Below are 57,671 nucleotides of genomic sequence, written 5' to 3'. Positions count from 1 at the left end.
TTGATAAATTCTTTGAGATATTTGGAATTATAAAGAGTAATGAGGTAATGAAGATACATAAGAGTTTTGATGAGTATTTTGGAAGTAAGATAGGAGTATCTCTATATAGATTGTTAATTCAATATATGAAAGATTTGGCAGTAAAAAGCAATCTTAAATATAGTCAAGATATAGGAATAGTAAAACCTCTAGATTTTGTAAGATATAGCGAGGAGATAAATGAGGTAAACTACTTTATAGATATAACAGATGATAATTTACCAAAAAGAACTGGAGATAATCTGATACTTACAGAAAAACAGAGAAAAAAAATGGGTATTATGACAAAAGAGGAGAGAAGAGAAGAGGATAGATATAGATTTATTCAAGCTATTTTTAATGGAAAAGATGCTATAGTTTTAACTAAAAAAGATGAGACACAGGGGATAGATATATCGCCATTTTTAGAGGAGATAATCTTGAAAAATAAAATACCATTGGAGGACTCACCAATAAAAGATGGTGGAATAGTAGAGATGTTAAACAACTCATTTATTGGAGAGGAACTAGGCTATGATAGAAGTGTGATTGAAGCTTTTCCAAAGGAGATAGAGGATTTTAGAGATGGAAAGTTGGAGATAGGTGCTTATGACTATGGAAATCTAGTTGATTGCCCACTTAGATTCTATTTTATGAATATTGAGAGATTAAGCTATAATACAAAATATGAGGACAAGGATATAAATACAAGAATATTGGGAATAATTGTCCATAAAGTCTTAGAGGAGTTTGTCAATTCAATATGGAAGAGAGTATTACAAGAGGGAGTAGTAGAGGTTAGATATGAGGAGATATTAGAGAGAATGCAAGGGGCTTTCAAAGCTGAGAGAGCTAAAATTCCGTTACATATGGATAACTATTGTGAATATATAATGATACCTCTCATCTCTAAAAATATAGTTGACTTTTTTAGAGATTTAAGAAGTAACTATGAAGGGATCTCTATTAGAAGATTTCAAAGTGAGAAAAGTTCATATGAAAAAGAGCCGTTCTACTCTGGAGATATAGATGTATATTTGAGAGGAAGAGCAGACCTTGTCATAGAGAGTGAATTAGGGAATGAGATAATTGACTATAAGACAGGATCAAAGAAAGATGGACAGTTAGATTACTATACTATAATCTTGTATGGAGAGTCGGGACAGGCTAAGAAATTGGTATTCAATGCTTGGTCAGGAAAGATTGAGAGAGAGGATAAGGTAATACTCACTAGAGAGAGATTGGAAGAGGAGATTGAAAGCTTTGTGAAGGCCAGTGAATATATGAGGGCTGAAAAGCAATCTACTTGTCAAATGTGTGAGTACTATAATATTTGTGGAAGAGGTAGAGAGTAATGGGAAAAAAATTGATATTAAAGGCCAGTGCTGGAACAGGAAAAACTTATAGATTATCTCTTGAATATATAGTTTCTTTAGTACAAGGAATAGATTTTAAGGATATTTTAGTAATGACATTTACTAAAAAAGCAACAGCAGAGATTAAAGATAGAATCTTGATATTTTTAAAAGATATATGTGAAAATTCAGAGAAGAGAGAGGATATTGAAAAAAATATAAGAAAAATATATGGGGAAGAGTTTTCTTTTGATATTGAAAAGTTGGAAAAGATCTATAAAAATATAGTTGAAAATAAGGATAAATTAAAAATCTATACAATAGACTCATTTACCAATACGGTGTTTAAAAAGGCTATAGCACCATTTTTAAAGATCTACTCATATGAGATAATAGATGAGGAAGAGAATAGAAAAGTGCTGGTAAAAACCTTTGAAAAGATTTTTGAAAATAGGGAGGATTTTAACCTTTTTAAGAGCTTTTTAGAGGATAATAGTGAGAAGAATATGGATATCTATGTAGATCTCATTGGAAAGATAATAAATCAGAGATGGAAACTCATATTGATAGGAGATAAGATTCAGGAGAAGAGTGAATTTGAGTATGGAGATACCAATGGTTTACTAGGGAAGATGGAAGAGATACTTTTGGAAGTAGCTGAGATAAAGGGGAAAGCATTTCAAGATTTGATAAAGAAAGATTGCCAAAAATATTTTACTGCGAAGGATAGAGAGGAGTATCTAAAAAGCAATTACTCTGCATTTTTGAAGGATAAATTTTGGAATGGAACAAAGGTCAGAGCTAAAAAAGGGGATATAGATTCACATATTGCAGATTTGAACTATCTTTATGATGAGTTTAAAGGAGAATTGGGAAAAGCTATGTATAATAACTTGGTAATTCCATATGAGAGTAAACTTTTAAGGGTAGTTGAAAAAATCTACTCTATCTATGATGAGATAAAATTTAGAGAGAAGAGATTTACACATACAGATATTAGTAGCTATACATTTAAGTATCTAGAGGAGAGAGAGCTTGGATTTTTAGATGAAGATGGACTGACTGATGAATTTTTTGAAGTTATTGATGGAAAGTTAAAGAGCATATTTATAGATGAGTTTCAAGATACAAGTATTTTACAGTGGAGAATATTGAAAAATATTTTGGCTAAAAGTGAGAATATAATCTGTGTTGGAGATGAAAAACAGAGTATCTATGGTTGGAGAGGTGGAGAGAAAAGATTGTTTGAAAATCTGGCTCAGATCATAGATGGAGAAGAGGAGGAGTTGGACACTTGCTTTAGAAGTAGGGAGAATATTGTAAAATATACAAATACAGTATTTAGAGAGATAGCTAAGAGTAGTGAAGAGAGTGAGAGTTGGGAGTTTTCAGAGGTAAACTATAGAGATAGTGATAAAAAAGGTTATGTAAAACTCATCACTCCTGAAGATGAGAGAGAGTCTATTGAAATAATGATAGATGAGATAGAGGAGAAGTTTCACGACAATTATGCAGGGATTGGGATATTAGCTAGAACTAAGAAAACTCTGGAGAAAATAGCTTTTTATCTGGGAGAGAGAGGGATAGCATATACATTGGATTCCAATGCAAGTATAGTGGACAGTAAGGGGATAAATGGAGTATATCACCTAATCTCTTGGTTGGTAAAAAAAGATTTTCTATCACTTTTGGATTTTCTTAGATCAGATCTAATAAATATATCAGCTCCAACTCTAAAGGAGATAATAAAGAGAAGAGAGAGTATAGAGGAGTACCTATATAGTGAAAATGATGATGATACACTTGAGATAGAGAGTGATATATTTACCTCGTTAAAAGAAATGTATGATTTAAATAAAAAGTATGATGGAGAGACAGAATACTTAACTTATGAGATGTTAAAGAGTGTAGGTGTGGGAAATAGATTTCAAAATGAAGAGGATACTCTAAATATTTTTGGATTCTATAAGCTTTTGAAAGAGTATAAATACTTTGATGATTTTTTAATAGAGTATGAGGAAAATACACAAAAAGATAAGTTTAAAAAGATCTCAACAGGAAATGGGAATAGTGTATCTCTGATGACTATACATAAATCTAAGGGCTTGGAATTTGATACACTGTTCTACTTCATACCTAGTAGTTCAGGAAAAAATGCAGATAAAGGAATGGAGTTTTATCTTGAGATGAATGATACATACTCAGAGGTAAAATCATACCTTTTGACAAACCATAAATTTAATAATATATTAAAAAGTATAGAGGGTGTAGATTATCTAAAGGATAGGGAGATTAAACAGGAGCATGAGGAGATAAATAACCTGTATGTTGCATTGACTAGACCTAAAAATAATATCTATGTAGTTGTGGAAAACAGTGAAAAAGTACCTTATGATATATTATTGAGAAATATGGATACAGGAGAATTGATAGTGGAGAATAGAGAGGAGATAAGTGGTGAAAAGGGTGTTGAATTTACTTTGGATCTCTCTACTCCAAAGGTACTGTATAAAGAGGAGTTAGAGGAAAATCAGAGACTGGGATTAGATAAGATATACTCTCACTCATTGCAGATAGAGGGAAAAAGGTTGAGAGGTATAGTCGTACACTACTTCCTTGAGAATATTCTCTATTGGAATGAAACTGAGATTGAACTAGCTAAGAAATTAACTTTTTCAAAATATGCCTCTCTCCTTGGAGAGAAAACAATCAAAGAGATACTATCTGAAAATAATATAGAGTATATATATAGAAGATGTAAAAATATATTTGAAAATGATTGGGATTATGTGTATAGAGAGTATCCAATCTATTATAAGGTGGGAGAAGAGAGTAAGAACTATAGAATAGATAGATTGATGATAAAACTCCCTAGTGAAGAGAGCAAGGGAAAGATACTCATAGCTGACTATAAGACAGGAAAATTTGATGAGGAGCAGTTAGAGAACTATACAAAAGTTATAGTTGAAAAGTTGGTTAAAATGGGTAAGGATATTGATAGATTTGAAGTGGAAAATGAGTATATAGAGTTAGATGTATAAATAGATCTGTTTTACTTATAATTTTTTTTGAAAGATGGTATAATATAGTAAAGGCTAGGAAAAGAGGTGAGAGTATGTTGAGAAAAAAAGGGATTGGAATAGGGATTGATGATTTTAAAAGTGTAATTAAAGATAATTGTTATTTTATTGATAAAACTAAGTTAATTGAAGAGATATTACTAGATGGAGCTAAGATAAAGCTTTTTTGTCGACCAAGAAGATTTGGAAAGACTCTAAATATGTCAATGATGAAGTATTTCTTTGATATAAGAGAAAAAAATGAAAATAGCTCATTATTTAATGGTTTGTATATAGAAAATTCCACTTTAAAAGAAGAACAAGGAAAATATCCCGTAATATTTATCACTCTTAAAAGTTTGACAACATCTTCTTGGGAAAGTTTTCTAGAAGAGTTTAAAATTAAGATTTTTGAACTTTATGATAATTTTAAAGATATTATAGAACAGTTAGAAGATGATGATGAAAATAGAAGATTTTTTTATAAGTTTATGTCAAGAGATGTCAATGAAGCTGAACTTAAGAACTCTTTAAAATTTCTATTAAAATTATTATATAAAAAATATCACGAGAAAGTAATTTTATTGATAGATGAGTATGATACTCCAATTCTGACTGCTTATGAAAATGGTTATTATGATATGGCAGTGAAATTTTTCAAAGGATTTTATGGAGATGCTTTGAAAACTAATGAATATTTGCAAATGGGAGTATTAACAGGAGTAATTAGAGTAGCACAGGCTGGAATATTTTCAGATTTAAATAATTTTTATTCAAATACAATATTAGAAAAAGAGTATAGTCAATATTTTGGATTATTAGAAAGTGAAGTGGAAGATGTTCTAAAATATTATGGAATAGACTATAAACTTAGTGAAGTAAAAGAGTGGTATAATGGGTATACTTTTGGAAAAACACAAGTATATAACCCGTGGAGTATATTACATTTTATTAGAACTAGGGAATTGAAGCCGTTTTGGGTAAATACATCATCAAATTACTTGATAAGAGAAGTATTGAAAAATAGTGAACAAGATATTTTTAAAAACTTAGAAAAACTTTTTAATAAAGAGGAATTGGTAACAAGAGTAGATAGCAACGTAGAAGTTCACACACATTTAGCAGAAAATGAGATATACTCTTTGATGCTATTTTCAGGCTATTTAACACTGGGAGAAAGTATAACAACAGATATATATAGTGTTAGAATTCCAAATAAAGAGATAATGAGCTTTTTTTATAACACCTTCATAAATATAGTTTTTAGTAGAGTTTCTATAATTGATAATGTTAAGGTTGCTCTTATTACTAAAAATTTAAAATTGCTAGAAGATTCAATAGAGAAATTGGTTTTAGAAAATTTGAGTTCATTTGATGTGATACAAAAAGAAAATTCATATCACATGTTTTTATTAGGATTTTTAACAGCAATGAAAACAGATTATGAACCTCATTCAAATATAGAAAGTGGTTATGGAAGAGCAGATATAATATTAGAACCTCTTAATAAAGATAGAACAGGTTATGTTTTAGAAATTAAATTAGCAAGTGATGAAAATGAGTTGGGTAAGAAAGCTGAAAAGGGAGTAAAACAGATAGAAATAAAAAAGTATACTCAATTTTTAGAGAGTAAAGGAATTAAGGATATTGTTAAGATAGGAATAGCATTTAAAGGTAAAAAAGTTGAATTTAGATATATGAGTTAAAAATAACCTCCCCTGAAATCAGGGGAGGTTAATATTATATATTGAATTGATTAGAATCTATATCCAGCACCAACGTTTACACCATATGATTTCATATCTTCTGAACCAAACTCATAAGTAAATCCTCCATTATAGAAGAATCCATTTTCATTTGCAACTTCTGCACCTAAGTTAAATTTAAGTACGTTTTCAGATAATTCTCCACCGTGTACTCCAAATTGGTTACTAGCTGTATTAGCTCCAAAGAATTGTCCTTTGAACTCTTTGTCAGTATCTCCAAATGTTTTAACAAAAGCAGTACCGAATTTAACATCTACTTTAGATTTTTCAAGTTGAACAGTTTTTACTAAGTCTGCTCCTAATTCAGTATCAAATGTTGTTACATCTGTATCAGTTAATCCGAAGTATGAATCTTTAGCAGAATCTTGTTTTAAGTGAGTATATCCTAATTTTACTTTAGGTTGAATTGATAATCCATCTCCTAAATCTCCTAAGTATTTAGCTTGAACATATCCACTTAAAGCTTTTGTATCATACTTATCTTTTCCTACTACATTAGCAGCTGTATTAGTTGCATCATATTTACCTAATTGGTATCCTAATCCAGCAGTAAGATCATAGTTTCCTAATGATTTTACTCCATAGAATCCTAAGTAGAATAGGTCTCCATCAGCTTTTCCACCTGTTACATCTAAATCTTGTTTAGAACCAGCAAATACTAAACCAGTTTTTGTAGTGTCATTTACTCCATACTCTAAAGAAGCTAATAATCCAGAAGTTTCGTTCTCAACATCATATTTTCCAACTATTCCATCTCTCTTATACTCATCTTTATTGTAGATTGCTCTACCTTCAGCAGTAAATTCTCCAGCTTTTACATTGTTAGATAATGAAAGTATAGTTCCTTCATTTAATTTTAAGTTGTCATAAGCTGCTCTAATAGTTTCAGCATAGATAGATCCAGAGTATATTTTATCCATTTGTCCTTCTCTTTCTGATGTAACTTGAGAGAAGTTTCCATTTATCATTTGAGCTTCGTTGTTAACTACGTTTAACCTAGCATCAGCAAATAGAGATTTATTGTATCTTATAAATAAAGTTCCAGTTTCCCTATTTAAAACTGTATTATATACTTGGTCAGTTACATTTTCATATTTAGCCTCTGTTAAATTATGGTCTGTTCCACCAAATAGGTCAATATCTTCATCTTTTGTAATAGAGCTTAAATCGAAATCTATTTTTCCTTTGATTGTTACTATCGCATTTGGATCAGAATTAACAAGAGCGTTTTCTAAATCTTTTCCTATTTGAAAAATAGTTACTCCAGTAGTATTAGTTAATGTTGTTTCTTTTGTAAATGATGAATTTGAAGAAAGAGTTAATTTATCAGAACCAACTGCTTTACCATCTGTTCCTACAGTTATATTTTTAACTCCTATATTTCCATTAATATATGTATTGCCAAATACATTTAATTTATTTTCCTTCTCATCACTTGATATTCCACCATTAAAGTTAACATCTTTTAAATTTAATGTAGAACCAGCTATTAGTTCTACAGCTGTTTTATCTATTTTTTGATTAACTGAACTTCCATTTAATTCTAAAGTTGAAGGAGTAAGCACTTCTTTTTTACCATTATCCCATTTTTCTTCTATTTTTCCAACTTTTAATTTTCCTACATCATCTATATTTATAGTTGTATTATTAACTTTAACATCTAATATATTTACATCACCAACAATATTTAAGGCATCTAAATTTATTGCTTCTTTATCTTTCCCGTCTATAGTTGTTGTATTCTTTAATCCTAGTGTAACAGATTTAGTTTTTTCCCCTTTTTTATTTATTTCAGGTGTTGTTAATGTTCCATCTAAATATGTACTGTTACTATTTTTAATTGCAACTCCATCTTTTCCTTTTATCATTCCTTTTATATTTTCTTTATTAACACCTACAAATAAAGACTCTTGAGCTACATCATTTCCATTTTTATCAGTTACTTCAATAGTTCCGTTGATATTAACAGTTGCTCCATTATTTTTTACAGCAATACTACTATTAGATAACTTTATAGTTCCTGTGTTAGTAACTTCTGCATTTCCAGAAACCTCAATTCCAACTCCTTGTTTAACCTCAATAATACCGCTACCACTATTAGTAAACTCAACTTTACCTTTACCTTTAGAATTTATGTATACAGCAGAAAGAGCTCCTCTTCCTTCAGAAGCACCTATTCTTTCCGCTATTAATTGACCGTTATTTGTAATTTTCAAAGTATTACCATCTTTTACTCTTACATCAGCATAAATTGGAGTTGCAGAACCACCATTTTTGACAGTTGTTTTAATAGTTCCATTATTCGTAATTGTAAGATTATTTAATTCTTTCCAATTATTTATATCATCACTACCATAACTTGGTTTTGAATCAATATATATTCCAACAGCATTACCATTAAAAGTTTCTGCAACTATATTTCCATTATTTTCAATTATATTATTTTCTAGTTGATTGTCAAAATCGTAATCAATTCCTGTAGCACCATTTTGTAGATTGATATTAACATTTTTATCTTTAGCTATTGTAATGTTATTTCCTTTAATAGTTTCTGTTTTATCTTCAGTTATGTCTACTCCAAAAGAAACACTCCCCATTATTAAGAATCCAACTACAGTTGCAGTTGTTACAGCTACTTTGTTTTTAAGCCAGTGTTTTAAGGCTTTTTCTGTGCTAATCAAATTATTCATTACTTATTCCTCCCTAAAAATTTTCCCGAATTTTATAATTTAAAAATAAAGATCAATTTATTATAAAAATCATTTTATAATAAACAAAAAAAGTTTAGTATAAAAATCGTTATAATGAAACTAAATAATCTCTTTATTAATGAATTACAGCTAAATTGTAGCATAACTTTACAAAAACTTCAAGAATTTTCGCTTTAATTAAACATAAATTTACAATATAAGATTAAGTTAAAAAGTTTATGGAATGATTTAATTGTAAAAGTTCTATTTTTAAAACAAAAAACAAATTATTTATGTTAACTTATTTATATAATAAAGATAATTAAAATTAGATATATAAACTATAAAAATTTTATAATAAAAGTTTAATAAAAGTTAGTTGATTAAAAAGCACCACCGCCACCACGGCTACCTCCCCCACCAGAAGAACCACCACTAAATCCTCCGCCACTTCCTCTTGAAGATGGTCTAGAGTTGGATAGAGCTCTTGTACTATGAATAACAGAATTAGAAATAGTTCTCTCTATATTTCTAAATCTAGAATTTCTACCATACATACCTATAAGAGGAATTCTGTTAAATCTTCTTCTATCAATATCATTATTTTCTACATATATTTCTGAATATCCCTTAGCCACCTCTTCAGCTACACCCAAGGCAATAGCATATGTAAAGTGTTGTTCCCAAATATATATAGGGGATAGCTTAGCTTCTTTAAAGTTTCTATAATCAATTAAGAATTTTTTATAGTCAAGCCACTCTGCTCTCAAATTTTCAGCTTCCAGTGTATATCTTCTTCCAGATGTAGAAAACATAATGAGGAAAAAAGAGATAAATGGAAAAGAGATAAATTTACCATCATTAAAATATGCAGATAAAAAGACACCAGTAGGTAGTCCTAAGACTGCTGTTAAAATGGCTAGGGCAATAGGAAGTTTATTTTTTTTCTCTCTTTTAAAGCCAACATTTTTAAGATCACTTACCACCATTGATTGCCATTTTTCATATTTCTGTCCAAAATTAATAGCACTTTTTCTATCTTTTATAACTCTTTCGATCTCTTCCATAGATATTTGAGAGCCATCACCAAGTTCATCAATATACCATTCAATTACAAACTTTTCATAATCTTTCAGATCTTTTAAGTCTAAGTTTTTCTTTCTAAGTATACTCTCTTCTCCCACTGATATCTCAAGATAATCTCTTCTAACTAAATCTATAACTGTAGCGAGAAGATGATTAGGAAGTATACCACCACAAGCAATTGCTCCACCAACTGCTGGAGAAAAATTATTAGGAGCTTCTTTAAAATACTCTCTATGTTCAATATTTACTTTATGTTTTCTTATGTTTTGTATATAATTAAAGAGCAGTATAAAAGCTATCCAAGCTAAGAAAATAGCAAAAATTAAAGCCCCAATCATATCTTTCATCTCTAAAATTTTTCTATGTAGATCAGCTCTATCAGCTAACTTATTTTCAAGCTTTAAAATCTTATCATATCCATCTTCATTTTTAATAATAGAGGGATCTATATTAGAGAGAATATCTCTAGGAAAGAGTACATTTGTTTCTACAAACTCTCCAGAATAGTAATTATGAAGGGTATATAGTATCTCTTTTCCATTTATTATATCAACATCTCCTATAAGTGGTCCATGTCCAAAAGCTTTTATCTTATTTGTTGGTACTTTTTCAGGAAGAGTAATCTTAACTTTAATATTATCTATATTAGATTTCCAACTTTTTCCCACCATTTTTCTATTGAATTGAGCAATATCATTGTATACAGTAACTCCTTGAGTGAGTGTGTAATTAAAGAGAAACCATTTATTTTGATTTCTCATAGGATAGTAGAGTTTTATCTTCATAAGTTCATCACTATTATTGAGTGTGTAAGTACCCTTATTGTGACTATTGCTGTTTTTAGCTGGATAAAACTCGCTATTCTGTTCATAGAATACCTGTAGATCTTTCAACTCTCCATATCCACTATAATCAATATTATAGAGAATTCCATTTATATTGTATGAATTGTACTCTACCAATTCAGTGATATTGACACTACCATCTCTATTTATCTTAGCTTCTATATTGAGATTAACAACACTATATTTTGGACTAGCTAAGGTATATAAAGACAATAGAGCAAAAGTAAATAAAATAGGCAGTAATTTGTTTAAATAAGTTTTAAATTTTCCCATATTTCTCTCCCTGATAATTATAGTATAAAATAAAAAATACTAATGATAAAAACTGTTTTATACTTCAAAAAACAATTAATACCATTAGCATCACCCTCTTATATAGCGTTTAAAATTTATTTCTATCAACCCACTATAAGTATACTACGTAAATAGAATTTTAACAATATTTTTTTGTTATTTTTTTATTTGAAAATAAAATTGAAAGGAGAGAAACTAAATGTTCTCTCCTCTATGATAAATACCCTATTTTTTAACCCATATGACCAAAACTTAGTATCTTAAATTCCAGTCATTTTTCTTAAATCGTTGCAGATAAATTGTGCTTTTGAACCAAATATAGCTTGAACTCCATGAGCTCCAACTTTTAAAACTCCAGATGCTCCTAATTTTTTAAGAGAATCATCAACTACAAGACTACTGTCTTTAACTTCAACTCTTAATCTTGTGATACAAGAATCTAGAGAGATTATATTTTCTTTTCCACCAAGTGCTTGTAAAACACCAACAGCTAAAGCATCACCTTCGATAGCTTCAGAACCTGCCTCTTCAGAAGTACTATCATCTCTTCCAGGAGTTTTAAGGTTGAATTTTCTTATAGCAAATCTGAATCCAAAGTAATAGATTACAGAGAAGAAAAGTCCAACAATGATAACCATATACCATCTTGTTTCAAATCCACTAGTTCCTGGTAAAACTCCAAATACGATATAGTCAATTAATCCTCCAGAGAATGTCATACCTATTCTAACATTGAATAGATTCATTAACATAAATGAGATACCTGCAAAGATACAGTGTATTCCATATAATATAGGTGCAACAAATAGGAATGAGAACTCTAATGGCTCAGTAATTCCTGTTAGGAAAGATGTTAGTGCAGCAGAGAATAGAATTCCTCCTACTAACTTTTTATTTTGAGGCTTAGCTTCGTGATACATAGCTAAAGCAGCAGCTGGTAATCCAAACATCATAAATACAAATTTACCTGTTAAGAATTTACCTGCACCTTGATAAGTTGCTGATGAGAATGAATGAACTCCATCTTTTAACATAGCAAACCATATAGTTTGGTCACCTTGTACCACTTGTCCAGCTTGAGTTGTATACTCTCCAAATTGATACCAGAAAGGTGCATAGAAGATGTGGTGTAATCCGAATGGGATTAGAGATCTCTCTATGATACCAAATATTAGAGTAGAGATGTTAGTATTAACATCATTAGCTAAGAAAGATAGTTTTGCTAATCCTATTTGAACAGGTTGCCAGATAGTAGGCATAGCTAATCCAACTAAGAAAGCTACAATAGCTGTCATAATAGGAACTAATCTCTTTCCAGCAAAGAATCCTAAGAAAGCTGGTAATTCAGTTTTATAGAATTTTTTATAACAGATAGCTGCAATGATACCAGCTATTAATCCACCAAAAACACCTGTTTGAAGAGTAGGAATACCTAAAACCATAGCATAAGATAGATCTCCATTAGCTACTCCAACAGCTGCATCTGTCATTATACCCATTGTAGTATTCATAATTAAAAGTGCTACTACTGCGGCTAAGGCTGCTATTCCATCTCCACCTACAAGACCGATAGCTGCTCCAATGGCAAATAGAAGAGGTAAGTTATTAAAAATTACCTGACCTGCTTGCTCCATAAGTGTAAAATGTAGTTTGTTTCCAAAAGCTAAAAATAATCCTGCTGCTGGTAATATAGCAACTGGAGTCATTAAAGCTTTACCAATTTTTTGAACTTCTGCAAAGACTTTCATAATAACCTCCATAATATTTGTAATAACAAATTAAATATATCTCATTTTTCTAAAAAAGTCAATATTTTTTTCAAAATAATTGAGCCTTTTTATTAAAGGAATTGATTTTTTTTAAAAAGTATTGTATTATTTTATTATAATAATTATTAGTATTAAGGAGAAAAGAGTAGTGAAAGATAATCAAGAATTAGAACTATTTCGTTTCAAAATAATTGAGCCTTTTTTAAAAAAGAAAAAGAAATTAAAAGAGATAGAGAATGAGGAGAATATATCCTATGCCACTCTAAAAAGATGGGTTAATGCCTATAAAAAAAATGGAATAATTGGTTTAGAGAAAAAAGCTAGAGAGGATAAAAACTCTTTTAGAAATATAGATGAGAGAGATTTAGATAGGATTAAAGAGGTGTGTAGAAGTTCTGACGAGACTAATATAACACTGTTGTACGATAAATGTAAAGAGATGTTTAATGAGAATTTTACAATAAGCTATGCCACATTTTATAGAATAGTTAACAATATAGATGAGTTTTTCAACAAGACAACGAATAAGTATTTAGAGCAGATAAAAAAGGAGAATCAATGTTACTTAGTTTTTGATATTCCTCTGTATATACTTGTTGACAGTTTATTTTCAAGTAAAAAGATCGTTCCGAGATTGTTGATAATGCTGGATACAGCATCCTTACAACCTGTTAATTTTGCTATTGATATGTATTCAGCAAACTTCTACTCACTATTGGGCTTTATAAGGGAGGGAATTTTAAAAGCTTCATTAAAAGGTGGAAAATTTATTCTGCCTAAGGAGATACTAGTAGCTTCAAAAAATATCAACAATAAAAAAATATTGAAAGAGATATACAATAGATTGGGTGTAAAGATAAGTGAACATTACACTGAAAATACAGAGGTACACAAGTTTATTGAGTTTATAAAAAAGGATATTGAGGAATTTTATAGAAAACACAATTATGAACTGTCATTTTTGGAGTTGGCAGAGTTTTTAAGTGTATATATATATTTGGAGAGAAAAGAGTATGCTTTCAGTATAAATTATAATACTATAAATAGATTGAAATATATAAGAGAGTTGGATATATTTTTACAACTTATTTCGAGAAAGGTAAATGATTCAAAGGTTAGGGTGAAAAATTTTCAATACATATCTTCTGATTTTAAGGAATTAAATGGAAAAGATGTATCAATAAAATTTTCACCAATCAATCCCAATGTTATCTATCTATTCCTACAAAATACATATTTAGGATTAGCTAATATCAGTACACTGTTTTTAAAAGAGGATTAAAATTAAAAATTATTTGTTAGCTTATATAAAAAAAACAGCTTTAAAAGGCTGTTTTTTTGTATAAAGTTTATTTAATAATGTCTATCTCATTCTTTTTTGAAGGTACCATAGTAGTATTCCAACATATGATTCTTTTATTTCTTCCTCTGAATATCGTGTATATATTCTTTTTATTATATCTCTTTTTAAGTGAGTTTTACTTTTACTAAGCTTTCTTTTTAATGAATTTAAGGCTTCTCTTCTAGCTTTTACTAATCCAAAACTGTCATTAAGATTTAATATGTTATCAAAATCTTCTTGATAATCTAAATTACTTGATTTTATCTCGCCATTACTTGTATAACCAATAGTTAAAATATCACTATTTACTTGAGGATTTATTTTTACTTCTCTATTCCCTTTTCTTGTATCACAAGTTTGTCTTTCAAAAGGCTCGCCTTCATTTCCCTTACAAACAGCAAGTAAATTATTATAATCTAATTCATTTTCCTCATTCCTTGCAATATAATGCTCTATTTTTACTTTTGAAGAATCATCTTCTAATTTTTTCATACAATAAGCACAAATATATCCTTGTTCTTTTAATAAAGAGGTTCTTAATTTATCTTTTACTTCTTTAGGTAGGTTGTTAAAGGAAGCATTTATAGTTTGCTTATATTCAACTAAAGATGAAGGGATACGATTTTTTTTAATTAGTATCATTGTTATACACCTATTTCTTCTAAATCTAGTGAGATTCGTGCATCTATAATATTAGTATCATTCTGTCCTAATATTTTTTCTAATTCATCTAATAATTTTTTAGCTTCATCTATTTCCCCTTCATCTAATAGATTATTAAATTTTTTCAGTTTCTCTACTATCTCTTGAGGTCTAACTTCGGTCCTCATTATTTGATGAACTATGCTCTCTATATCCCTTCCATAAGTCTTCTCTTCTAACTTATATATTTCTAAGTTATTTAGGATCAAGATATTTTCATTTGAGATATTTGATAATACACTAGGAGAGTGTGTTGTAAAAATAAATTGTATTTTAGGAAATGTCTTAGTCAATACCTTTATTATCTTACTTTGCCAACTTGGATGTAAATGCATATCAACTTCATCTATAAGAACTACTCCAGAAGTTTGTTGCAATATATTATCTAGTAATTGTGGATTTAATATAGCCATTCTATATGCAATATCAGCTATCATACTCATGGTACTTTTAATCCCATCACTAAGTATTCTAAGAGGGAGACTTTCTACTGTACCATTTTTTCTTTTAATACTAACCTCTAACTCTCCACTCTTTACCTTATAGTTAAAATTAGCCTTTTCTACACTCTCATCTATTATTTCATAAGTATTATTTAAAGCCTTTTTAACAACTTCAAGTTCTGGAATTTTTTCCCCTTCTTGTAATTCTAAATAGGTCATTTTTTCAAACCATCTTAACATCATTTTTTCATTAGAAGCAGAATCCAAGCAATCAATATAACCTTTTAAACGAGAAAAATTTTCTTGGCTTTTCTTACTACTTTTTTCTCTTTTTTGCATCCAAAGTCTACCAGTTCCATAATAAGCTATCAATGGTAAAATTACTTCTTTATTTCCTAATTTTACTTTTTCATATATATCTGCTGCATAGGTTAAAATTTCCTTTGCTCCTATATTAGTAGTTCTCCCATTTTCTTTATTTAGAGATCTAGTCCATTCCAATTTTTGACTATCTATCTTTCCAACAGCAGAAATTTTAACAGGAAATTGGTGTTCCCTTTCTATTCTACTTCCTAGTTCATACATTTTATAGTGAGAATCACTTTTACTAATTCCATGTATTCCCATTCCATCAAAATTTGAAATATAACCACCCAAAGCTACAGAGATTGCATCTAAAATAGTAGTTTTTCCTGCTCCGTTTATTCCGATTAAAACTGTATAGTCATCTTTCAATTCTAACTCTATATTTTCATAACAACGGAAATTTTGGATTTTAAGTTTCTCTATTTTCACGTCACACCCTCCATTATAGTTTATATTTCTTTTTTGTAATTATATAAAATTTCACTAATAGTTTAAACTATTTTTATCCTAAGTATATCATTTTCTTTTTTAAAAATAAAGTTTTTTATTTTAAAGCTTAAAAATATTAAATTTGAGTAAATTGGTTGGAGTCCTCGTTATATAAAACTCCTTTAGCTTTTAATCCCTCTAGTAGCTCCTCCATATCAATATCCTCATCTTCACATAGTTCACTCAAAGATGAGTATTTATCTCTCAATCTCATATTAAGCATACTGTAGGCTATATTTATGTCCATAGTTAGATATTTATTTTTCATTTTTTAACTCCCTTTTAATTCTTTTTAAAATCTCTTTTCTATCAATAGGTGTATTGTTATAATAAGCTTGTTCTAGCTCTCTATTGATCTCAATAAAATCAGGAGAGAACCCCAATTTTACAAGTCTATCCTCAAGATGCACCTTCGGGCTAAAGTTATATCTACTCTTCATAAAATCGCAATAGGCATTATAAAACTCCTTATCATCTTTGCATTTAGCAAGATTACCAAGATTTTCAGAGGAACTATTACCATTTTTTCTAAATAAAAGATAGATTATAGTAGCACCTTGAATTATAATAATAGCTATAAGTCCTATAATTAAATAATTATAATTTCCATGTTGAGAAACTTTTTTATTTCCAACACTATTAATAACTACATCTTCTATTTTATTTTCCACTTGGTTATTTATAGGTGTAGGTGAAGTGAAATTTTTTTCACTGTTGCTAGGAATAATATTTCCATTTTTATTTACTTTGATCTTTTTACTAGGAATAGTTAGGTATTTATAAGTTTTTGCAGTAGTATCAAAGTATGGAATTTTTATCTCTGGAGTGTCTATCTCTCCAACCTGTTTAGGAATAAGTGCCACTTCAAAAGTTTTTTCAGCATAGTAATTTCCATTGTTAATAGTTTCAAATTTATTTTTTAAACTTTCAAATACATTAAAATCTCTAAACTCTTTTGGAATAATTTTTTCCAATGAGTCTAAATTGGCATCTCCACTTATTTTAACAGTGAGAAGTATAGAATCACCAACATCTATATTGTCACTACTCCAAGTGTAATCAAGAGTAGGTTTTCCTACAATGTTTTGAAAGTTTGTAGGTTTATTTTGTGGAAGAGGAAGTATATTTATATTTAGTTGTTTCCCACCAAAATATTTAGGGGGAGTTGATTCCTCAAAGAAGAAATCTCTTCTACCTGTACTCTGTGTAACTGCCACCTGTCCAGAGCTGATTTTTTTCTCTCCAGATGAGTTAGCTTGTAAGATACCTCTATATGTGTTTATCTTCAACCCCTCTCTACCAGAAGAAGATCTGAAATAGCTCTGTTCATAATTTCCATTTAGAGCAATAGGGCTCATATCCTTTTCAGAAAAATCATTAAATTGAGGTTTCTTACTATATCCAATTGAGTTAATACTAACTGTTGTAAGAAAGTTTTCCTCATAGACAATCTTTTGACCAAAGTAGAATGAATCTCCACTTTTAATTGAGGGTTGAAAACTCATATCCCCATTTATACTCTCTTGCACCTCTTTTTGTACCTCAATATTCAAGGGATTAGACTCTGCCTTTCCTCCTGAAACACTTACTTTTAGAGGAAAACTTTTAATATCGTTGGACATCACTGTATAGATATCCATTTTCTCCTGTGTTTTCTTACCATTTATAATAGAAGTTTTTGAACTTGTACTCTTAGAAAGAATTTGTAAGTTTTCAACTCCTTCAATGTTATAATCTTTCTTATCTTCGTTTAAAAAGATGACTCTTATATTAAAAGGTTCGTTTATTGCTGGTTTAGTGTTGGAACTTTCAAGAATCACCTCTGAAAAAGATAGGAAAGGTAACATAAGAAAAAGATAGATAATTAATTTTTTCATCTGTTCATCTCCTTTACCATCTATTAGAAGGATTGTTATTGTTTATGTTCATCATTCTTTCATTGTTTTTAAAAGATTGTTTCTCATTTCCCTCTAATCTTTTTAGTATAGCTTTTATCTCCTGTTCTTTAATCTCTTTTTCACTCATCTCACCCTCTGTTTGACCACTATTTCCATTTGAGTTATCCTTTTGCTCTTGAGGATCTTTAGAATCATCTTTTTCAGGTTGAGAGTTTTGTTTTTTATTCTCATTATCATTTTGGTTATCAGAATTACTATTCTTTTGAGAATCCTGTTTCTGTTCACTGTTTTTATTCTCTTTCTCATCTTGCTTTTGTTGATTTTGAGATTGATTTTCTGTATTGTTATTTTGATCTCTGTTTTGCTCTTGCTTATTATTCTGATCTTGTTGTTGTTCTTTATTTTGTTCCTGTTTATTATTTTGCTTCTGTTGTTGATTTTTGTTTTGCTTTTGCTTATCTTGATTTTTCTCTTTATCTTTCTGATCTTTATTCTCTTTATTATCCTTGTTCTGCTCTTTTTTATCAGACTCTTTAATTTTTTGTAGTATTAATTCATAATTCTTTTTAATGTTGATATCATCACTCTTTTTCATACCTAATTTGTACTCAGCTAGAGCTTTTTCATAAAAAGACTTACTGTTTTGAGCATCTTGATCACCGAGATAGGCATATGAATTACCTTTCAAAAAGTTCTCATCAGCAGGAGCTTTAACAACCTCATCATATTTTTTTTCAAAATAGAATGATTTTAATATATTGCTATCCACTCTACTATTTTTCTCTATATCCAAGGATTTTTTATAGTTCTCTCTACCTAGATCAAATTCTTTAGCTAGAGTATTCTTATTTCCTTTTTTTATATAGTTATAGTTTTTTAAAGAGGGATAGTAGTTGAATAGGGCAATTATTGAGAGAATTAAAATCACTGTAGCTACAATCTTACTCCTCATCTTTTATCACCTCTCTAAGTAGATAACCTAAGAGTATGAGTAGAATACCTAAAAAAAGTGGATATTGAAAATACTTTTCATAGACTTTACTCTTCTCATTTCTCTGACTCTTTCTCTCTAAATTAGCACTATCTTGGACAAAATTTTTAGAATTATCTACGAGATTATTCACTTCATAGTATTTTCCGCCATTGTCATCTGCTATCTGCTGTAAAAAACTTGAATTAAGTTTACTGATAACAGCTGAACCTTTATCATCTTTAATAAATCCTCTCTTAGCTCCATTCACATAGTTTGGTATGACATTTCCAGCTTGAGTACCAATTCCAATAGAGTATACATTAATCTTGTTATTCTTAGCAAACTCCAAGGATTTTTTATCAAAATCTCCACCATCAGATAGAATAATTACAGTTTTATTCTCACTTCCTATCTCTGAAAAAGATTTTTCAGCAAGGGTTAAGGCTTGATATAGCTGTGTTCCACCACCGGAGATGAGGGAAGAGTCCAAGGCATTTATATAGTTTTCTGTTATGGAGTAATCATCAGTAAGTGGCATCTGTATATATGCACTATCTGAAAAGGGAATGAATCCAATTCTATCTCCTTTTAGAGATTGTATCAGATTTTTTAAAACTCTCTTACTAGCTTCCAATCTATTTGGGTAGACATCTTCTGTAAGCATTGATTTAGAAGTATCAATAAGAGCATATATATTCATTCCTTTTACCTCTATCTCTTTATCTGCAATCTCTTTTTGAGGAGATAATAGGGCAATGACTACCAACACAGCTCCAGAAACTATTAAAAATATCTTTAATGTAGAGATTCTTCTCTTTATTCTCAATTTTAAAAATCTTAAAATCTCAATCCGTTTTTTCATACCTGAAATCATAATCAAGAGGAGAAGAGAGGGAATTAATATATATACTAAGTTGTTTAAATTACCAAATTGCATTGTTTCACCTCTTTTTATGGAATTTTTATATATTTTTTATATTCAAAAAAAGCACCGATTACCAATAGAAATAGAGCTAATTTTAAGATGTTTTCATAAAGTTCTCTCTCTTCATAGTATGAACGACCATCTATTTTAGTTTTTTCCAATTTATCTATCTCATCAAAGATATTTTGAAATTCACTCTCATTACTTGCTCTAAAGTACTTACCATCAGTGTTATCAGCAATAGTTTTCAATAGATTTTCATCTAACTCTCTATTTTGAACTGTAGTATATCCAAAAGGAACACGTACTCTAATCTCTTTAGCACCAATTCCAATAGTGTAGACTTTAATTCCCAATTCTTTAGCTATCTTACTAGCACCAATAGGACTCATCTCTCCAGAGTTATTCTCTCCATCAGTCATTAGAATGACAACTTTAGATTTAGAAGCAGAGGATTTTAACCTATTTAGAGCTACTCCTAATCCCATTCCAATAGCAGTTCTATTGTTGCTTGTAATATCGTCAACTGTTATTTTAGAAACAGTGTCATTGACTATGCTGTGATCAAATGTAAGTGGTACTTTAGTATAGGCATCTCCACCAAAGATTACCAGAGAGATTCTATCATTCTCCCTCTTATTTATAAAGTCCACTAGAAGTTTTTTTGCCTTCTCCAATCTGTTGGGCTTAAAGTCATTTTGTAACATAGATTGTGATAGATCCAAAGCTATAACTATATCTATTCCATCTTTTTTTACTACTCTATTCTCAGATAGTAGCTGTGGACGAGCTAAGGCTATACACATTAGAATAAGTGAGGAAAGGATCAGAAATTTTCCAATCAAATACTTTTTGCTTTTTAATCTAAAAGATTTTAATGGCTTTATACCAGGAACGGCTATCCCTTTTACCTGACGTTTTCTAAAAAATAGAAATATGAGGATAGGGATAAGCAGTAAAAAATAGGGACTTGTAAATCTAAACATCTGTTGTATCCCTCCTTACTTTATTAAAAATTTCAAGAATTTGCTCTACAAATCTCTCCTTTAGATCTTCGTTGTTATTTGAGAACTTATAGTTATCTAGATTGTAGATAGTATCAATATCCTCTGGAGTAAGCATACCTACAATTGAGTAGATTCCATTGGTAAAGTGTGATTGATATTTACTATCAATATACTCTCTAATTCCCATACTTAAATCAAAATCCCAAGAGTCATCATTCAAGTTAGCCACTACATTTTCAAATTTAGCTTCAGGAGATATATAGCTCTCTTTTCTCCTGAATTTGAAATTTTTGAGTAGATAAAGAGTGGACAATATACCTGAAATTATAGCTAAAACAAATGTATAGGGAAATCTGCCAGAGTATAATTGAGTATCACTGTTATCACTAAGATGTGGATATATCTCCTTATCCTTCTCATCAAGAGAGGACTTTATCTCAAGGACAATTCTCTTATCTCCTAGAGTTACTGTACTCTTCCCTACCTCAAAACCTCTGATACTTAAAACATATCCATCTCTATCTTTCTCTATCTTTTCAAGTTCTAAGTTGGAATTTTTAAAACTTTCTACTATCTTTTCTTCAGGTATTCCACTTACCTGTAATTTAACTGTATCTCCTACATATATATCCTTTGCAAAAATTATAGAGGAGATAAAAATAAAAGTAAAAATAAGTTTTTTCATACTATCTCCTTCTTTTAAAATAATTAGTTAATTTAGCAACATAGTTTTCATCTGTATAGAGTGTCAGAATGTTCTTTGGTAGCTCCTCATCAAAAGACTCCTTTTTAGAGAGATTTTCAACTGTAATCTCCTCTCCACTTTCAGAGTCCATAAGTGTAAATATAGCACCTTGAGGTAGGGAATCAAATCTTCTATCTGCTACTCTAATTGGGATTAGATCATGTCTTTTGTTTACTAATTTCAAAGCTTTCTCATAATTTTCATCAATAAAATCACTTATTAAAAATACAACAGTTCTCTTTTTACAAAAATTATAAAAAGAGGTAAGAACCTTTGAAATATCTGTTCCCTTTCCCTTTGGGACAAGAGTTAGAAAGTTTTCAAGTATAACCAATCCCTGTTTTTTACCTTTTTTTAGAGGTATTATTTTTTCTACCTCATCACTAAAGAAGATAGCTCCGACCTTATCATTATTTTTGATAGCACTAAAAGCTAAGCTTCCGATTAATTGTGAGATCAAATCCTGCTTGGCTGGAAAATTGTTAGAAGGAGATATATCAATTAAAAGATATATATTGATCTCCCTCTCCTCTATAAACTCTTTCACATAGGTTTTTCTCTGTCTAGCACTAACTTTCCAATCTATTTTTTTTACATCATCACCTAGTGAATACCTTCTAATATCAGAAAACTCCATACCATTTCCCTTGAAGTAAGAACGGTAACTTCCAGAAAATATCTCACTAGCTATAATTGATGAAGCTATCTCTATTTTTTTTATTTTCTTTAATATATCCTCTTTTTTCATATAAAACTCCTAAGGAAGCTCCACTTGCTCCATTATATCTACTATAATATCTTCAATACTCTTTCCATCTGCTTCAGCTTCATAGTTTAAGATTATTCTATGACGTAATACATCAAATATAACTTTTTTTATATCAGTTGGAGTAACATACTCTCTCCCCTCTAAGAATGCACTTGCTTTTGCAGATACTACAAGGGCGATAGAGGCTCTTGGGGAAGCTCCACACTCAATATACTCATTACTCTCTCTTGTTTTAAAGATGATATTAAGAATATAGTCCATAAGTTTATCATCTATATGTATGTGTTTTATTATCTTTTTCAGATTTTCAATCTTCTCCTTATTCAATATTGTATTTATCTCAATATGTTCAAAGTCATTTGGTGATGTAAGAAGTCTTAACATCTCTCTCTCTTCATCTCTATTTGGATATTCAATCTTTACCTTCATCAAAAATCTATCCTGTTGTGCCTCTGGAAGTGGGTATGTTCCATCTTGCTCAATAGGGTTTTGTGTGGCAAGTACAATGAAAGGAGATTCCAATTTAAATGTTTCATGGGCAATTGTTATCTGTTTCTCCTGCATAGCTTCTAAAAGAGCTGATTGTACCTTAGCTGGAGCTCTGTTGATCTCATCTGCCAAGACAATATTGGCAAATAATGGACCTTTTTTAATATAGAACTCCCCAGTTTTTTCATTATATATCTCAGTACCAATTATATCACTTGGTAGTAGATCGGGAGTAAACTGTATTCTTGAAAACTTTAATCCCAAAGTTTGAGCTAGGGTATTTACAGTTAAAGACTTGGCAAGTCCAGGTAATCCTTCAAGTAAGATGTGGTTACCAGTAAGTATTCCGATCAATATCTTATTGATCATATCCTCTTGACCTACAATTTTCTTTTGAATCTCATTTTTCACAAGCAATATGCTTTCTCTCTCTTTTATAATAGTTTCTTTTAAGTTATCCATAAAAGTGATCCTCCTAATTAGTTTTTTTACAATAATATTAGACGAAAGAAGTAGTAATTTAGACGAAAAAAGTTTTAAAATTATTAAAAATAATAAAAAAATTAGAAATTTATATAATATAAATAAGGACTGATTTTCACCAGTCCTTTAAATTTTTTTAGGAAAGAGAGGCTAAAATAATTTTTTTTAGAATCTCAACAACCTCATCTACCTCTTGGATAGTATTGAAATATGAAAAGCTAAATCTTACAGCTCCCTGCTCTGTAGTTCCAAGAGCCTTATGCATAAGTGGTGCACAGTGACCTCCAGCTCTTGTAGATACACCGTGTGATAGTAACTCTTCAGCCACATCATCAGAGTCAAAGTCACCAATATTTAAGGTAACAATAGGGCATCTCTCTCTTGTAGAGAAATCACCATAGATCTTTACTTGAGGAAGCTCTTTAACTTTTGTGTAGAATCTCCACATTAGCTCCTCCTCTTTTTTTCTAATCTCATCTAATCCTACTCTATTTATAAACTTTATTCCTGCATTTAGACCAGCTATTCCATGTCCATTCAAAGTACCAGCTTCTAAGTGTGTAGGCATCTTTTCAGGTTGTATTTGATCATAAGTCAATATACCAGTTCCACCAGATTTTAGTGGTGTAATAGTGATACCATCTCTCACATAGATACCACCTGTTCCTTGAGGACCAAAAAGGCTCTTGTGTCCAGTAAAACATAGTATATCTATACCCATTTTTTTTACATCTATAGGGAATACTCCTGCTGTTTGTGACACATCTACTATGAAAAGTAAATTGTGTCTTTTGCAGATCTCTCCCAGTCTAGCTATATCTATGAGGTTACCTGTGAGATTAGATGCGTGTGTACAGATAATAGCTTTGGTATTCTCTTTAATAAGAGATTCCATCTCATCATAGGAAATATTACCTAATAGATCTGATTTGGCTATAGATAGTTCTACACCTCTTTCTACCATCTCATAGATAGGACGTAGTACAGAGTTATGCTCCAATTCAGTAGTAATTATATGATCTCCTTTTTTTAAACTCCCTTTTATAGCTGTATTTAGAGCCTCAGTAGAGTTTAGTGTAAAGGCGATATTACTGGAATCCTCTATATTAAAGAAGTGAGCTAAATTTTCTCTTGCATCAAATATTATATGGTTGGCTGCCATTGAAGCATTAGTATTTCCTCTACCAGCGTTACCAACTGAAGTCATAGCTTCAATTACAGCATCAACTACCTCTTTAGGTTTTTGAAGTGTTGTTGCAGCATTGTCAAAGTATATCATTTTTTCCTCCCATACTTGCTAATTATATCTTAAAATACTTAAAAACTACATTATATATAATATAGAGTTTAGCACAAAGGTAAAAAATAGTAAAGTAGTTAATTTGTCCTATAATTACATATTTATAAAAATATTTTTAATGAAGTTTTGACCCTTTAAATCTCTCTATTTCTATGATATAATTTTAGTAAGAGAAAAAATAAGGAGTTAACTATAATGGAAAATAATTTTTGGAAAGAATGGATTAAACTAGTTTTAATGTTACTTGGAATACTTGGTGTCTGGGTCGCATTTATATTTATCTGTGATAAGTATTTTGGAAAAACTTTTGAAGATATGAGATTTATACATTACTTTATCTTTATGGTATTGATAATGAAGGCTAAGGATATATTTTTAAAAAATATTGGAAGAGATGGAAATAAAGAAAATGATAAAAAAGAGAGAGAGTAGTCTATGATAAGAGAGGAAGAGTTCTATAAAAAAGAGATAAAGAATGGATTGGTATATATATCTTCAGAACTAGCTCCATATTCAGGGATAATAAACTTTAGATATAAGAGTGGTGCTATTAAAGAGAAGGAGAGATTCAAAAAAGGGATAAAAGATGGAGAAAATATCAAATACTATGAGAACGGGCAGATAAAGGAGAGCTGTGAATTTGCAAAAGGAAAGCTCAACGGGGATTCTGTACAATACTATGAGAATGGACAGATGAAAGAAACAGTAGTATTCAAAGATGATAGAATGAATGGGGATTGGATAAAATTCTTTGAAGATGGTACTATTAAATCTAGAGGCTATTTTGAAAAGGGAAAACTCAATGGGAAAAAGATAAACTACTACCCCAATGGACAGATACAGGAGATAATATCTTTTAAGAATAATGTACTAGATGGAGAGTATATTGCTTATTATGAAAATGGCGAAATTATGGCAGATGAGTACTTTGTTAATGGATTATTAGATGGAGAAGCTGTGTATTATTATGAAAATGGCGAGATAAAGATTCGAGAGGAGTATCGTAAGCAAATGAAAAATGGAAAGTTTGTTAGATACTATGAGAATGGGATTGTAAATGCTATGGGTAATTTTAAAGAGGGACAGATGAATGGAGAGTGGAGTATGTTCTATGAAAATGGAAAATTATTAGGTACTGTGTCCTTCAAAGATGGTAAGGTAAAAAAATAATAAAAATGAGTAAAAAAGAGAGAAAATTTCAAATAAGTTTTTTCTCTTTTTTTCTTGTTTTTTTACTTGACATAGTAAGTATAAGATGATAGAATGATGTGGTATTTTAAAAAAATGACAATTTAATGGCAAAGTAACGGAAACATTATGACGCAAAGCTATAGGGCCTTTAAACTGGCAGCCAGTTGCAATCAAAGATCTAATTAGAAATTCTAATTGGTTTTTTTGGTTGCTTTTTTTTATTATTTTTTAAATTATTATAATACTGTAATTAGGAGATACTAAAAAGGAGAGGAAATGAAAAGATTAGTTTTATTATCATTTGTTATTCTTAACTTAATTACTTTTTCTAGGGAGAAAGATGAAGTAGAGGAGACAAGAGATATTAGAAAGTATCATCAGCAACTAGAAGAGAGAGTATTTGAAGTTGAAGATGATGAAGTACAAGAGGAAAAAATAAAAGAAGCTTTTTCTCATGGAAAGACAAGAATAAGCGATTTGAAAAAGAATCTACTACAAGAGCTAATATCTGAAGGTAAAAAGTCAGATGAAAGATTGGAAACTGTAGAGATTTTAGAAAAAAAATATGATGAAATTCTAAAAGAGGTTGAAGAACTTTCTAAAGAGAAAGAGAAATTAATAAAAGAAAATAAACAATATGAGAGTAAACTAAAAGCTAAGTAAACTGATTTGGGAGGAAGAAGTGAGAGATAATATATACATAGAAAAAAGTTTAAAAAGATACATAAAGAGTAAAAAAATTGGATACTCAATATCTCTTTTAGTAAGCTTTTTAATTACAGGAAGTATAATGTATGGACAGGAACTAAGTTCTAGTCAATTGAAGGCAAAAATAGCAGAAAATAACCAAAGAATTGAAGAAATAGAAAAAAGAATAATGGAATTAATTAAGGAAGGGGATTATTATGCTAAGACATTAGAAGATAATAATCAATATTTCTTTCCTTTAAATATAGAACATAGACATTCAAGAGGGCATCAACATTTTGCAGTGTCAAAATCACAAGGACCAATGTATCCTATTTTACCATCAAAGCCAGTTTTAAAACCTAATGTACCAGATGAAATAGTAAGCGGAACACCAGAAGTGCCAAATGCTCCTGATAAAATAGAAGTACCATTAGAAGAAGATATTATTGAAATTGGAGATTTTAATATAGCAGTAACATCTCCAGAACTTAACATTAATGTAAATAAACCAGATGTTAATTTTGATAGAAACTACATTACAGAGATAAATCCAAATTATGATGATATTAAAGTACCAGATGTAAATACAGATGAAAAAGAATTTATAGAAATTAATATGGGACAATATGGAGGAATGGTAAATACTCCAGAAAAACATTATTCATATGATCCAACATATGCAAAAAATCCAGACATATTTAAGGTAAATGATGTAGAAAGACCAACAGATATTATTCTAGGAGATATAAAAGTTAATACAATTTCATTCGTTCAAGGTGGTGGTGGAATAAAAAAAACTGATCCTAACAAAAATAGTGGATTTGAAGGGCAAGTAGTAGAAAACTATAAAAACTATGATACTAATGGAAAAACTTTAGATATAACCTTTAGAGATGAAGAAGGAAAGGATAATCAACAAATAGCATATGAGGGATTAGAAAATTTTACTTTAACTACTGTTGAAGGAAATGAAGTTAGTAGAGATGCAATTAATAATTTTAGAAAAACTTTTTATAGCGGAAGAGAAGGAAAGGAGCATGTGGGACAAAATGCTGCTTTTATAAGTAGTACTATGGGACAAGATAGTACAATTAATGGAAATTATAATATAACATACGGAAAAGCTTCCCCAGTACCAGGAGTTTTTAAAAATTCGAAAATATTTTTATCTGTAAATGCGGCTGGTTTAGGGAGTAGAGGAGAAAATCATTATAATGGTTATGGAAAAGTTGATGGTGGACAAAATGAGCAAAAATCTGGAATGAATACTACTGCAATAACAGAGTTTACAGGAGTTTTGAATTTAAAAAATGATCAAGATAAAGGAACACTTATAGGAATAGATCATGAATTTTATGATACTGGAATACGTAACTATGTTGATGAAAACTTTTTTACTAAATTAGAAGATTTACAAAGTTATTCAACAGCAAAAAATAGTGGAGTAATTAATCTTGGATCTGAAAATGGAAAAGATAAAAACTTAGTAGGAATAACAATATCTCAAAAAAGAGAAACTTCTGCATTATTAAAATTAAATAATCATGTAACTATAAATGATGGTGAAATTAATGTAAATGGAGAAGGGAGCTTAGGGATAACATATGAATATGGTGGAGGAGCTAAAGGAATTAAAAATGGACTAACACTATCGAGTGATTTATATGTTGGAAATATTAATTTAAACTCTAATAGCAGTGGAAGTTATGGTGTTAGGCTTCAAAATGTAGATTATAAAGAAAACCAGTTTTCAGATGGAGCAAAAGTTGATTTTACAAATAGACATTTTTATGATAATACTAGAGTTTTTGGTTCTGTTGTTGATAACCAAGGAGATGAAAAAGAAAATATAAAAGATTTACCAGTAAATTCAATAGAAAAGGTTAAAAAAATAGCTTTATCAGGAACAAATAATGCTGGATTTGTTGTAGCTAAAAGTTTAAGTGATGGTGCTGAAAGATATTTAAATAAAGATAATCCAGATAATATTACAGCTAATAAAGATAATATTAGAAATCCAGATGCTTTAGATGAAATAACAGATAAAGGAAATTTAGATATTAATACATCATATATTGGTAAGTTTAATTCAGATTTAGGAAAAGATTTTAAAGGGTTTGATTTTGGAAAAGTTAATCCAATAGCTAATATTCATGGACTTAATATAGAGGTAAATGGAACTCATAGTGTTGGATTTTTAAGATATAAAGATTATTCTGATAACAATAAAAATGATATGATTATTACAAATAATGATACTGGAGCAATAAAAGAGATTGACTTTGGAAAAGATGCACGTTCTTCAGTATTAATAAGAAGTGATATGTATGGAATAAATGTAGAAAAGAATTTAAATATTGATGGTGATGGAACAATAGGAGAACAAGCACAAACTCCTACTTCTAAAGAAAATTCTACAGATAAAAAACCAGAAAAGAATATAATTCTTCAAGCTACTAAATCTACTTGGAAAAAAAATGAGAAAGATGAAAAAGAAAAATCAAAATTATCAGTAGGGCATATTATTAATAGTGGAATAATGAAAAGTTCACAAGATAATATAATTGGTATGATGGCTAATACTGCTAAAGTAGATGAATTTGATAAAAATGCTGAAAAACTAGATAAAAATTATGATAAAACTGATGCTGAAATTATTAATAGAAAAGATATAATATTATCAGGAAAAAATGTAATAGGAATGGCAGTTCTTGATGGAAATAAAGGATTCCTTGATAATGGAAAAGTTATAACTAAGACAGATAAATTACAAGGAACAGTAGCTGAAAATCAAGAAATTAAAGATTACAATGTAAGTATTTATAATAATGGTAATTTTAATATAATGAATTCAACTATTGAAACATCAGGAAAAGGAAGTATTGCTCTATATAATAATGAGGGAACTATAGAATTAAGAACAGATAGAAGCATAGATGGAAAAAATGAAATAACAGCTACAAATGGAGCTATTGGAATATATAGTAAAGGTGGAACTATTACTTCAAATGGAAACTTAAATGTTACTACTGATACTGGTATAGGTGTTTATGCAATAGTAAAAGAAGAGTCTACTAATGAGGCAACTAAAGATGCTACTATAAATCTTAATAATGCAACTGTAACAGTTGGAGATAAAGATAATAATGGAGAGGCTGGATTAGTTGCTATTGGTAAAGAAAAAGTAAATCCAAATACAAAAGATATAAAAGCAACAGGAAATACAACTATTAACTTTGAAAATTCAACTCTTGATTATACAGGAAGAGGATTTGCTTTATTTACTCACGGAGATGGTAAGATAAAGATAAAAGACAGTACTATTAATCTTGATGGGCAAGCTTTTGGAATGAATGTTGAATTTGGAGCAACAGAACAGGATAGACCTATAACATTTGAAGGAGATAACAATAACATTCATGTAAAGTCAAATGATGTTACTATATTTAATATAGTTTCTAAAGATAATAAATTTAGCTCAGATTTATCAAACTTACAAGATAAAATAGGGGAAGCATTAGGAAATAATAAACAGTTATTAGGTAAAATAACAGCTGATGAAGGAATAACTTCATATAAAACTGCAACAGTTGATGGAGGATCTTTAACTATTGATAAAAATATTTATAAATCAGCAACAGAAGAAGATCAAAAGAAAGATATATTTGGATACTTCTATTTTAAAAGATTCTTAGGACAAAGATTAAATACTACTGTAAATGAAAATATAATAGTAGATGCAACTGTAACTGGACAAGATTCTAAAGATTACTATAATGGAAAAGCAACAGGATTAGAAATAGTATCAAGTAAAAATGCTACATCTGTAGGTGAAACATCATTAACTTTAAAATCAGGTTCTAAAATAATAGCTAATAGAATAGATGTAGTTGATGGAGAAAAACTAGAAGATAAAAATACAGTTGGAGTATTCTCAGACTATGCAAATATAACAATGGAAGATGGAAGTTCTATTATTGTTGAGAAAAAAGATGATAATAACCAAAATGATAAATCTTTTAATGGAGTAGGAATATTTGCTGTAAATGGAAGTAATATAAAAGTTGGAGAAACAAATTCACAAGCCACTAAAAAAGCAGAAATTACAGTTTATGGAGATAATGCTGTTGGAATTTATGCAAAAGCATATAGAAGTGAAATAAAAGATGGAGAAGAAACTGTATTAAAAAACGAATATGGAGAACAAGCTAAAGAGCAAGGAAAAATCAATATAGAAAATAATGGTATTATTGATGTTTCTAATGGTGCTGGAACAGTTGGAATCTATGCTAATAACAATAATGATACTAAAGATATAGGAACTTCAAACTCTAAAGTTGTTAATAATGGAATTATAAAAACAGGAACTGTTAAAATAGGAAAAGATATAAATGAAACTATTTCAAGTACTGGAATCCATGGAATAAAGACAGCAATTTCTAATAATGGAGTAATAGAAATTGCTGATGGAATAGACGGAAAAGATGGTAAAAACTATGGTTCTGTTGGAATTAAAGCCACTAAAGATTCAGTTGTTAAAAATATAGGAACTATTAAACTTGGTAAAAATGCTATGGGAGTACTAGTAGATGAAACAAGTAAGATAGAATTAGATAAAAACTCAACTGTTACTTTTGAAAAAGTTGATTCAACTACAAAAGGTAAAGTTGATAATGAAGCAATCAATAAAGTTGGAGTAGCTTATAATAATCAAGAATATGATAAATATAATTCTAGTGCAACAATAAGAGTACATGATTTTAATGTTGATGCTACAAATGTAACTGGTATAAATACTATTGCTTCAAGAGGTGGAAGATTAGATATAACTAAAGATAGTGAAATAAAAATTACTGATAACCATTCAGTAGGTGTTATTGTAGAAGGTTCAACAGATGGAAAAAGAGCAGAAGTTCACAATAATGGAATAATAAATATTGAAAATTCAAACTTTGGTGAGAAAAAAGGTGGAATTTCAGTAGGAATGTTAGCTATCAATAAAAATGGACATATTTATAATGAAGGAACTATTAATCTTAATGGAGATGATTCAGTAGGAATTTATATTAGTAATAAAGATGATAATAAACAAAATGCAAATACTATTGAAAAAATAGGAATTATTAATATAAATGGAAAAAATAATAAAGGTGTATATGTTGCATCTTCAAAGGCTGATGGAAAAGTAGGAAGAGATGATTTAAAAGATATAAACTTTGGAGAGAAAGCAGAAACTTCAACAGGATTATATATAAAAGGTTCTAATATATATTTAGGAGAAAGAGACCAATCTCTAGAGAAGAGCTTAGGAACAAAAGATAAAGGAAATGTATTTATAAGAGCTATCAATACAACAATGGAGAATAAAGGACATTTGACTATAACAAATAATCTAGGTTCACCTTTAGATCCAAAAACAGGAGAAGTATATAAAAATATAGGAATACTTCTTGATGAAGGTAGTACTTATAAAGGAGTATCTTTAAGAGATGGTAAGGGTATCTTAGAAGCAAAAAATGGTGTTATTGGAATTTATTCAAAAGTTGGAGATAATAAAACTTTTAATGAGTTAAAGTTAATTGTTGATTCTCAAAATGAAGAGACAATAGGATTAGCATTAAAAGGAGATAAGGCTAAAAATTCAGAAGTAAGTTTAACAAGTAGTTATGGTGAAAATTATATTGAGTTAAAGAATACAGATCCAACTAAAGTTGAAACACTTGAAAATACAACTGACTCTTCTAAAAAAGCAATAGGAATAGCTGCAAAAGATGTAAAATTAAATGTAGGGAAATTAGAATTAAAATATGATTCTAGTAATGGAATAGGAATATATTTAAAAGATAATGCTTCTATTACTGGAGGAGAAATAACTATAACAGGTGAAAGCAACTTAAAAGATGATTTTAGTATAGGAGTATATGCTAATGAAAGTTCTACTGGCTCTATAAAATCTGACATTGAAATTAAAAAGAAAGATTCAATAGGAATATATAATAATAAAAAAGGTTTAGTTTACGATGCAAATAAAAGATCTTTTGGAATAAAAGTTAATGCAGCGAACTCAATAGGAATATATTCAAATGAAGATTTAGAATTTAACACGGGAAAATTAAGTGTTAAAGGTGGAGAAAACAAAGGAGACGCTTCTGTAGGTATATATATTGATGGAAAAACAGGAGAACCTAAAAAATTAACAATAGGAGCAGGAACTACTTTAGAAGTAAATGGAAGTGGTGATACAGGTATATTTGCTAAAAATACAGAGGTAACTAATAAATCTACTATAAAAGTTAAAGGTGGAGTTGGAGCTATATTAAAAGGAGAAGGTTCTGTATTTAATGGAAATAGTGGAAGTTTTGAAACAAATATTAATAATGATAAAACAGAAACTGCTCTTTACTTAATTAATGGAGCTAAGCTTGGAGATGGAATTGCCAATGCTTCTTTTAAATTAAAATTAGGTAAAAACGATGTAGGAGTTTATGGAGAAAATACTATTATTAGTGGAGAAAACTTTACTCGTAAAGATGGAAAAAATAGAGGAACTTTTGATATTTCAAGATCTAATGAAGGTGCTACTGGAATAGTTGTAAATAAAGTTAAAAGAGAAGGAGCTGAAGATAAGAGATTAGAGGTTAAAAATTTAAATTTAATATTAGGAAATGGAAATATAGGTATAGCTTCTTTAGATAATGATACTTCTATTGATAATGTTAAAATTACATCTCTTTATCCAAATTCAACTGCAATCTATCTAAAGAATAAAGAAGGTTCTGATAAAAACTTTACAGTAAAAAATACTGAAATCAATTTAAAAAATGGTTATGGAATTTTAGTTGCTAATCCAGAAAAAGAGGGGAAATTAGAAAATAATAAAACTTTAGATTTAACTAATAATAAAATAGATATAGATGGAACTTTAACAGCAGATAAAGGAAAAGCTATAGGAGTATACTTAAGTAAAAATAATAACTTAAACTCTCGTTATAATACTATTGAGATAAAAAATGGAATTGCGATCTATGGAGAAGAAAATTCTAATATAGATTTAACATCTACTGATATAATATTAGAAAAAGATTCTACAGGAATTTATAATAATGGTGGAAAAGTTACTTTAGATGAAACAACTACTATAAGAACTCTTAATAAAGGTGGAAATGGAGCTGTCTTTGTAAAAAATGGAGATATAGATAGTTCTGCCACAATAAGTGGTTTATCAAATAGCTTCTATGGACTATTTGTAGATAGTTCTGATAAAGGCAAGGCAAGTTCTTTAGAGAATAAAGGAAGCATTACTTTAATAGGAAATGATAATATAGCAGTAGCTTTAAAAGGACAAGGAAAAGATAATAAAATAGAAAATAGTGGAAATATAATAATTTCAAGTTCAGATGTAGCTGTTCCACTTATTGAAGATTCTGATACTGATACTCAAGAACAAAAAAATGATAGAAATATTGGAATTTATGGGGAAAATACCAATATTACAAATAATGGAGCTATAATTGTTGGTGGAAAAGGAATAGGAATTGCTTCTGTTAATAAAGAGGAAGGATATAACCTTAACTCAACAGGAAATATAACTCTTTTAGGAAAAGAAGGAATAGGAGTTTACTTAGAAGGTAAAGGTACTGGAGCAACTATTGGAGATATTAGAGGATATAAAGGATCTAGTGGAAGTGTTGGATTAGTTTTAAAAGATTATAATTCTAAAAAAGCTATAAATCTTGAAAAAGTTGAATTAAATAATGGAAGTTTAGGAATTCATATTGAAAATAAAAATAAAACTACTAAACCTAACCCTACTACTACAACTATAAATATTGGTAGCTTAGAAGTTGGAAAAAATCCTGGAGAAAAGAACCAGTCAGTTGGAGTTATTGTTGATGAAACATTAAAAAGCCCAGAAGATGCAGATAAGAGAAATACTACTATATTAAATATAAAAGATAAATTAAGTGCTGGAATTAACGGTACTACTATATTTAATAAAGGTGGAAATATTGAGATTAATGCTATTGAAAAACTAGAAGTTGGAAAGGGATCAGGAGCATTAATTCACAGTAGTTCGGGGAAAATCACTCTTGATACTCAAGTAAAAGAAGATAAGTTAACAATCAATGTTGTAGGATCTAATGGATTTGTTTCAGGAAATGGAAATATCATTGAAGGAACACAAAATTTAAAAGATAAAGACTTAACTCTTGCTGTATCAGAAGGTGGAACAGGAGTAGTATTTATAGACCACTATGAAGAAGAAATTGATATGAATAGACCATATATGGACATAGGAATAGATAAAATTCTTGTTCAAGGAGAAGAAAAAAATAGCAATAATAATGGAAAAGAAGAAAATGTTAAATTTACAAAAGGAGTATATCTTCATAACTTAGGTGAGTTGAAAGAAGAATTTAAAACTAACATAGAACAAGTTGGAACACACACTGTTGGAACAGTTGTAAGTAAAACTTGGGGAGATATAACAACTAATATTGATTTAACAGATAAGGCTTACCATAGTGTTGGAATGGTTATATCAGATAATGGTGATAATCTTACAACAATAGAAACAGCAAAAGAAGGAAAAGAAGTTATATCAGTTGCTGGAGATAAAAATATTGGTCTTGAAGCTAATAATTCTAGCTTAAAAACAGTAGGAGATATTAAAGTAGGAGCAGGAACAAGTTTTAAAAATAGTTATCCAGTTGGAGTTTTTGCTGAAAATAATACAGGTAAACAATTAAATTATACTGGAGTAGGAAACTTAAATGTTGATAACTTTGGTATGGGAGTAATTACTAAAAACTATAGTATTGACTATACTGGAACTATAAAAGCTGGTGTAGGAACTGTTGGAATATTTAATGAAAATGATACATATTCTAAAGATAAATATATTAAAGTTAATGGTGAAATTAGTCTTGGAAGTGAGCCATTATTTGATGAGGAAAAATCAGCAGGAATCTATGGTAAGAATACTGACATAATTTTTACAGCAAAAGATTATGGAATGAATATCCTTTCAAATAAAAGAAACACAGGTATACTAAGTGTTGGAGAAGGAGATATAACATATACTGGAAATGTAAATATTGCTGGAGTATATAAAGATAAAGATTTTAATAAAGGATTATCTTCTTCTAAAGGAATATTTAAATATGGTACAGGAAATATAACTGTAAATAAAGGAGATTGGAATATTGGTTCAAACTCTATAGGTATAGTTGCTAATAGTGATGTTATAGAAAAAGAAGTAAGTAGTAGTAAAACAGAGGGAATAACTATAAATAACTCTGCTAATATGACTGTTGGTAAAAACTCTCTTGGAATTTACTCAGTTGGAAAGAATACTTTAACTAACGAAGGAAATATCACAGTATCAGGTGCTGATGATAAAGATAGTTCTGTTGGTATCTATATGGGTAACTCTAAAGAAGGAAAAGAAAATCTATCAGTTGGAACTAACAAAGGAACAATTACTGTTGATGGTAAAAATGCTGTTGGGGTTCAAGCTGTTGGAAATGTAAAATTCCATAATAAAGGTAAGATAGAGGTTAAAAACTCTGGAATTGGAGTATTTGCTACTAAAGGAGCAACTATTTACAATGATAAAGAGGGAATAATAGATCTTAATGGAGATTCAAAAGATACTCACTCAATAGGAATGTTTGCTAAAGGAGAAGGTTCTTCAATAATAAATGATGGTACAATCAATGCTAACTTTGGTGTTGGAATGTATGTTGAAGATGGAGCAGAACTAATAAATAACAAAGATGGAGTTATCAATGTTAAAAATGGTGTTGGTATCAAAGGAAATGGATATTTAAATAACTATGGACATATTACAATAGAAAGTGGGTATAATGGTTATATTAAAGATGAAGAAGGAAAAGAAAATACTTCTGTAAATAATATAATAGATATTAAAGATGATATAGTAAATATCGGATCTCACTATGTTGGAATGGGTGGAACAATTGATTCTAAATTAGATATGATCTTAGATAATCCTGTAATTGATATTACTACTGGAAATGGACTTGGATTTAAAGCACCAAATATTAAAGGTGGAATTGCATTAGCACCAAACTTTGCACTATCAGGAAATGGATTTAGCTATGAAGTAAAAGATTTCATTGGAGAAAATACAGATATCAATGTAGGAACTTCACCACTATTTGATTCTAAATTTGAAGGTAAAGATTTAATAGTTAATAAAGTAGATTATAAAGATGTTATGAAAGACTATAAATATGAAACTTTCTATAACTCATTAGACAATACTTTAAGAGATGGAATAGCTTCTGATATAGATGCTATTAAGAACTTAAACTCATACCTAGAAAGCTTTGGACAAACAGGAGATTTCTATCAAGAATATGCTAGAACAATGAGTGAAGTAAGAGGAAGTATCTATTCAAATGTTCAATCAAGAATGTTTGACATCAATAGAAGTTTTGATAACTCATTTGATGAGATGGAGCAATCGTACAACCTTTCTAAAGATACAGACAAATACAGTGTAATTTATACTGGTGGAGATTATAAATCAGGAAAAGTTGAGATACCAGATTATAAATATAATATAATGGGACTTCAATATATGAAAGAGTTTGAAGATGTAAATTATGACAATAAGTATGGATATACTTTCGGATTTACAGGAAGCAAATTCAAATTTAGAGATAACGGAAGATCAAAAGAGAATATCTACTCATTAAAAGGTGGAGTACACAATGTTAAATCATTTAATAAAGATTTAGACCTATTAACTAAATTAGATGTAGGATTAAACTACCACGATATGACTAGAAAATTAGCTTTTGGACCAGTAAGTTACAAAAATGATTCTGATTACTACTCTTACTATGTAGGACTTGATAACAAGTTTAGAAAGACTATATTTAAAAATTACCAAAATGAATTTGGAGCATATGCAGGAGCAGAGTTAGAGTATGGAAGATTTACTAACATCAAAGAGAATGGAACTCTAGCATTAAAAGTAAAATCAAATGATTACTATATAGCTAAAGGAATGGCTGGATTCTCAGGAACTGGAAGAAAATATCTAGGAAATGACTGGACAGCTAAGATAACTGGAGATGTTGGTTACTCATATGACTTTGCTAAGTATGATGAAAACAAAGTAAAATTAAGAAAATCAAACTCAGGATATACAAGTATCTTAGATGAAGTTGATAGTAAAGGAAAAGTTACAGGAAAAATAGGAATAGGATTTGAAAGATTAAATCACTTAGGAGTAACTCTTGAAGGAGAGGTATCAAGAGATATTGCTAGAGATGAGGATTACTGGAGAGTAGGACTAAGATTTAACTACAAATTTAACCAAGAAGATGCTGTAACAACATTAAGAAATGTATTCCATTTAATGGATAACCACTTCGACTTTGATAAAGATAACTTAAAACCTAGAGAGCAAAAGATAGTTGCAGCTGGAAGTAAGATTATAGATACTTATAATCTAAAAGGAACTCTAAGATTAGAGGGACATACAGATAGTTGTGGATCAGTAGAGTACAACCAAGGACTTTCTGAAAGAAGAGCTGAAACTGTTAAGAGAGAATTTATAAAAGATATTAAAAAATCAGAAAATATAAAATATGAAACTCAAGGTTATAGTGAATTAAGACCTGTAGATACAAATAAAACTAAAGAGGGAAGAGCTAATAACAGAAGAGTTGAAGTTAAGTTTATAGAGAAGTAAGATTTTTAATACAATGAATAAGGGCTGTTGCAAAACCAATGCAACAGCCTCTTTCTTTAATAATAAAAAGTTATAATTTTGTTAAAGAGAATTTTGTGCTATAATATATTAAGAGTAGAGAGGAGGTTTTTTATGTTAAAACAAAAAAAATTAGGACTTGGAGTTGAAGATTTTAAAGAAATAATAACTCTTGATTATTATTATATAGATAAGACTAAATTTATAGAAGAGCTTCTTCTTGATGGAGCTAAGATAAAACTGTTTTGTAGACCAAGAAGATTTGGAAAAACTCTTAATATGTCCACTCTTAGATATTTCTTTGATATAAAAAATAGAGAAGAGAATAGAAAGTTATTTAATGGATTATACGTAGAAAATTCTCCATTATTTATAGAACAAGGGAAATATCCAATAATATTTATTACAATGAAAGGAATAGACTCATCTAATTGGAATGGAGCTATAAAAAATATAAGAGATAAAATTTTTGAATTATATAATGAGTATGATGGAAAAATTAATCATATATTAACTGATAATGAAAATAAAGTATTTAATAAGTTTGCTGGTAAGGAAAGTGATGAAGAGGAGTTAAAAACTTCATTATCTTTTCTAACATCATTATTATATAAATATTATAATCAAAAAGTTATTGTTCTTATAGATGAGTATGATTCTCCAATAATATCTGCTTATGAAAATGGATACTATAACGAAGCAATTAATTTTTTTAAAGGTTTTTATGGAAATGTTTTAAAAACTAATGAATATTTACACATGGGTATTTTAACTGGAATAGTTCGGGTAGCTCAAGCAGGTATATTTTCTGATTTAAATAATATAGAGAATTATACTATCTTTAATAAAAAGTATTCTCAATATTTTGGTTTACTTGAAGATGAAGTAAAAAAAGCTCTTCAATATTATGATGTTAGTTATAAACTTGAAGAGGTGAAATCTTGGTACAATGGATATAAGTTTGGAGACTCTGAAGTATACAACCCTTTGAGTATATTAAAATTTTTAAGTACTCAAGAGTTAGGAGCTTATTGGGTAAATACTTCTGGAAATACATTGATAAAAGAATTGCTTAAAAATTCTGATAAAACAGTGTTTGATATATTGAATAATCTATTTGATAGAAAGGAAACAGTAGTATATATAAGCCAAAGTATAGCTTTGGGGAATAATTTATCTCCAGATGATTTATGGGAATTACTACTATTTTCAGGATATTTAACAGTGAAAGAAAAGATAGATACGAATACATATTTTGTAAGAATACCTAATAGAGAAATAATGACATTCTTTAAAAATCTATTTGTTGATATTATCTTTAATGGATTAGGAACTATTAGTAGATTAAAGGTAGCACTTTTAACTAAAAATTTAGATGAAATAATAAGTTGCCTTGAAAATCTTGTATTAAATGCAATGAGTACATATGATACAGACAAAAGATATGAAAATCCTTATCAAACTCTTTTAGCAGGATTTTTACATGGATTAGAAGGGATCTATTTTTCAATTCCTAATTTTGAGAGTGGAGATGGGAGACCAGACATAGTATTAAAACCTATTTATAAAAATAAACCAGCCTATATCTTAGAGTTAAAGAGATTGAAAGATAGAGCAGTAGAAAAAGAACTAGATGAAGCTTTAAATCAAATTAAAGTAAATAGATATGATACTCTTTTGAAAAGAGAGGGAATAAAAGATATAACTAATATAGCGTTGGTTTTTGATAAAAAAAGAGTATATTCCAAAATAAAATAAATAAAGGGGCTGTTGCATTGGTTTTGCAACAGCCTCTCTTTTTATAGATAAGCAACTAATAGTTTTATTGTTTCAAGCACACCATCAATATGAGTTCTCTCATAGTGGTGAGAAGATTCAACACTTGGTCCTATACAACCACATTTGAAATCAAATCCCTGTAAAATTGCAGCACTTGCATCTGAACCATATCTATTATACACATCTACTGTATATCCTATATTATTTAACTCTGCTGCTTCAGTTAGACCAAGTCTTACACTTAGATCATATGGAGTTTTAAAATCTTTAGCAGCAATACTTACTTTTTTCTCATCACCTAGAGCATCTTCTCCTACAAGTCCGATATCTAAAGCTATAAACTCGTCCATATCATCAGGAACTATAGAAACTCCATGTCCAATCTCTTCATAGTTAGAGATATATATGTAAAGACCATTTTTAGGTTTTAAATTATTATCCTTTAGATATTTGATATATCCCAATACTTGAGCAATACAGATCTTATCATCAATAAATCTTGATTTAATATAACCACTCTCAGTTATAACTGTACGAGGATCAAATGAAACAAAATCTCCTACTCTTACTCCAAGTTGTTCAGTGTCCTCTTTATTGTAGATCTCCTCATCTAATCTTACTTCCATAGTAGTAGAGTTTCTTGGAAGTTCTCTAGCCTCATCTCCATAGATATGAACAGAGCTTTTAACAGGCACTATAGTTCCCTCAATCACGTCACCATCTAAAGTGTGTACAAGGATATTCTCTCCCTCTACTCCTCCCCAGTTTACTCCTCCTAGGTTTACAAGCTCTAATCTACCATTTGGCTTTATTCTTTTAACCATAGCTCCAAGTGTATCCACATGAGCTGAGATCATCTTCTTATAGTTATTATCCTCACCAGGAATAAATCCTAATATAGCTCCCTTTCTAGTTAGGCTATAAGAAACTCCTAGATCATCTAATTCAGTTCCTATTCTTTCCATAGCATCATCAGTATAACCTACTGGACTTGGAATATTTAGTAGCTCCATTGTCATATCTAGTACGTACTCAACATCTAAATTGATATCCATATCTTTCCACTCCCTTTGTTATTTGTTTTCTATGTCTAAATCTTTTAAATTATGCATTGTTGTAGGATCAAACTTAAATCCTTTTACCTTGTTATTAACACCTATATTTTCATTTTTATATAGTAAAATACCTAATGGAGAATCCTCTTGTAAAATCTCTTGAGCTTTTACAAACAATTCCTTTCTCTCTTCAGGAGAAGAGACAAGTCTAGCTTTATCAACTATACTGTCAAACTCTTTGTTAGTATAGAAAGATCTATTTCCAGCACCACCATGTGAAGCACTATGTAGTAGAGGATATAGAACAATGTCAGCATCTGATGTACCAGAAACCCAACCACCTAATAGAGCTTGGTGTTCACCTTGAGCAGATCTTTGAAGATAAGCTCCCCACTCTAAAATCTCAATTTTCATATCTATACCAATATCTTTTAAGTTAGCTTGAATGATTTGAGCTAATTGAACTCTAGTAGGATTATCATTTACAAATAGTGTAAAACTTCTATCAGTAACACCAGATTTTTCTAGATACTCCTTAGCTTTTTCTACATTGTAAGGATAACCTTCAACAGTATCAGTATATCCAAATACATTTGGATTGATTATAGAGTTAGCTGGTTTAGCTTTTCCCATATATATTGAATCCGACATACTCTGTTTATTAAGAGCATAGTTTACAGCTTTTCTAAAGTCCCTATTATCAAAAGGAGCAACAGTTGTATTAAAAGTAATATACTCTGTTGATGTAGTTGGCTGAGAAATTAGATGAAGATCCTTATTCTTTTCAACAATATCACCATCAATGGCATCCATATTGTAAGCAATATCTATTTCACCAGTTTCTAGAGCAGCTAATCTACTACTATTTTCTGTAATAGCTCTGTACACTAAGGAATCTATTTTAGGTCTTCCTTCAAAATACTCATCAAAAGCTACTAATTCTATCTTTTCTCCACTACCCCACTCAATAAACTTATACGGTCCTGTTCCTACTGGTGCAGTAGCAATAGTGTCATTTTTGGCAACTGTATCTCTCTCATTTAAGATAGCAGTTAATGGGTGTGCCAATCCAAATAGTAGTGGTGATGATGGTTTTGATAGAGTTATCTTAACAGTATTATCATCTACTGCTTCTACCTTTGAAATAGCATCAATCATTATTTTACTAGCAGGTTTACTCAACATTCTATTAATACTAAAAACAACATCTTTAGCTGTTAAAGTATCCCCATTATGAAATTTTATCCCCTGTTTTAATTTAATAACAAGTTCAGTAGGTGTGATATACTCATAAGACTCTGCCAACTCTGGAACAATATTTCCATTCTCATCAACCCTAAGTAATGTGTTAAAAATTTGTTCTGTAATAGTTAGTGCAGGAATCTCATTATACATGTTAGGATCTAGACTTTTAGGCTTTGATCCCTGTGATACAATAACTTCTTTAGTTAATTTTTCCTCTATTTTATCTTTATCACTTCCACAACCTGTAATAAAAATAGAGAGCCCTAACATAAATAATATAAACTTTTTCATAAAAATACCCCCCTTACATATGCATCTTAGATATATACTACTCTTGAAAATTAATTTTTAAAAATATAAAAAATATATATCTTTTTTTTATTGAATATATATAAGTACAAAAGTATTGGAATTTTAGTATTAATTATGAAAAAGTAAGAAGAGAATATCTCAACTATCAAGATATTACAACACTGTATAATACCTATTTTATAAAACTTTTGCCAATTTATCAAGTTTTAATATACTATATTATAGAAAAATATGTTACAATAGGTTGTTACATAAATAGTTGGAGGTTATATTATGAAAAAATTAGCTATTGCATCACTTATTATATTAGCTTTAACAGGTTGTACTAAGGAGATAGATTACTCTCAAAAACAGGTAAGAAATGGAATTGTATATACAGTAAACGCAGATACTCCATTCACTGGAAAAGTTGTTGACAAATATAGCAATGGACAAAAGAAACTTGTAGAGAAATTCAAAGATGGAAAGTTTGATGGAGAGCAGGTATATTATTACGAAAATGGACAAATAGAGGATAAGATTGATTATAAATTAGGAGAGCCTATTGGTAAATATTACTCTTATCACAGAAATGGAGAGATAGCATATACTGGAGAGTTTTTAAATGGTAAGAAAAATGGAAATTGGGATAGATACACAGAGGATAAAAAGCTTATTCTTACTGAGGTATATGAGAATGGAGAGTTAAAAGATGTAAAACAATATCTAGTAGATACTGAAAAATTAAAAAATAAAATAAATAATCTTTTTAACTAAATTACAGTAGTAACTTTTAAAACAGTGTTCAATTATAGAAAAACAAGTATTAAAAATTTAGTACTATTATAAAAAAATATAGGTATAAGAAGTATTTTTTTCCTTCATAAAAAAAAGTTAAAAAATAGCTTGATTTTTTTTTAGTTTAGGAGTATACTTCATTACAACAAGTTAAAAAAGTAATTGAAGAAGGAGGAAATAACTATGTTTACACTTAACATAATAATATTTGTCATATGTATAATATCACTCATACAAATAATAATGAGTTTATTTTCATATACAAAAAATTATGTTAGGCTAATAGTATAGTTATATCCATTACTATATAAATTAATTAATAGAGTGAATCTATATTTCATTGATTAATAACAGCCTAATTAGGCTGTTTTTTTTATAACTAAAAAAATTGTACAATTATTAATAACAAATATACTTTTTTAACAGACAAAAATAAAAATTAATTAAGATTATAAGGGGGATTCAAAATGAAAAAATTAACAACAATGCTTCTAGGACTATCACTACTGATCACAGCTTGTGGAGGAGAAAAGGAGACAACTACAGCTCCAAAAGAGAGCGAAACATTAAAAATTGGTTCTACATCACCATTGACAGGACCAGTAGCTATCTATGGAGTTACAGCAACAAATGGTGCAAAGTTAGCCATGGAAGAGATTAATAAAAATGGAGGAATCTTAGGAAAACAAGTAGAGTTTATGGTTTTAGACTCAAAGGGAGATTCAACAGAAGCGATTACAGCTTATAATAGATTAGTTGATGAAGGAATTGTAGCCTTTATTGGAGATGCTCCATCAAAACCTACACTTGCAATTGCAGAAGTTGCTGCTCAAGATAATATGCCAATGATCACTCCAACAGGGACACAATTCAATATTACAGAAGCTGGTTCTAATGTATTCCGTATCTGTTTTACTGACCCATATCAAGGAGTTATCTTAGCAAACTTAGCTAAAAATAATTTAGGTGCTAATACGGTTGCTATCTTAGTAAATAACTCTAGTGACCACTCAGATGGGGTAACAAAAGCTTTTGTTGAAGAAGCTAAAAGACTAGGATTAAATATTGTTGCTAAAGAGGGATATGCAGAGGGAGATAAAGATTTTAGAGCACAACTTACTAAGGTTGCAGCAACAAATCCAGATGTACTACTTATTCCAGATTACTATGAACAAGCAGCACTTATCTCAACACAGGCTAGAGAGGTTGGACTTACAGCAACTCTAATTGGGCCAGATGGTTGGGATGGTGTGGCAAAAGCATTAGATCCTTCAGCATACGGAGCTATTGAAAATAGTTACTTCACTAACCACTACTCATTAGATGATCCTAGTGAAAAAGTCCAAAAATTCTTAAAAGCATATAGAGAAAAGTACAATGAAGATCCATCATCTTTCTCTGCCTTATCATATGATGCTGCTTATCTAATGAAAGATGCAATTGAAAAAGCTGGATCAACTGATAAAGATGCTATTATTAAAGCAATTAAAGAGAGTGATTTTGATGGAGTTACAGGACACCTTAAATTTGATGATAAAAATAATCCAGTTAAAGCAGTTACAGTTTTAAAAATTGTTAATGGTAAATATACTTTTGATTCTGTAATTCAACCAAACTAAAAATAAAAAAAGCTTGAGGGAACTGGAGTTTAACTCTAAGTTCCCCAAGTAGATCTTGAGAGGAGAGAAAAAATGGAATTTATGATGCAAATTATCAACGGTTTACAAATAGGAAGTATTTATGCACTAGTATCACTTGGGTATACTATGGTTTATGGAATAGCACAACTTATCAACTTTGCTCATGGTGATATCATTATGGTAGGAGCATATGTTTCTCTATTTAGTATTCCAGTTTTTACAAGAATGGGATTACCCGTGTGGCTTACAGTAGTACCTGCTATTGTTATATGTGTTGTATTGGGAATGTTAACAGAGAGAATTGCTTATAGACCACTTAGAAATTCACCAAGAATCTCTAACTTAATCACAGCCATAGGAGTAAGCCTATTATTAGAAAATCTTTTTATGAAGATTTTCACTCCAAATACTAGAGCTTTCCCTAAAGTTTTTACACAAGAACCTATTAGATTTGGAGAACTTTATCTAAACTATGGTACAGTTGTCACAATTGTAGTAACTCTAATTCTATCTGTTGGATTACAGTATTTTATGAAAAAAACAAAATATGGAAAGGCAATGTTAGCTACTAGTGAAGATTATGGAGCAGCTAAACTTGTAGGAATAAATGTAAATAGTACTATCCAACTTACTTTTGCTATTGGTAGTGGACTAGCTGCTATTGCTTCAGTACTGTATGTATCAGCTTATCCACAAGTTCAGCCACTTATGGGATCAATGCTTGGAATAAAAGCTTTTATTGCTGCTGTTCTTGGTGGTATTGGAATTCTTCCTGGAGCTGTTGTAGGAGGATTCATTTTGGGAGTAGTAGAAAGTTTAACAAGAGCTTATCTATCATCTCAGTTAGCTGATGCCTTTGTATTTATGATCTTAATTGTTGTTTTATTAGTTAAGCCTACAGGATTGTTTGGAAAGAATTTAAAAGAGAAAGTTTAGGGGGAGAACAATGGATAGAACAAAAAAATGGAGTTATATTTTAACTTTAGTATTGGTAGTAATTGGATATTTTTTTCTAACTACATTAATAAGTAATGGAGTTATCTCAAGATATCAAAGTACAGTTATGATTTTTATCTGTATAAATATAATTTTAGCAGTTAGTTTGAATATAACAGTTGGTTGTCTTGGACAGATTACAATTGGACATGCTGGATTTATGTCAATAGGTGCCTATGCAGCAGCTCTTTTTGCTAAGACAGGATTGTTAGACGGATTACCTGGGTATTTGGTAGCTCTAATACTTGGTGGTATTGTAGCAGGTATAGTTGGAATTATAATTGGAATCCCAGCTTTGAGACTTAATGGTGACTATCTTGCAATTATAACACTTGCTTTTGGAGAGATTATCAGAGTTTTAATAGAGTATTTTAATTTTACTGGTGGAGCACAGGGACTTAGAGGAATCCCTCGTTTTAATAAGTTTGGTATCATCTACATTGTTATGGTTATCTGTGTAATGATGATGTTCTCATTGATGACAAGTCGTCACGGAAGAGCTATACTTGCTATTAGAGATGATGAGATTGCCAGTGGAGCTTCAGGAATTAACACAACTTATTATAAGACGTTTGCTTTTACAGTTTCAGCTGTTTTCGCTGGAATTGCTGGTGGAATATATGCTCATAACCTTGGAATCTTAGGAGCTAGACAGTTTGATTTTAACTACTCTATAAATATATTGGTTATGGTGGTATTGGGAGGAATGGGAAGCTTTACAGGATCTATTCTTTCAGCTATTGTCTTAACTATATTGCCAGAAGCTTTAAGAGAGTTTTCTGATTATCGTATGATTGTTTACTCTCTACTATTGATATTGACAATGATTTTCCGTCCAACTGGATTATTGGGACGTAAGGAGTTTAGAATTTCAAAGTTTGTTGAGAGATTTATTACTAGAAGGGGGACAACAAATGAAAAATAGAATTCTACATGCTAAAGATATTAACATAAATTTTGGAGCTTTAAGAGCTGTAAGTGATTTTAATTTAGAGTTGAGGGAGAAGGAGCTAGTTGGACTTATTGGTCCAAATGGAGCTGGAAAGACAACAGTTTTTAATATTTTGACAGGAGTGTATTCAGCTACTTCTGGAACATATACTTTTAATGGAGAGATAGTTAAGAAAACACCTACTCATAAATTAGTGAGAAAAGGGTTAGCTAGAACATTCCAAAATATCAGACTTTTTAAAAATATGAGTGTACTAGAAAATGTTTTAGTTGCTAATAATTTCAATATGAAGTATGGAGTATTTACAGGAATCTTTCGTCTAATGAGATTTTGGAGAGAAGAGAAAATAGCTAGGAAAAAAGCTCTTAAACTTTTAAAGATTTTCGATTTAGATAAGTATGCAGACCATCCTGCAGGAAGCCTTCCATATGGACAACAGAGAAAATTAGAGATAGCTCGTGCTATGGCTACAAATCCAAAGGTCTTACTTTTAGATGAACCAGCTGCTGGGATGAATCCAACAGAAACAGATGAGCTTATGAATACAATTAAATTGATAAGAGATAAGTTTGGAATTGCTATTCTTTTAATTGAACACGATATGAAGTTGGTATTGGGTATCTGTGAAAGATTGATAGTTCTAGATCATGGAACAATCATAGCAAGTGGAGATCCACAGACAGTTGTAAATGATCCAGCAGTTGTAACTGCATACTTAGGAAAAGATAGTGATGAATTTGAGGAGGAAGTATAATGGAGAAAGATTTAATGCTTGAAGTTGAAAATTTACATGTTTATTATGATAATATTCACGCTTTAAAAGGAATCTCGTTAAAAGTTAAAAAGGGAGAGGTTGTTTCTCTTATAGGAGCAAATGGAGCTGGGAAAACAACTACTCTACAAACTATATCTGGTCTTATTCAATCAAGAGAGGGAAAAATCAAGTTTGAAGGGAAGGAGATAACTAAGGTAGAATGTCATAAAATTTGCCAAATGGGAATTGCACAAGTGCCTGAAGGGAGAAGAGTCTTTGCAAAACTTCCTGTTAAAGATAATTTAAAATTGGGAGCCTTTACAGTTAATGACACCCCAGAGAATCTTGAGAGAGATAGAGCTAAATTTTATGAGGTATTTCCAAGAATGGCAGAGAGAAAAAATCAACTAGCTGGAACACTATCTGGTGGAGAACAACAGATGTTAGCTATGGGAAGGGCTCTTATGAGCAGACCCAAACTACTAATTTTAGATGAACCCTCTATGGGACTTTCCCCTCTATTTGTTAAAGAGATCTTCTCTGTAATAAAAAAATTAAAAGAAGCTGGAGTAACTATATTATTGGTAGAGCAAAATGCTAAAATGGCTTTATCTGTAGCTGACTATGCCTATGTTATTGAAACAGGAAAAATTACAATAGAGGGAAAATCAGAAGATCTATTGAATGATGTCAATGTAAAGAAAGCTTATCTAGGAGCTTAGGTAAAAAAATACCAAAAATTTGATGATTAGATTCTAAAAAAATGAATTTATTTATATAAAAGTAAATTTTTTTTAAAAATTATAGGTCTAGTAGTTGACTTAATAAAAAAATAATAGTATAATTAGCTTACTCGATCGGATGTTATAATTACAAACTAAATTTCTAGAAATTGAATATTATGATCTCAAATAAGTTAAACTATTATTTGCACATAACGTAATAAGAAGGAGTGGAAGGGTATGAAAAAATTAGGTTTACTACCAAGACTTATATTAGGGTTAATAGTTGGTATTATTTTAGGAAAAGTTGGTAACGTTCCTCTTTTGAGAATTATGGTAACTTTTAATGGTATTTTTGGTAACTTTTTACAATTTGTAATTCCATTAATTATCTTAGGATTTGTTGCCCCAGGAATTGGAGATTTAGGGAAAAAAGCTGGAAAACTATTAGGAATTACTACAGTTCTTGCTTATGGATCTACAATTATAGCTGGAAGCTTAGCATATTTTACTAACTCTGTTTTATTGACAAAAATTTTACCTAAAGCTGGAGATATGATATCTGGAAATAACCCAGAAGCTGGACTATTAAAAGGATATATAAGTGTAGATATGCCACCTATTATGGGAGTTATGACAGCTCTTTTAATGGCATTTATTTTAGGGATTGGTATAGCAATAGTTGAGGGAAACACTATTAAAAACTTTATGAATGAGATACAAACAATAGTAGAAGGGATAATTACTAAGATAATAATTCCATTCTTACCACTATATATAGCTGGTATATTTGCTAATATGACATATGCCGGTGAGATTGTAAAAATAATGTCTGTATTTGCAAAAGTATTTGGTATTATAATCGTACTTCACTATGTAATTCTATTAGTACAATATACAATAGCTGGAAGCTTGGCAGGAGGAAATCCAATTGTACTAATAAGAAGAATGTTACCAGCATACTTTACAGCTATTGGTACTCAATCATCTGCAGCAACTATTCCTGTTACTTTAAATCAAACAAAAGCTAATGGAGTAAATGATGGTATAGCAGATTTCACTATTCCACTATGTGCTACTATACACTTATCAGGAAGTACTATCACTTTAGTAAGTTGTTCTATGGCAGTAATGATGTTAAATGGTATGCCAATAACTTTCTCTGGAATGTTTGGATTTATTCTAATGTTAGGTGTTACAATGGTAGCTGCCCCTGGAGTTCCTGGTGGAGCTGTAATGGCTGCTCTTGGATTGTTAGAAAGTATGTTAGGATTTGGTCCAGAGCTGACTTCTCTTATGATAGCTCTATATCTAACTCAAGATAGTTTTGGTACTGCTTGTAATGTTACTGGTGATGGTGCTATTGCAATAATAGTTAATAAATTGGCTGGATTTAAATTAGAAAGAAAATAGATATTTAAAAAGCTGATAGAAAATTTTCTATCAGCTTTTTTTTATTTCATATATCTCTTTACTCCCAAAGAAGCATTTAATACAGCTAGAAGAGAAACACCTACATCTGAGAATATAGCCATCCACATATTAGCAAATCCTAAAACACCTAATATCATAACTAAGATTTTTATTCCAAGTGCAAAAACTATATTTTGAATAACTACCTTTTTATTAATATTGGCAATCTTTAAAAGTTCTACTATTTTAGAAGGTTCATCTTTCATTATAACAACATCTGCAGTCTCTACAGCTAGATCACTTCCAACTCCTCCCATAGCTACCCCTATATCAGCTATTGAAAGAACAGGTGCATCATTTATTCCATCTCCAACAAATATAACTTTCTTCTTAGATCTCTTTATGATCTCTTGAAGTTTACTTACCTTATCCTGTGGTAAAAGATGTGTGAAAATATTTTCTCTCTTCATTCCTATCTTTTCTCCAACCATTTCACCAATCTTTTTACTATCACCAGTTAACATATAGCTATCTATTTTTAATCTAGAAAGCTCTTTAATAGTCTTTTCAGAATCCTCTTTTATCTCATCAGAGATATAGATATATCCTAAAAACTCTCCATCTTGTGCTATATAGATAACAGTACCTGGATACTCTCTCTCATCAGCTTTAATATTATACTCTCTCATCAACTTATGATTTCCAACTAATATCTCTTTACCATCATAGTAAGCAATTACACCGAAACCACTCATCTCTTTATATCCTTCAATATATGCTTCATCAATATCATCATCTAGTTGTGCTAGAATAGTTTTTCCTATTGGGTGTGTTGAATAATACTCTCCAATTTGTGCTACCTTTAACAACTCTTTTTCTGAATAATTTTCACTCTCAATTTTATCTATTTTGAATTTTCCCTTTGTTAAAGTCCCTGTCTTATCAAATACAACAGCTTCTACATCTGTTAGTGCCTCTAAATAGTTCCCTCCCTTTACTAAGATACCATATTTTGATGATAAACCAATACTACTAAAGAAAGTAAGTGGTACAGATAATACTAAGGCACATGGACAAGAGATAACTAAAAATATCAACGCTCTTCCAAACCAAGTATTAAAGTTTCCTAAAAATAGTGGAAGAATAGCTCCTACTACAATAGCAGAGATAACAACAATTGGAGTGTAATATCTAGCAAACTTTGTAATAAACTTCTCTGATTCAGCCTTCTTATTACTTGCATCTTCTACCATTGAGATAATTTTACTGATAGTTGAATCAGCAAATATCTTATTTACTCTTACTTCTAATACACCTGAACCATTGATACTACCACTTAAGATTTCACTATTTACTCCTACCTCTACTGGAAGTGATTCACCAGTAAGAGCTGAAGTATTCAATGTACTCTCTCCTTTTATAATAACTCCATCAACAGGGATTTTTTCTCCAGCTTTTATAACTATAATATCACCTTTTTTTAACTTCTTAGGTGAGATTACTACAACTTCACCCTTTTCATTTTTAAGGTTTGCATAATCTGGTCTTATATCCAATAATTTTTCAATTGATTTTCTTGAATTTGCAACAGCTTTATCTTGGAAATACTCCCCTATCTTGTAAAAAAGCATAACTCCAACAGCCTCTGTATGTTCTCCTATATAGAAAGCTCCAAATGTGGCTATTGTCATCAAGAAGTTTTCATCCATTAGGTTTCCTTTAGTTATATTCTTAAAAGATTTTAAAACTACATCTCCACCTAAAATTATATAGGCTATAATAGATAGTATTAGTTTTAACTGTATTGATAGATTACCTAAAAGTATAGCTCCAATAAAAAGAGTTCCTCCAGCAATTAGAGCTATCTTCTCTCTTTTCTCCTGTAGCTCTGCTTTTCTTTCCTCCTCTTTTCTTCTCTTTAGCTCCTCTTCCTCATCATACTCTGCCATCTTTAATATCTCTGTTCCTGGCTCTATTGAATCAGCAAAGTAATTGATCTGATGTAGAAATAACTCCTCTTCAAAGAGATCATCAATCTCCAATACAAATCTTTTTTTATAAAGATCTAAATTAGCATTTAAAACACCAGCCATTGTACTAGCTTTATGCTGAATCTTACCTGCACAACCAGCACAATCAAGATTCTTAACTTCATATTCTACTTTTGTCATTATTATCGTCCTCTCTTCTTTATACTTTATACCCCTATACCCTATATTTAAAATTTATCATAGATTACTTAGTTTGTCAAGAAATTTTCTATAAAACATAGACAACTTTTATTCCCTATGTTAAGATATAATATAAGTATAATTGAGGTGGTAGAAGAATGAAAAAAGATAGAGCATATATTGAAAATCTATTAAAGGATTTAGTAGAAAAAAATAGTTTTATAAAAGCTACAGTTTCAAATCCTGTGGATAAAAAATATAAAATTAAAAAAATAAATTTAAAACCTATTCTCATAAAAGATGAGATATTTATACAATTAGAAAGTTTTAAAGATAATAAAGCTTATCACGAAAATATCTGTTATTGCGAATTTTTACCTAAATTCTCTCAAATATTGGAAGAGTTTAAACAAATTCTAATTGTTTCACAAGGTGCAGATTACCAAATCCTAAAAGGAAAAAGTGACTACAATATAAAAGAGAGTAAAAATAGTAAAAACCTTGTATCATTGGAGCATAATAAAAAGAAGCAATATATAATTGAAGATGGGAAGCCAGTTCCTTTCCTTATAAAACTAGGTGTAATGGGGGAAGATGGAAAGGTTTTTAAAAACTCATATGATAAATTTAGACAGATCAATAAATATCTTGAATTCATTGATGATACAATAAGAGAGATGCAGTCAAAAAAATTAATTGATACACATATTAAAGTAGTAGATTTTGGTTGTGGGAAATCTTATTTGACATTTGCTCTACATCACTATCTAAAAAATATTAAGGATTTTACCTATGAGATCATAGGGTTAGATCTAAAAAAAGATGTAATGGACAAGTGTAATAGAATTGCCAATGAATTAGAGTGTGATAATTTAGAGTTTTTAACAGGAAATATTAAGGATTTTGACAAACTTCAAAATGTTGATCTAATATTTTCATTACACGCTTGTAATAATGCTACTGATTACGCTCTATTAAAGGGGTTAGAATTGGGAGCAAAGGCAATTCTTGCTGTACCTTGTTGCCAACATGAATTTAATGAGAAGATGAGTAAAAATAAAAACTCAAATTTCTTCCTAAAGGAGAATACAATAGGTAAACATGGTATACTATTTGAAAAATTTACCTCTCTAGCTACTGATGCCTTTAGAGCCCAAGCTTTAGAACTTTGTGGATTTAGAACTCAAGTTATGGAGTTTATAGATATGGAGCATACTCCTAAAAATATATTGATAAAAGCCATAAAGGAGAAGGTATCAAAGGAGAGCCTAGAGAAAAAATATAATGAATATAGAACATTTAAAGAGTATCTAGGTATTGAACCAATTCTTGATGAGTTGTTATCTCCATATTTTTTAATAAAATATAATTAATTTTTAATTTCCCCTCTTGACTTATTGCACTTTATCAGCTATATACAAGTATTGAGATACAGAACTCAACTACAATAAAATCAGGAGGGCGTTACTATGAAGAATTATGAAATTGCAAAGATAAGAAATATCTCACTTTTAGGACATAGAGGTAGTGGTAAAACTACTCTTACTGAAGCTCTACTATACATCTCAAAGACTATCAATAAGATGGGGAGTGTTGAAGATGGAAATACTGTGTCTGATTATGATAAAGAGGAAATTAGAAGAGTCTTTTCTATCAATACTTCTGTTATTCCTATTGAGTATGGAGAGGGAAAATATAATTTTTTAGATACTCCAGGATATTTCGATTTTGTTGGAGAGGTTGAATCTGCTGTTAGAGTATCTGGTAGTTCTGTTATTGTTTTAGATGCTACATCAGGAGTTGAGGTTGGTGCTGAAAAAGCTTGGAGAATTTTGGAAGAGAAAAAGCAACCAAGAATTATCTATCTAAATAAGATGGATAAAGGATATATCAACTATGAAAAGTTACTTTATGAATTAAAAGAGAAGTTTGGAAAGAAAATAGCTCCTTTCTGTGTCCCAATAGGAGAGAAAGAGGAGTTTAAAGGTTTTGTCAATATTATAGAAATGAAAAGTAGAATATTTAATGGAAGAGAGTGTGAAGATAGACCTATCCCTGATTTTATGGATGTTTCTGAAGTTAGAAATCTTTTGATGGAAGCTGTTGCTGAGACTGATGAAGAGTTGATGGATAAATATTTCAATGGAGAAGAGTTTACTATAGAAGAGATCAAAAGAGGATTACATAAAGGAGTTGTAAATGGAGATGTCGTTCCTGTAATAGTTGGATCTGCTATACAGGGAATTGGAATACATACCCTTTTCAAAATGATAAATGACTATATGCCACTACCTAATGAGATGTTTGATGGAGTAAGAGTAGGTAAAAATCCAGCAGGAGAAGAGTGCTTTAGAAAGGTTGATAAAGCTGAGCCATTCTCTGCTACTGTTTTCAAAACATTAGTGGATCCATTTATTGGAAAGATCACTCTATTTAAAGTTAATTCTGGTGTATTGAAGAAAGATATGGAAGTTCTAAATATCAATAAGAATAAGAAAGAGAAGATATCTCAAATATTTTTCTTGAGAGGAAATAAACAGGAAGATGCTCTTGAAATTACAGCTGGAGATATTGGAGCTACTACAAAACTTCAATATACGCAAACAGGAGATACTCTATGTGACAAGGATAATCCTATTGAATATCCACAGATTGAGTTCCCAAGAGCTTGTTTTTATTCAGGTGTTGAACCTGCAGAAAAAGCAGATGATGAGAAATTAAGTACTTGTTTACAAAAAATGATGGAAGAAGATCCTACATTTAAAGTATATAGAAACCATGAAACTAAGCAACTACTAATTGGTGGACAGGGAGAAAAGCATCTATACATAATCATATGTAAAATAAAAAATAAGTTTGGTGTACATGCTGTACTAAATGATCCTATTGTATCATATAGAGAGACTATAAAAGGAAGCTCATCTGTCCAAGGAAAACATAAAAAACAATCTGGTGGAGCTGGGCAATATGGAGATGTATTTATCAAGTTTGAACACTGTGATAAAGAGTTTGAGTTTATAGATGATATCCATGGTGGAGTTGTTCCTAAATCATTTATTCCTGCAGTTGAAAAAGGATTGTTAGAAGCCAAAGAGAAGGGAACTCTTGCTGGTTATCCAGTAATTAACTTTAAGGCTACTCTTTATGATGGTTCTTATCACCCAGTTGATTCCAATGAGATCTCATTTAAACAAGCTGCGATTTTAGCTTTTAAAAAGGGAATTGAAGAGGCTAAACCAGTGTTATTAGAACCTATTATCTCAATGAAGATTACTATTCCAGAGATCTATCTTGGAGATGTAATGGGAGATATGAATAAACGTAGAGGTAGAATATTAGGTATGGATCACAATAGCTATGGGGAACACATATTGAATGTTGAAGCTCCTCAAGTTGAAGTATTAAACTATGCTTTAGATCTACGAGCTATGACACAGGGAAGAGGAGAGTTTTCATTTGAATTCTCTAGATATGAGGAAGTACCTGATGTTTTAGCACAAAAAATTATTGCCAATAGAAAAAAAGATTAATCGATAAAAAACTTCAAGGGTTATTTATTTAACTCTTGAAGTTTTTTTATATTGAATAGAGTTATTTTATCTATAATTTTTTTAATAGATATTTTTTCGCCAACCCTGTATTAAAAATTAATTCATTATTATTTAAGAGTAACTCTTTCTTTAATGAGTCACCATTTTTTAATTTTAAGCTATAATATTTTATCTCTTTTTTATTGATCTCTCTCTCTTCATCATAGTTCATATCAGCTTCAAAATTTTTATCTGGAATATTTAAAAAGTTTTTTAACTCCACTATACCATTGGGATAGCTCTTTAAATTTAGAAACTCATTGATAAACTCCCTACCTAGTTGCTCAAAGTTGCTATCTTCAATAAAGAAGTAACTATCTGTTCTTTTGGTATAGGGAATTGCCATTTTATTGATAAAGCCTATAGTTATATGGGCATCTGCACCAATTAATTTTAATAATTTTATTATCTCTTCATCATATCCCTCACCAAGTACAGCTAATATGATCTCTGGAGTAAAAAATTTAACCTTATGATAATTTTTTAAAATCTCATTTTTCGTATCCTTATTTATAATTAGAATACCTGTTTTATTTTGAAAATATATCCAAGAGGAATTTTCGTTATATAGATCTAAATTGTAATTAAATTTAGAGGCATTCTCTTTTAAAAAGTCATCTATGCTACTATAATTTGTATTTTCATAGACTAAAGTAAATTTAAAATAATCAAAGCTCAGCATATCCTTTGGAACAATTATTCCTTTTACACAGATATCATTTGCCAAATACTCTTTTTGTGAGATAATCACAATATTTTTCATATAGATATCCTTTAAACTATTAAAAAAATATTTTTTAGTATTCTCTAATAAGATAGTATTCTTAGTCATATTAGAAGTAAAATGAAGCATAACTAGATATTCTACATTGCTATTTAGTAGTATATTTTGAATTTCACTTTCAAAATTTTCATAAGTTAACAAAGCTATTTTTTTAAATTTTTTACTATTCATTCCAACTAACCTCTATAAATATAATTAAAATCACCTACTATAACATTCTAGCATCTTTTTGAAAAAATTAAAATATGAATTTTTCTATAATTTCAACTATTTACTATTTTGAAGTTTTGTTATATAATTGTAATTGATATTTATCAAATAAATGATTAGGAGGGTTTTATATGATTAAATTAATAGGTATTCTATTAATTATAATAGGGTTTAGTTTAAAATTAGATACTATTATGGTTGTTTTACTAGCTGGAATAGCTACAGGACTAGTGTCATCTATTGATTTTTTAGAAATTTTAAGTATTTTAGGGAATGCATTTATATCTACTAGATATATGACTATCTTACTTTTAACTCTAGCAACAGTAGGATTACTAGAAAGAAATGGTTTAAGAGAGAGAGCTGCTAAATGTATAGCTATGTTACAAGGGGCTACTTGTGGAAAGGTATTAACAGTTTATGTAATTATCAGAACTATAGCTGCTGCATTATCTTTGAGATTAGGAGGACATGTTCAGTTTATAAGACCACTTGTTTATCCAATGGCAAAAGGAGCTGCTGAGAAAAATGGTAAACTTAGTAAAGAGTTAGATGAAGAATTAAAAAGTTTGGCTAATAGTATGGAAAACTATGGTAACTTCTATGGCCAGAATGTATTCATTGCTTCTTCAGGAGTGTTATTGATTATGGGAACATTCCAAGAATTAGGAGTTAATGGTCTAGAGGCTTATAATATTGCTAAGGCAAGTTTTCCTATGGCTATAATGGCTATAGTTTTAGCAGGGATAAGAAACTATATGTTTGATAAAAAAATTGCAAAGAAGCAGGTGAATACTAATGAATAATGTACTTCTTGAATTAATGTAT

The 57,671-nt window shown here is 29.8% G+C and carries 37 protein-coding genes and 1 riboswitch (1 of these 38 running past the window's edge); of the genes, 19 read left to right on the top strand and 18 right to left on the bottom strand.

Annotated elements, in window-relative coordinates:
- From QZ286_RS01520 to QZ286_RS01510, 3 genes are all read left to right on the top strand, one after another.
- Positions 1 to 1,373, top strand: partial view of a PD-(D/E)XK nuclease family protein gene (locus tag QZ286_RS01520; protein WP_291255211.1) — the 3' portion only. The gene continues 1,246 nt to the left of window position 1, outside the view; 1,373 of the gene's 2,619 nt are visible here — the last part of the coding sequence; its start codon lies beyond the left edge, outside the window; it ends in the stop codon at positions 1,371 to 1,373.
- Positions 1,373 to 4,414, top strand: coding sequence for an exodeoxyribonuclease V subunit beta (locus QZ286_RS01515; RefSeq protein ID WP_291255210.1), 3,042 nt, complete (start codon positions 1,373 to 1,375; stop codon positions 4,412 to 4,414). Before QZ286_RS01520 ends, QZ286_RS01515 begins: the two co-directional genes overlap by 1 nt.
- Positions 4,415 to 4,488: 74 nt before the next feature.
- Entirely contained in the window at positions 4,489 to 6,138 is a 1,650-nt protein-coding gene (locus QZ286_RS01510; protein ID WP_291255209.1) for an AAA family ATPase, read from the top strand.
- Between the two features lie 50 nt (positions 6,139 to 6,188).
- Here QZ286_RS01510 and QZ286_RS01505 read toward each other — a convergent pair whose 3' ends face one another.
- From QZ286_RS01505 to ptsG, 3 genes are all read right to left on the bottom strand, one after another.
- Entirely contained in the window at positions 6,189 to 8,888 is a 2,700-nt protein-coding gene (locus tag QZ286_RS01505; RefSeq protein ID WP_291255208.1) for an autotransporter outer membrane beta-barrel domain-containing protein, read from the bottom strand.
- A gap of 383 nt (positions 8,889 to 9,271) precedes the next feature.
- Positions 9,272 to 11,092, bottom strand: coding sequence for a DUF2207 domain-containing protein (locus QZ286_RS01500; protein ID WP_291255207.1), 1,821 nt, complete (start codon positions 11,090 to 11,092; stop codon positions 9,272 to 9,274).
- A 281-nt stretch (positions 11,093 to 11,373) separates the two neighbouring features.
- Positions 11,374 to 12,861, bottom strand: coding sequence for a glucose-specific PTS transporter subunit IIBC (gene ptsG / locus QZ286_RS01495; RefSeq protein ID WP_291255206.1), 1,488 nt, complete (start codon positions 12,859 to 12,861; stop codon positions 11,374 to 11,376).
- A gap of 169 nt (positions 12,862 to 13,030) precedes the next feature.
- Between ptsG and QZ286_RS01490 the strand changes: the two genes are divergently transcribed.
- Positions 13,031 to 14,164, top strand: a complete 1,134-nt coding sequence (locus QZ286_RS01490) for a helix-turn-helix domain-containing protein (RefSeq protein ID WP_291255205.1) — start codon at positions 13,031 to 13,033, stop codon at positions 14,162 to 14,164.
- 81 nt (positions 14,165 to 14,245) lie between these two features.
- On the opposite strand, the gene QZ286_RS01485 is transcribed toward QZ286_RS01490, so the two are convergent.
- From QZ286_RS01485 to QZ286_RS01435, 11 genes are all read right to left on the bottom strand, one after another.
- Positions 14,246 to 14,866: an HNH endonuclease gene (locus QZ286_RS01485; RefSeq protein ID WP_291255204.1), complete on the bottom strand. Its 621-nt coding sequence runs from the start codon at positions 14,864 to 14,866 to the stop codon at positions 14,246 to 14,248.
- Positions 14,867 to 14,868: 2 nt separating this feature from the next.
- Positions 14,869 to 16,164 carry an AAA family ATPase gene (locus QZ286_RS01480; RefSeq protein ID WP_291255203.1) on the bottom strand — a complete coding sequence of 432 codons (1,296 nt, stop codon included), beginning with the start codon at positions 16,162 to 16,164 and terminating at the stop codon, positions 14,869 to 14,871.
- Between the two features lie 136 nt (positions 16,165 to 16,300).
- Positions 16,301 to 16,492, bottom strand: coding sequence for a DUF4250 domain-containing protein (locus tag QZ286_RS01475; RefSeq protein ID WP_291255202.1), 192 nt, complete (start codon positions 16,490 to 16,492; stop codon positions 16,301 to 16,303).
- Positions 16,482 to 18,101: a BatD family protein gene (locus QZ286_RS01470; RefSeq protein ID WP_291255201.1), complete on the bottom strand. Its 1,620-nt coding sequence runs from the start codon at positions 18,099 to 18,101 to the stop codon at positions 16,482 to 16,484. Before QZ286_RS01470 ends, QZ286_RS01475 begins: the two co-directional genes overlap by 11 nt.
- Before the next feature lie 13 nt (positions 18,102 to 18,114).
- Entirely contained in the window at positions 18,115 to 19,074 is a 960-nt protein-coding gene (locus QZ286_RS01465; RefSeq protein ID WP_291255200.1) for a hypothetical protein, read from the bottom strand.
- Entirely contained in the window at positions 19,064 to 19,957 is an 894-nt protein-coding gene (locus QZ286_RS01460) for a VWA domain-containing protein (RefSeq protein WP_291255199.1), read from the bottom strand. Before QZ286_RS01460 ends, QZ286_RS01465 begins: the two co-directional genes overlap by 11 nt.
- Positions 19,958 to 20,046: 89 nt before the next feature.
- The gene (locus tag QZ286_RS01455) at positions 20,047 to 21,006 is read right to left on the bottom strand and encodes a VWA domain-containing protein (RefSeq protein WP_291255198.1); all 960 of its coding nucleotides are present in this window, start codon (positions 21,004 to 21,006) and stop codon (positions 20,047 to 20,049) included.
- Positions 20,999 to 21,712, bottom strand: coding sequence for a hypothetical protein (locus tag QZ286_RS01450; RefSeq protein ID WP_291255197.1), 714 nt, complete (start codon positions 21,710 to 21,712; stop codon positions 20,999 to 21,001). Before QZ286_RS01450 ends, QZ286_RS01455 begins: the two co-directional genes overlap by 8 nt.
- 1 nt (position 21,713) lies before the next feature.
- Complete coding sequence (locus QZ286_RS01445; protein ID WP_291255196.1) at positions 21,714 to 22,520, bottom strand: DUF58 domain-containing protein; 807 nt, start codon at positions 22,518 to 22,520, stop codon at positions 21,714 to 21,716.
- Positions 22,521 to 22,529: 9 nt separating this feature from the next.
- Positions 22,530 to 23,510, bottom strand: coding sequence for a MoxR family ATPase (locus QZ286_RS01440; protein ID WP_291255224.1), 981 nt, complete (start codon positions 23,508 to 23,510; stop codon positions 22,530 to 22,532).
- Positions 23,511 to 23,649: 139 nt separating this feature from the next.
- Entirely contained in the window at positions 23,650 to 24,792 is a 1,143-nt protein-coding gene (locus QZ286_RS01435; RefSeq protein ID WP_291255195.1) for an aminotransferase class V-fold PLP-dependent enzyme, read from the bottom strand.
- Positions 24,793 to 25,008: 216 nt separating this feature from the next.
- Here QZ286_RS01435 and QZ286_RS01430 point away from each other — a divergent pair, with 216 nt between their 5' ends.
- From QZ286_RS01430 to QZ286_RS01410, 5 genes are all read left to right on the top strand, one after another.
- Positions 25,009 to 25,245, top strand: a complete 237-nt coding sequence (locus QZ286_RS01430) for a hypothetical protein (protein ID WP_291255194.1) — start codon at positions 25,009 to 25,011, stop codon at positions 25,243 to 25,245.
- Between the two features lie 3 nt (positions 25,246 to 25,248).
- Complete coding sequence (locus QZ286_RS01425; RefSeq protein WP_291255193.1) at positions 25,249 to 25,983, top strand: toxin-antitoxin system YwqK family antitoxin; 735 nt, start codon at positions 25,249 to 25,251, stop codon at positions 25,981 to 25,983.
- A 117-nt stretch (positions 25,984 to 26,100) separates the two neighbouring features.
- Positions 26,101 to 26,176: riboswitch (cyclic di-GMP riboswitch) on the top strand.
- Positions 26,177 to 26,280: 104 nt separating this feature from the next.
- Positions 26,281 to 26,667: a hypothetical protein gene (locus tag QZ286_RS01420; protein WP_291255192.1), complete on the top strand. Its 387-nt coding sequence runs from the start codon at positions 26,281 to 26,283 to the stop codon at positions 26,665 to 26,667.
- A 19-nt stretch (positions 26,668 to 26,686) separates the two neighbouring features.
- Positions 26,687 to 38,425, top strand: a complete 11,739-nt coding sequence (locus QZ286_RS01415; RefSeq protein ID WP_291255191.1) for an OmpA family protein — start codon at positions 26,687 to 26,689, stop codon at positions 38,423 to 38,425.
- 132 nt (positions 38,426 to 38,557) lie between these two features.
- Entirely contained in the window at positions 38,558 to 40,201 is a 1,644-nt protein-coding gene (locus QZ286_RS01410; protein WP_291255190.1) for an AAA family ATPase, read from the top strand.
- Between the two features lie 41 nt (positions 40,202 to 40,242).
- Here QZ286_RS01410 and QZ286_RS01405 read toward each other — a convergent pair whose 3' ends face one another.
- Positions 40,243 to 41,271, bottom strand: coding sequence for a M42 family metallopeptidase (locus tag QZ286_RS01405; protein WP_291255223.1), 1,029 nt, complete (start codon positions 41,269 to 41,271; stop codon positions 40,243 to 40,245).
- A gap of 24 nt (positions 41,272 to 41,295) precedes the next feature.
- Positions 41,296 to 42,813, bottom strand: a complete 1,518-nt coding sequence (locus QZ286_RS01400; protein ID WP_291255189.1) for an ABC transporter substrate-binding protein — start codon at positions 42,811 to 42,813, stop codon at positions 41,296 to 41,298.
- Positions 42,814 to 43,107: 294 nt separating this feature from the next.
- On the opposite strand from QZ286_RS01400, the gene QZ286_RS01395 reads away from it, so the two are divergent.
- From QZ286_RS01395 to QZ286_RS01365, 7 genes are all read left to right on the top strand, one after another.
- Positions 43,108 to 43,590, top strand: coding sequence for a hypothetical protein (locus QZ286_RS01395; RefSeq protein WP_291255188.1), 483 nt, complete (start codon positions 43,108 to 43,110; stop codon positions 43,588 to 43,590).
- Between the two features lie 488 nt (positions 43,591 to 44,078).
- Entirely contained in the window at positions 44,079 to 45,230 is a 1,152-nt protein-coding gene (locus QZ286_RS01390; RefSeq protein WP_291255187.1) for an ABC transporter substrate-binding protein, read from the top strand.
- 72 nt (positions 45,231 to 45,302) lie between these two features.
- Positions 45,303 to 46,187: a branched-chain amino acid ABC transporter permease gene (locus QZ286_RS01385; protein ID WP_291255186.1), complete on the top strand. Its 885-nt coding sequence runs from the start codon at positions 45,303 to 45,305 to the stop codon at positions 46,185 to 46,187.
- 10 nt (positions 46,188 to 46,197) lie between these two features.
- Positions 46,198 to 47,172, top strand: coding sequence for a branched-chain amino acid ABC transporter permease (locus QZ286_RS01380; protein ID WP_291255185.1), 975 nt, complete (start codon positions 46,198 to 46,200; stop codon positions 47,170 to 47,172).
- Complete coding sequence (locus tag QZ286_RS01375; RefSeq protein ID WP_291255184.1) at positions 47,162 to 47,953, top strand: ABC transporter ATP-binding protein; 792 nt, start codon at positions 47,162 to 47,164, stop codon at positions 47,951 to 47,953. Before QZ286_RS01380 ends, QZ286_RS01375 begins: the two co-directional genes overlap by 11 nt.
- Positions 47,953 to 48,675 carry an ABC transporter ATP-binding protein gene (locus tag QZ286_RS01370; RefSeq protein ID WP_291255183.1) on the top strand — a complete coding sequence of 241 codons (723 nt, stop codon included), beginning with the start codon at positions 47,953 to 47,955 and terminating at the stop codon, positions 48,673 to 48,675. The genes QZ286_RS01375 and QZ286_RS01370 overlap by 1 nt, the downstream gene beginning before the upstream one ends.
- Positions 48,676 to 48,915: 240 nt before the next feature.
- Positions 48,916 to 50,088 carry a dicarboxylate/amino acid:cation symporter gene (locus QZ286_RS01365; protein ID WP_291255182.1) on the top strand — a complete coding sequence of 391 codons (1,173 nt, stop codon included), beginning with the start codon at positions 48,916 to 48,918 and terminating at the stop codon, positions 50,086 to 50,088.
- 41 nt (positions 50,089 to 50,129) lie between these two features.
- On the opposite strand, the gene QZ286_RS01360 is transcribed toward QZ286_RS01365, so the two are convergent.
- Positions 50,130 to 52,259: a heavy metal translocating P-type ATPase gene (locus QZ286_RS01360; RefSeq protein WP_291255181.1), complete on the bottom strand. Its 2,130-nt coding sequence runs from the start codon at positions 52,257 to 52,259 to the stop codon at positions 50,130 to 50,132.
- 158 nt (positions 52,260 to 52,417) lie between these two features.
- On the opposite strand from QZ286_RS01360, the gene QZ286_RS01355 reads away from it, so the two are divergent.
- Both QZ286_RS01355 and fusA read left to right on the top strand, forming a co-directional pair.
- Positions 52,418 to 53,632 (top strand): SAM-dependent methyltransferase, encoded by a 1,215-nt coding sequence (locus QZ286_RS01355; protein ID WP_291255180.1) that lies wholly within the window; start codon positions 52,418 to 52,420, stop codon positions 53,630 to 53,632.
- A gap of 96 nt (positions 53,633 to 53,728) precedes the next feature.
- Positions 53,729 to 55,789, top strand: coding sequence for an elongation factor G (gene fusA, locus QZ286_RS01350; RefSeq protein WP_291255179.1), 2,061 nt, complete (start codon positions 53,729 to 53,731; stop codon positions 55,787 to 55,789).
- Between the two features lie 70 nt (positions 55,790 to 55,859).
- Here the strand turns inward: fusA and QZ286_RS01345 are convergent, their stop codons facing one another.
- Positions 55,860 to 56,804 carry a hypothetical protein gene (locus tag QZ286_RS01345; protein ID WP_291255178.1) on the bottom strand — a complete coding sequence of 315 codons (945 nt, stop codon included), beginning with the start codon at positions 56,802 to 56,804 and terminating at the stop codon, positions 55,860 to 55,862.
- 170 nt (positions 56,805 to 56,974) lie between these two features.
- On the opposite strand from QZ286_RS01345, the gene QZ286_RS01340 reads away from it, so the two are divergent.
- A complete protein-coding gene (locus tag QZ286_RS01340) occupies positions 56,975 to 57,649 on the top strand; it encodes a DUF969 domain-containing protein (RefSeq protein ID WP_291255177.1) in 675 nt (224 codons plus the stop codon).
- The last annotated feature ends 22 nt before the right edge of the window (positions 57,650 to 57,671 follow it).

It is taken from the genome of Fusobacterium sp. (genome assembly GCF_019012925.1).
In the GTDB taxonomy this organism is placed as follows: Bacteria; Fusobacteriota; Fusobacteriia; order Fusobacteriales; family Fusobacteriaceae; genus Fusobacterium_A.
Note: the sequence above shows the minus strand (reverse complement) of the source record. Positions and strands in the feature narration are given on the sequence as shown.

What these genes read in the sequence shown, in the direction of transcription:
- ptsG (WP_291255206.1), bottom strand. Translation starts at nt 12,861, where the DNA reads ATGAAAGTCTTTGCAGAAGTTCAAAAAATTGGTAAAGCTTTAATGACT.
- QZ286_RS01450 (WP_291255197.1), bottom strand. Translation starts at nt 21,712, where the DNA reads ATGAAAAAACTTATTTTTACTTTTATTTTTATCTCCTCTATAATTTTT.
- QZ286_RS01425 (WP_291255193.1), top strand. Translation starts at nt 25,249, where the DNA reads ATGATAAGAGAGGAAGAGTTCTATAAAAAAGAGATAAAGAATGGATTG.
- QZ286_RS01500 (WP_291255207.1), bottom strand. Translation starts at nt 11,092, where the DNA reads ATGGGAAAATTTAAAACTTATTTAAACAAATTACTGCCTATTTTATTT.
- QZ286_RS01515 (WP_291255210.1), top strand. Translation starts at nt 1,373, where the DNA reads ATGGGAAAAAAATTGATATTAAAGGCCAGTGCTGGAACAGGAAAAACT.
- QZ286_RS01355 (WP_291255180.1), top strand. Translation starts at nt 52,418, where the DNA reads ATGAAAAAAGATAGAGCATATATTGAAAATCTATTAAAGGATTTAGTA.
- QZ286_RS01390 (WP_291255187.1), top strand. Translation starts at nt 44,079, where the DNA reads ATGAAAAAATTAACAACAATGCTTCTAGGACTATCACTACTGATCACA.
- QZ286_RS01475 (WP_291255202.1), bottom strand. Translation starts at nt 16,492, where the DNA reads ATGAAAAATAAATATCTAACTATGGACATAAATATAGCCTACAGTATG.
- QZ286_RS01340 (WP_291255177.1), top strand. Translation starts at nt 56,975, where the DNA reads ATGATTAAATTAATAGGTATTCTATTAATTATAATAGGGTTTAGTTTA.
- QZ286_RS01400 (WP_291255189.1), bottom strand. Translation starts at nt 42,813, where the DNA reads ATGAAAAAGTTTATATTATTTATGTTAGGGCTCTCTATTTTTATTACA.
- QZ286_RS01365 (WP_291255182.1), top strand. Translation starts at nt 48,916, where the DNA reads ATGAAAAAATTAGGTTTACTACCAAGACTTATATTAGGGTTAATAGTT.
- QZ286_RS01510 (WP_291255209.1), top strand. Translation starts at nt 4,489, where the DNA reads ATGTTGAGAAAAAAAGGGATTGGAATAGGGATTGATGATTTTAAAAGT.
- QZ286_RS01470 (WP_291255201.1), bottom strand. Translation starts at nt 18,101, where the DNA reads ATGAAAAAATTAATTATCTATCTTTTTCTTATGTTACCTTTCCTATCT.
- QZ286_RS01410 (WP_291255190.1), top strand. Translation starts at nt 38,558, where the DNA reads ATGTTAAAACAAAAAAAATTAGGACTTGGAGTTGAAGATTTTAAAGAA.
- QZ286_RS01430 (WP_291255194.1), top strand. Translation starts at nt 25,009, where the DNA reads ATGGAAAATAATTTTTGGAAAGAATGGATTAAACTAGTTTTAATGTTA.
- QZ286_RS01455 (WP_291255198.1), bottom strand. Translation starts at nt 21,006, where the DNA reads ATGTTTAGATTTACAAGTCCCTATTTTTTACTGCTTATCCCTATCCTC.
- QZ286_RS01385 (WP_291255186.1), top strand. Translation starts at nt 45,303, where the DNA reads ATGGAATTTATGATGCAAATTATCAACGGTTTACAAATAGGAAGTATT.
- QZ286_RS01435 (WP_291255195.1), bottom strand. Translation starts at nt 24,792, where the DNA reads ATGATATACTTTGACAATGCTGCAACAACACTTCAAAAACCTAAAGAG.
- QZ286_RS01345 (WP_291255178.1), bottom strand. Translation starts at nt 56,804, where the DNA reads ATGAATAGTAAAAAATTTAAAAAAATAGCTTTGTTAACTTATGAAAAT.
- QZ286_RS01380 (WP_291255185.1), top strand. Translation starts at nt 46,198, where the DNA reads ATGGATAGAACAAAAAAATGGAGTTATATTTTAACTTTAGTATTGGTA.
- QZ286_RS01375 (WP_291255184.1), top strand. Translation starts at nt 47,162, where the DNA reads ATGAAAAATAGAATTCTACATGCTAAAGATATTAACATAAATTTTGGA.
- QZ286_RS01395 (WP_291255188.1), top strand. Translation starts at nt 43,108, where the DNA reads ATGAAAAAATTAGCTATTGCATCACTTATTATATTAGCTTTAACAGGT.
- QZ286_RS01370 (WP_291255183.1), top strand. Translation starts at nt 47,953, where the DNA reads ATGGAGAAAGATTTAATGCTTGAAGTTGAAAATTTACATGTTTATTAT.
- QZ286_RS01420 (WP_291255192.1), top strand. Translation starts at nt 26,281, where the DNA reads ATGAAAAGATTAGTTTTATTATCATTTGTTATTCTTAACTTAATTACT.
- QZ286_RS01485 (WP_291255204.1), bottom strand. Translation starts at nt 14,866, where the DNA reads ATGATACTAATTAAAAAAAATCGTATCCCTTCATCTTTAGTTGAATAT.
- QZ286_RS01465 (WP_291255200.1), bottom strand. Translation starts at nt 19,074, where the DNA reads ATGAGGAGTAAGATTGTAGCTACAGTGATTTTAATTCTCTCAATAATT.
- QZ286_RS01445 (WP_291255196.1), bottom strand. Translation starts at nt 22,520, where the DNA reads ATGAAAAAAGAGGATATATTAAAGAAAATAAAAAAAATAGAGATAGCT.
- QZ286_RS01360 (WP_291255181.1), bottom strand. Translation starts at nt 52,259, where the DNA reads ATGACAAAAGTAGAATATGAAGTTAAGAATCTTGATTGTGCTGGTTGT.
- QZ286_RS01505 (WP_291255208.1), bottom strand. Translation starts at nt 8,888, where the DNA reads ATGAATAATTTGATTAGCACAGAAAAAGCCTTAAAACACTGGCTTAAA.
- QZ286_RS01460 (WP_291255199.1), bottom strand. Translation starts at nt 19,957, where the DNA reads ATGAAAAAACGGATTGAGATTTTAAGATTTTTAAAATTGAGAATAAAG.
- fusA (WP_291255179.1), top strand. Translation starts at nt 53,729, where the DNA reads ATGAAGAATTATGAAATTGCAAAGATAAGAAATATCTCACTTTTAGGA.